This is a genomic window from Desulfofundulus thermobenzoicus, assembly GCF_009428905.1.
Lineage (GTDB): Bacteria > Bacillota > Desulfotomaculia > Desulfotomaculales > Desulfovirgulaceae > Desulfofundulus_A > Desulfofundulus_A thermobenzoicus.
The window spans coordinates 1-57540 of the sequence record NZ_WHYR01000020.1 but is presented as its reverse complement, the minus strand read 5'-3'; the positions used below and the strand labels follow the sequence as shown (position 1 = coordinate 57540).

Annotated in this window: 55 protein-coding genes, 6 tRNA genes and 1 pseudogene (1 of these 62 only partly in view); 46 read left to right on the top strand and 16 right to left on the bottom strand. The window is 55.7% G+C overall.

Going from position 1 to position 57540, the window contains the following annotated elements; translation table 11 throughout:
• On the top strand, positions 1-495 hold the 3' portion of the coding sequence (locus tag GFC01_RS08950; protein WP_152946392.1) for a hypothetical protein. Its footprint begins 237 nt before the window's first position; the window shows 495 of its 732 coding nt (coding positions 238-732); its start codon lies off the left edge, out of view; its stop codon occupies positions 493-495.
• Positions 496-769: 274 nt separating this feature from the next.
• Complete coding sequence (locus GFC01_RS08945; RefSeq protein ID WP_194174880.1) at positions 770-976, top strand: hypothetical protein; 207 nt, start codon at positions 770-772, stop codon at positions 974-976.
• Positions 977-1105: 129 nt separating this feature from the next.
• On the opposite strand, the gene GFC01_RS08940 is transcribed toward GFC01_RS08945, so the two are convergent.
• Positions 1106-1735, bottom strand: coding sequence for a Fis family transcriptional regulator (locus tag GFC01_RS08940; protein ID WP_152946387.1), 630 nt, complete (start codon positions 1733-1735; stop codon positions 1106-1108).
• 189 nt (positions 1736-1924) lie between these two features.
• Here GFC01_RS08940 and GFC01_RS08935 point away from each other — a divergent pair, with 189 nt between their 5' ends.
• From GFC01_RS08935 to GFC01_RS19990, 8 genes are all read left to right on the top strand, one after another.
• Positions 1925-2221: an HD-GYP domain-containing protein gene (locus tag GFC01_RS08935; RefSeq protein WP_152946385.1), complete on the top strand. Its 297-nt coding sequence runs from the start codon at positions 1925-1927 to the stop codon at positions 2219-2221.
• Positions 2222-2349: 128 nt separating this feature from the next.
• A complete protein-coding gene (locus GFC01_RS08930; RefSeq protein ID WP_152946383.1) occupies positions 2350-2712 on the top strand; it encodes a hypothetical protein in 363 nt (120 codons plus the stop codon).
• A gap of 466 nt (positions 2713-3178) precedes the next feature.
• On the top strand, positions 3179-3316 hold the full coding sequence (locus GFC01_RS08925) for a hypothetical protein (protein ID WP_152946380.1): 138 nt from the start codon (positions 3179-3181) through the stop codon (positions 3314-3316).
• Positions 3317-3395: 79 nt separating this feature from the next.
• Complete coding sequence (locus tag GFC01_RS08920) at positions 3396-4760, top strand: stalk domain-containing protein (protein WP_243137384.1); 1365 nt, start codon at positions 3396-3398, stop codon at positions 4758-4760.
• Positions 4761-4849: 89 nt separating this feature from the next.
• A complete protein-coding gene (locus tag GFC01_RS08915; protein ID WP_152946378.1) occupies positions 4850-5680 on the top strand; it encodes a radical SAM protein in 831 nt (276 codons plus the stop codon).
• Positions 5681-5814: 134 nt separating this feature from the next.
• Positions 5815-6099 (top strand): DUF1284 domain-containing protein, encoded by a 285-nt coding sequence (locus tag GFC01_RS08910; protein ID WP_279233456.1) that lies wholly within the window; start codon positions 5815-5817, stop codon positions 6097-6099.
• Positions 6083-6610, top strand: coding sequence for a flavodoxin family protein (locus GFC01_RS08905; protein ID WP_341473858.1), 528 nt, complete (start codon positions 6083-6085; stop codon positions 6608-6610). Before GFC01_RS08910 ends, GFC01_RS08905 begins: the two co-directional genes overlap by 17 nt.
• A 53-nt stretch (positions 6611-6663) precedes the next feature.
• On the top strand, positions 6664-6984 hold the full coding sequence (locus tag GFC01_RS19990; protein ID WP_152946375.1) for a site-specific integrase: 321 nt from the start codon (positions 6664-6666) through the stop codon (positions 6982-6984).
• Here GFC01_RS19990 and GFC01_RS08895 read toward each other — a convergent pair.
• The 4 genes from GFC01_RS08895 to GFC01_RS08880 all read right to left on the bottom strand — a co-directional run bounded on the left by GFC01_RS08895 (position 6948) and on the right by GFC01_RS08880 (position 10183).
• Positions 6948-7023, bottom strand: a tRNA-Ala gene (locus GFC01_RS08895). The genes GFC01_RS19990 and GFC01_RS08895 overlap by 37 nt on opposite strands.
• 292 nt (positions 7024-7315) lie before the next feature.
• Positions 7316-7555, bottom strand: a complete 240-nt coding sequence (locus GFC01_RS08890; protein WP_341473857.1) for a hypothetical protein — start codon at positions 7553-7555, stop codon at positions 7316-7318.
• A gap of 158 nt (positions 7556-7713) precedes the next feature.
• Positions 7714-8445 carry a hypothetical protein gene (locus GFC01_RS08885; protein WP_152946373.1) on the bottom strand — a complete coding sequence of 244 codons (732 nt, stop codon included), beginning with the start codon at positions 8443-8445 and terminating at the stop codon, positions 7714-7716.
• 97 nt (positions 8446-8542) lie between these two features.
• Positions 8543-10183, bottom strand: coding sequence for an ABC transporter substrate-binding protein (locus GFC01_RS08880; RefSeq protein WP_152946371.1), 1641 nt, complete (start codon positions 10181-10183; stop codon positions 8543-8545).
• Positions 10184-10323: 140 nt separating this feature from the next.
• Here GFC01_RS08880 and GFC01_RS08875 point away from each other — a divergent pair, with 140 nt between their 5' ends.
• Positions 10324-11286, top strand: a complete 963-nt coding sequence (locus GFC01_RS08875) for a TIM barrel protein (RefSeq protein ID WP_341473856.1) — start codon at positions 10324-10326, stop codon at positions 11284-11286.
• A 50-nt stretch (positions 11287-11336) separates the two neighbouring features.
• Here GFC01_RS08875 and GFC01_RS08870 read toward each other — a convergent pair whose 3' ends face one another.
• Positions 11337-11825 (bottom strand): general stress protein, encoded by a 489-nt coding sequence (locus GFC01_RS08870; protein WP_152946369.1) that lies wholly within the window; start codon positions 11823-11825, stop codon positions 11337-11339.
• Positions 11826-12194: 369 nt separating this feature from the next.
• Here GFC01_RS08870 and GFC01_RS08865 point away from each other — a divergent pair, with 369 nt between their 5' ends.
• The 6 genes and pseudogenes from GFC01_RS08865 to GFC01_RS08840 form a co-directional block, all read left to right on the top strand.
• The gene (locus tag GFC01_RS08865; RefSeq protein WP_194174879.1) at positions 12195-12749 is read left to right on the top strand and encodes an integrase core domain-containing protein; all 555 of its coding nucleotides are present in this window, start codon (positions 12195-12197) and stop codon (positions 12747-12749) included.
• Positions 12750-13631: 882 nt separating this feature from the next.
• The gene (locus GFC01_RS08860; RefSeq protein ID WP_152946366.1) at positions 13632-14432 is read left to right on the top strand and encodes a class I SAM-dependent methyltransferase; all 801 of its coding nucleotides are present in this window, start codon (positions 13632-13634) and stop codon (positions 14430-14432) included.
• A gap of 420 nt (positions 14433-14852) precedes the next feature.
• Positions 14853-15488 (top strand): alpha/beta hydrolase, encoded by a 636-nt coding sequence (locus tag GFC01_RS08855; protein WP_152946363.1) that lies wholly within the window; start codon positions 14853-14855, stop codon positions 15486-15488.
• 54 nt (positions 15489-15542) lie between these two features.
• Positions 15543-16100, top strand: a complete 558-nt coding sequence (locus GFC01_RS08850; protein WP_152946361.1) for a flavin reductase family protein — start codon at positions 15543-15545, stop codon at positions 16098-16100.
• 3 nt (positions 16101-16103) lie between these two features.
• A complete protein-coding gene (locus GFC01_RS19985; RefSeq protein ID WP_341473855.1) occupies positions 16104-16856 on the top strand; it encodes a 4Fe-4S double cluster binding domain-containing protein in 753 nt (250 codons plus the stop codon).
• Positions 16853-16963 (top strand): annotated as a pseudogene (locus GFC01_RS08840) (MBL fold metallo-hydrolase); the annotation flags it as partial. The gene GFC01_RS19985 and the pseudogene GFC01_RS08840, both read left to right, overlap by 4 nt.
• On the opposite strand, the gene GFC01_RS08835 reads toward GFC01_RS08840, so the two are convergent.
• Positions 16927-17157, bottom strand: coding sequence for a type II toxin-antitoxin system HicB family antitoxin (locus GFC01_RS08835; protein WP_152946357.1), 231 nt, complete (start codon positions 17155-17157; stop codon positions 16927-16929). The pseudogene GFC01_RS08840 and the gene GFC01_RS08835 overlap by 37 nt on opposite strands.
• Before the next feature lie 243 nt (positions 17158-17400).
• Here GFC01_RS08835 and GFC01_RS08830 point away from each other — a divergent pair, with 243 nt between their 5' ends.
• Genes GFC01_RS08830 through speB form a run of 3 tightly spaced genes read left to right on the top strand, consistent with a single transcriptional unit; the run spans position 17401 to position 19593 of the window.
• The gene (locus GFC01_RS08830; protein WP_341473854.1) at positions 17401-17859 is read left to right on the top strand and encodes a pyruvoyl-dependent arginine decarboxylase; all 459 of its coding nucleotides are present in this window, start codon (positions 17401-17403) and stop codon (positions 17857-17859) included.
• Positions 17860-17881: 22 nt separating this feature from the next.
• Entirely contained in the window at positions 17882-18721 is an 840-nt protein-coding gene (gene speE / locus GFC01_RS08825; RefSeq protein WP_152946353.1) for a polyamine aminopropyltransferase, read from the top strand.
• Between the two features lie 2 nt (positions 18722-18723).
• Positions 18724-19593, top strand: coding sequence for an agmatinase (gene speB / locus GFC01_RS08820; RefSeq protein WP_152946351.1), 870 nt, complete (start codon positions 18724-18726; stop codon positions 19591-19593).
• A 139-nt stretch (positions 19594-19732) separates the two neighbouring features.
• Here speB and GFC01_RS08815 read toward each other — a convergent pair whose 3' ends face one another.
• On the bottom strand, positions 19733-22186 hold the full coding sequence (locus GFC01_RS08815) for a Lon protease family protein (RefSeq protein ID WP_152946349.1): 2454 nt from the start codon (positions 22184-22186) through the stop codon (positions 19733-19735).
• A gap of 257 nt (positions 22187-22443) precedes the next feature.
• On the opposite strand from GFC01_RS08815, the gene GFC01_RS08810 reads away from it, so the two are divergent.
• From GFC01_RS08810 to GFC01_RS08795, 4 genes are all read left to right on the top strand, one after another.
• Positions 22444-22520 (top strand) — tRNA-Asp (locus tag GFC01_RS08810).
• A 5-nt stretch (positions 22521-22525) separates the two neighbouring features.
• A tRNA-Phe gene (locus GFC01_RS08805) sits at positions 22526-22601 on the top strand.
• A 44-nt stretch (positions 22602-22645) separates the two neighbouring features.
• Positions 22646-22720, top strand: a tRNA-Gly gene (locus GFC01_RS08800).
• An 8-nt stretch (positions 22721-22728) separates the two neighbouring features.
• A tRNA-Cys gene (locus GFC01_RS08795) sits at positions 22729-22804 on the top strand.
• Between the two features lie 78 nt (positions 22805-22882).
• On the opposite strand, the gene GFC01_RS08790 is transcribed toward GFC01_RS08795, so the two are convergent.
• Together GFC01_RS08790 and GFC01_RS08785 are read right to left on the bottom strand one after the other, a co-directional pair.
• Entirely contained in the window at positions 22883-23512 is a 630-nt protein-coding gene (locus tag GFC01_RS08790) for an EcsC family protein (RefSeq protein ID WP_152946347.1), read from the bottom strand.
• A gap of 225 nt (positions 23513-23737) precedes the next feature.
• Entirely contained in the window at positions 23738-23932 is a 195-nt protein-coding gene (locus GFC01_RS08785) for an SPW repeat domain-containing protein (protein ID WP_207707597.1), read from the bottom strand.
• A gap of 176 nt (positions 23933-24108) precedes the next feature.
• On the opposite strand from GFC01_RS08785, the gene GFC01_RS08780 reads away from it, so the two are divergent.
• Positions 24109-24876, top strand: a complete 768-nt coding sequence (locus GFC01_RS08780; protein WP_152946345.1) for a hypothetical protein — start codon at positions 24109-24111, stop codon at positions 24874-24876.
• A 221-nt stretch (positions 24877-25097) separates the two neighbouring features.
• Here GFC01_RS08780 and GFC01_RS08775 read toward each other — a convergent pair whose 3' ends face one another.
• Together GFC01_RS08775 and GFC01_RS08770 are read right to left on the bottom strand one after the other, a co-directional pair.
• The gene (locus tag GFC01_RS08775; RefSeq protein WP_152946343.1) at positions 25098-25394 is read right to left on the bottom strand and encodes a hypothetical protein; all 297 of its coding nucleotides are present in this window, start codon (positions 25392-25394) and stop codon (positions 25098-25100) included.
• 146 nt (positions 25395-25540) lie between these two features.
• Positions 25541-26386, bottom strand: a complete 846-nt coding sequence (locus GFC01_RS08770) for a zinc metalloprotease HtpX (RefSeq protein ID WP_152946342.1) — start codon at positions 26384-26386, stop codon at positions 25541-25543.
• A gap of 733 nt (positions 26387-27119) precedes the next feature.
• Between GFC01_RS08770 and GFC01_RS08765 the strand changes: the two genes are divergently transcribed.
• The 7 genes from GFC01_RS08765 to GFC01_RS08735 all read left to right on the top strand — a co-directional run bounded on the left by GFC01_RS08765 (position 27120) and on the right by GFC01_RS08735 (position 35770).
• Complete coding sequence (locus tag GFC01_RS08765; RefSeq protein ID WP_152946339.1) at positions 27120-28991, top strand: polysaccharide deacetylase family protein; 1872 nt, start codon at positions 27120-27122, stop codon at positions 28989-28991.
• Between the two features lie 65 nt (positions 28992-29056).
• Positions 29057-29145: transfer RNA gene (locus tag GFC01_RS08760), tRNA-Leu, on the top strand.
• Between the two features lie 171 nt (positions 29146-29316).
• A complete protein-coding gene (locus GFC01_RS08755) occupies positions 29317-31362 on the top strand; it encodes a thiamine pyrophosphate-dependent enzyme (RefSeq protein ID WP_152946414.1) in 2046 nt (681 codons plus the stop codon).
• Positions 31359-31949: an indolepyruvate oxidoreductase subunit beta gene (locus GFC01_RS08750; RefSeq protein WP_152946336.1), complete on the top strand. Its 591-nt coding sequence runs from the start codon at positions 31359-31361 to the stop codon at positions 31947-31949. The genes GFC01_RS08755 and GFC01_RS08750 overlap by 4 nt, the downstream gene beginning before the upstream one ends.
• 69 nt (positions 31950-32018) lie before the next feature.
• A complete protein-coding gene (locus tag GFC01_RS08745) occupies positions 32019-33233 on the top strand; it encodes a phenylacetate--CoA ligase family protein (protein ID WP_152946412.1) in 1215 nt (404 codons plus the stop codon).
• A 434-nt stretch (positions 33234-33667) separates the two neighbouring features.
• A complete protein-coding gene (locus tag GFC01_RS08740; protein ID WP_152946334.1) occupies positions 33668-34375 on the top strand; it encodes an N-acetylmuramoyl-L-alanine amidase in 708 nt (235 codons plus the stop codon).
• Between the two features lie 246 nt (positions 34376-34621).
• Positions 34622-35770, top strand: coding sequence for a trypsin-like peptidase domain-containing protein (locus tag GFC01_RS08735; RefSeq protein ID WP_341473853.1), 1149 nt, complete (start codon positions 34622-34624; stop codon positions 35768-35770).
• 168 nt (positions 35771-35938) lie between these two features.
• On the opposite strand, the gene GFC01_RS08730 is transcribed toward GFC01_RS08735, so the two are convergent.
• The 4 genes from GFC01_RS08730 to GFC01_RS18765 all read right to left on the bottom strand — a co-directional run bounded on the left by GFC01_RS08730 (position 35939) and on the right by GFC01_RS18765 (position 40484).
• On the bottom strand, positions 35939-37489 hold the full coding sequence (locus GFC01_RS08730; protein WP_152946332.1) for a class I adenylate-forming enzyme family protein: 1551 nt from the start codon (positions 37487-37489) through the stop codon (positions 35939-35941).
• Between the two features lie 88 nt (positions 37490-37577).
• Positions 37578-38912, bottom strand: a complete 1335-nt coding sequence (locus GFC01_RS08725) for a polysaccharide deacetylase family protein (protein ID WP_152946330.1) — start codon at positions 38910-38912, stop codon at positions 37578-37580.
• Between the two features lie 26 nt (positions 38913-38938).
• Positions 38939-40114 carry an MFS transporter gene (locus GFC01_RS08720; RefSeq protein ID WP_152946328.1) on the bottom strand — a complete coding sequence of 392 codons (1176 nt, stop codon included), beginning with the start codon at positions 40112-40114 and terminating at the stop codon, positions 38939-38941.
• Positions 40115-40334: 220 nt separating this feature from the next.
• On the bottom strand, positions 40335-40484 hold the full coding sequence (locus GFC01_RS18765) for a hypothetical protein (RefSeq protein WP_194174878.1): 150 nt from the start codon (positions 40482-40484) through the stop codon (positions 40335-40337).
• 175 nt (positions 40485-40659) lie between these two features.
• Between GFC01_RS18765 and GFC01_RS08715 the strand changes: the two genes are divergently transcribed.
• The 14 genes from GFC01_RS08715 to GFC01_RS08650 all read left to right on the top strand — a co-directional run.
• Entirely contained in the window at positions 40660-41883 is a 1224-nt protein-coding gene (locus GFC01_RS08715) for a D-alanyl-D-alanine carboxypeptidase family protein (RefSeq protein ID WP_152946326.1), read from the top strand.
• 244 nt (positions 41884-42127) lie between these two features.
• Positions 42128-42574, top strand: coding sequence for a Fur family transcriptional regulator (locus GFC01_RS08710; protein WP_152946324.1), 447 nt, complete (start codon positions 42128-42130; stop codon positions 42572-42574).
• A 390-nt stretch (positions 42575-42964) separates the two neighbouring features.
• Positions 42965-43444, top strand: a complete 480-nt coding sequence (locus tag GFC01_RS08705) for a DUF4912 domain-containing protein (RefSeq protein ID WP_152946322.1) — start codon at positions 42965-42967, stop codon at positions 43442-43444.
• A 75-nt stretch (positions 43445-43519) separates the two neighbouring features.
• Positions 43520-46333 (top strand): 1,4-alpha-glucan branching protein domain-containing protein, encoded by a 2814-nt coding sequence (locus tag GFC01_RS08700; RefSeq protein ID WP_152946320.1) that lies wholly within the window; start codon positions 43520-43522, stop codon positions 46331-46333.
• A gap of 84 nt (positions 46334-46417) precedes the next feature.
• Positions 46418-46642 (top strand): hypothetical protein, encoded by a 225-nt coding sequence (locus GFC01_RS08695; protein WP_152946318.1) that lies wholly within the window; start codon positions 46418-46420, stop codon positions 46640-46642.
• Positions 46643-46800: 158 nt separating this feature from the next.
• Entirely contained in the window at positions 46801-47697 is an 897-nt protein-coding gene (locus GFC01_RS08690; RefSeq protein WP_152946316.1) for a patatin-like phospholipase family protein, read from the top strand.
• Positions 47698-47959: 262 nt separating this feature from the next.
• On the top strand, positions 47960-49027 hold the full coding sequence (locus tag GFC01_RS08685; RefSeq protein ID WP_152946314.1) for a uroporphyrinogen decarboxylase/cobalamine-independent methonine synthase family protein: 1068 nt from the start codon (positions 47960-47962) through the stop codon (positions 49025-49027).
• A 119-nt stretch (positions 49028-49146) separates the two neighbouring features.
• A complete protein-coding gene (locus tag GFC01_RS08680) occupies positions 49147-49953 on the top strand; it encodes a histidinol-phosphatase HisJ family protein (RefSeq protein ID WP_341473852.1) in 807 nt (268 codons plus the stop codon).
• A gap of 339 nt (positions 49954-50292) precedes the next feature.
• Positions 50293-50730, top strand: coding sequence for a division/cell wall cluster transcriptional repressor MraZ (gene mraZ / locus GFC01_RS08675; protein ID WP_152946407.1), 438 nt, complete (start codon positions 50293-50295; stop codon positions 50728-50730).
• A gap of 331 nt (positions 50731-51061) precedes the next feature.
• Positions 51062-52042, top strand: a complete 981-nt coding sequence (gene rsmH / locus GFC01_RS08670; RefSeq protein WP_152946312.1) for a 16S rRNA (cytosine(1402)-N(4))-methyltransferase RsmH — start codon at positions 51062-51064, stop codon at positions 52040-52042.
• A gap of 3 nt (positions 52043-52045) precedes the next feature.
• Entirely contained in the window at positions 52046-52537 is a 492-nt protein-coding gene (locus GFC01_RS19360; protein ID WP_152946304.1) for a septum formation initiator family protein, read from the top strand.
• 42 nt (positions 52538-52579) lie between these two features.
• Complete coding sequence (locus tag GFC01_RS08660) at positions 52580-54760, top strand: penicillin-binding transpeptidase domain-containing protein (RefSeq protein WP_152946302.1); 2181 nt, start codon at positions 52580-52582, stop codon at positions 54758-54760.
• Positions 54761-54964: 204 nt separating this feature from the next.
• A complete protein-coding gene (locus GFC01_RS08655) occupies positions 54965-56461 on the top strand; it encodes a UDP-N-acetylmuramoyl-L-alanyl-D-glutamate--2,6-diaminopimelate ligase (protein ID WP_152946300.1) in 1497 nt (498 codons plus the stop codon).
• On the top strand, positions 56439-57540 hold a 1102-nt coding region (locus tag GFC01_RS08650), incomplete at its 3' end, for a UDP-N-acetylmuramoyl-tripeptide--D-alanyl-D-alanine ligase (protein ID WP_152946298.1). The genes GFC01_RS08655 and GFC01_RS08650, both read left to right, overlap by 23 nt.

Below are 57540 nucleotides of genomic sequence, written 5' to 3'. Positions count from 1 at the left end.
GTGGACGTGTTCGACAAATATGTGGGCGTGTACGAGTCCTTCGGCTACCCGGCGGTGAGCGACGCGAACCTGAACAACCCGTACCGGTCGCAAAACCTGCAGGATATCAAGAATTTTCTCCTCGGGTTCCAGATTCCGTATGACAGCGGCTACTACTTGATCTCCATGGACTACAACGAGAATCTGTTGAAAGATGTGCTTGTGCCGGGGACGACTTATTACACAAAGCCGATCTGGCCCCTGTCCAGCGCCATCCGGGATCGGCCGCTGGACGTGACGGTACAGGATATCCCGGGGGAACAGGTGAGGGCGTGGCAACTTCCAACAACATTTCCCAGTGTTGGCTCTGGAGAAATCGATTGCGTCAAAAACGACGGCTTCAGTTCCCCCGGCTTCATCGGCGAATCCTGCTACGTCAAAGAAATGAGTAGCGGCTCCACGCCCAACCTGTGGCAGAAGGCCAGGGTTTTCGTCAGTCGCCGGCAAAGCGCGTGACGTGGCAGCGAACGGAACCACTCCCTGGAACCTGCAATCTGTCATATGGTCGGTTTCTCACGATGGATACCGTTCGTCTGTGCAGCTGGTTCCATAATAAAGTTGATTTCCGGCAGAAATGCACCGCCGTATGGGGATTGGTTGGGTGATGACAAAAGGAAGGATTTATTGAATACTGGTTCGTAGTAATGCAGGGGAGGGCTTCGAACCGATGGAATCGGACGGCGCTGTTCTGCAAAAACTCGCTTCCTTGGCAATCTCCGAAAACCCTAAGATGCGCTGGCACGCGGTGCGCCACCCGGGGTGTCCGGGATACCTGGCGCTCTTTCTGGTGGACGATCCCGACCCCCAGGTGCGGCTGGGGGCGCTGTGCAGGCTGGTTCTGTGCGGGGAGTTGGACCGTAGGACGGCCGGGAGGATGGCGGGGCGGGGCGTGCAGTTCGATGCATTGCTTGGTTTGTTCGGGCCGGTAGATAGGTAGTTTTCTGCGGGCCGGGCACCTTTTTCGGGGGTGTCCTGCTTTTTATTGTTGAACGAAAACAGAGCGGCCCGCTCTTTTTCCGGAGCAGGCCGCTAAAATTCCAAGAAAGGGATGTGCCGGAATGGCGATCTACTGAGCGTTGGACGCAGGCGGGCCAAATTGCCCGAAGTCTCTGCCCTGCGGCGCGTTTTGCAGCCGCTGGATCAGCTTGTCGGCCTTGTCCTGGGTCATCTTGCCGTCCTTCACCGCCTGTTGGATAGCCTGGATTTTAGCATCAAGGAGCCTCTGGTGTAGCTGATCCATGGTAAGCCCTTTTTCCTGGGCGATATCGGAAATCTTCTTGCCCTGCTGCAGCTCGGTTTTGAGCTCGTCGGCGCTCATACCGAGAACCTGAGCCAGCACGTCTAACCGTTTACCCGCGAATTCTCCTGCTTCTTTGCCGTCTTTAGGACCGTGGAACGGTCCCATCGGGAAGAAATTGCCCTGTTCTATCCGGTCCTTGATTTTTTGCGCCTGGTCAGAAGTCATCTTCCCCTGCTGGACGGCTTCGTCAACCATCTGCAGTTCGGTTTGTTTGACGGCATCCACCAGCCTGGTTTGATCCACGCCCAGGTTGGCCGCCAATTTTTCCAGGAAGGTCTGGAAGAAGGCGGGCGGCTTGGGTTGATCCGCGGCGGTGGAAGTTTGCGCCAGGGCCGCTCCCACAAAGAGTGTCACCAGTGCCAGAGCTGCCAGGGCGATCACAATTTTCTTTTTCATTACCGAACACCTCCTGAATTGTGTCATTACGGTTGCGTTTATTCTTTACTACAGAGCACAGGTGCCTACATATCGGGCGGACACCTCCTTTCGGTCATCTCTATTTTCAAGTATAACTGCAATTTGTTGCGAATCTGTGAATAAACGGTGAAAAATTTCCAAAAAGGCTGGCAAGCGGTGAGAGTTCTTATGGTCGATCGCAAGCACTGGCCGGATGCGCCTGATTTGTTATGCCGTATTGTGCGCGAACACCACGAACGGGCCGACGGCTACGGCTACCCGAACGGGCTAAAAAAAGGGGATATACGCCCGCTGTCCCTCATCGTGGCGGCGGTGGAAGTTTATACGGCACTTTTAGAGCACCGGCCTTACCGGGACAAGAGTTTTACCCGGGCGGAGGCGTTGGTGGAATTGGAAAGGCAGGGGTTTTCGGGTGATGTGGATAATGTGCTGGCGGGATTAAGCTTGCTGCTGTGGGGAGGGTGATTAATGGATAGCTTCTTGGCGGAATTTCTGTTGCAAAGATAATAATTTACTATATAAACAATTTTTAATAAGCATAAAAACGTTATTGTATTTCATAATAATGTTAAATATAAAGGGGGGTATAATAAATGCACCATGAAACCAATCCATTCATTCAGCATGCTGCACGTCAGGGTCAATTGCTGATAAACGCTTCTAATACGGCGGCGGCTGCTTCTAACGAGCTGATTTCGGTATGTGATGAAATTATCTATAACATCAACCATGGGAACATGCAGGGCGCTCTTGCATCGGCTCAAAATGCCAGAAACATTGCCGGTCAAATTGCCAATAACACACAACATTTGAACCGGGCCATTCATGAACGCATAAGCATGGCTTCATACGTTTTAAGTAGGATGCAGCAACACATCAACGAAATAGCCGGCGCGTTACAGGGAATAAGCGGGGCGGTATCAAATCCCCACAGCCAGTATTACCAACAAATGTAGACATATTACACATAAAATGGAATTGGGCGCTAATAGACAAACCGGGCCAGGTGCCCGGATTTTTTATATTCATTTTCAAGCACATGCTGGTAACCGAATCAATCTGCAAAACATGACGTACCGGCCGCCGAGTAATCCCTTTTTTCCGGGATACCCGGCTTTTTCTTTTTATGACAAGCTACATCCAAGAAAGGTGGTTTTGCAAATGCACGCACTCATCCTTCGCCGCCCGGGTCTGCCCGGGTGGTTGTCCGAGATGTTGAAATACCAGGGTCCAAACCGCCTGGCCATCCAAATGTTGGCCTGGCACGAATCACTATATTATCACGCCATCGTGATGTTCCGTTGGTGGTGTCCTGGTTCTTTCTGGTCGCCGGTTCCGTCATTCTCTCGTTTCTGAGGGCAGGAACCTGCGCCGGAAAGTAGAAAAAATCAGGTAAATGCCTGTATTGCGGGGTATGGTAAGATGCGTAAAACAGCCTTTCTGTCGGCCTTCCTATTGGCAATTATGACCTTCGCCCTGCCCGCCCTGGCCGCGCCGGCCCACAGGGCCGTATTTGTGGTGGGGAAGCACGGCCCTGAAACGGCGGTAACAGGAAAATAACTTTTTCCATTCCAGGGCAGGAACCCGCGCCGGGAAGTAGAAAAAATCAGGAAATACCTGTGGTGCGGGGTGTTTCGGAATGCGCAAAACAACCACCCTGTTGGCCTTTCTGATGTTAATTCTGACTTTCACCTCTCCCGCTCTGGCCGCACCGGGCCACAAGGCCGTATTCGTCGTCGGACAGAAAGGATATACCGTGGACGGCCAGGCAAAACAAATGGACGCGGTACCCTTCGTTAAAGGCGGCCGCGCCTTCGTGCCGGTGAGGTATCTGGCCTGCGCCTTGGGAGTGGCGGAGAGCGACGTGGTGTGGGTTGGCGAAACAGGCACGGTCAGCCTGGAGCTGGGCGGCACGCTGGTCCAGATGAAGGTAGGAAGTAAAACCCTGTACTTGGACAGTCGGCCCGGGGAGATGGATGTAGCCCCGGTGATTAGGGAAGGCCGCACTTACCTTCCCGCCAGGTTCGTGGCCGAAGCGTTCAGTTACGAGGTGGGCTGGGACGGCGGCCGGCAGGCCGTAATGATAGGGCCGCCTGGTCAGTTGCCTGAAGCGCCGGCAACCACAAGAACAACCGGGAATAAATCCGCGTCAGAAACTGTCAACAAAAAAGATTCTTTTGTCTTCGATGTACTAGGTGATTCAAAGATATTACCAGGAAGGGAGAATTGGCGGGGCAATCGGGTATTGGCGGAAGCCGTGGAACGGATTAATCAGGACAACCCTGCCCTGGTGGTTTACCTGGGAGACGGCGTCGATCAGGGCGGGCCGGTCGAAAACCTGTTGGCATTTAGAGAATACCTTGTTAAATTGCAGTCACCATGGTATCCGGTGATCGGTAACCATGAATTGATTAGAGGGGCAGAATCCAGTGGTCGGGCGGGAAACGGGGAAGGCAACTTTCTTCAGGTCTTTGTTGACAAACTGCCGGTGCAGGGGAGAAGTTATTATTCCTTTAACTATCAAAATTCACATTTTATCGTTTTGGATACGGCGTGGCAGAATGGGGACGGGCCGAAGGAGGCTGAACTGAAACCAGGTAGCCAACAGTGGGAATGGCTTCGCCAGGACCTGGCCGATGCCTGCCTGCGAAGCCGGCACATCTTTATTTTTGGCCATAAGCCGCCGGTATCCCCTTTTCGTTCCGGAGGCCCGGATACCGTTTCCAATTTGCCTGATGGACACGGAACCAGCTGGGGAGAGCCGGGAGTTGCTGTTGAATTTATGCGAATGGTTGCTAATTATCATGTGGACGCTGTTTTCTCCGGCCACATACACATGTTCAACCGGATGGACGTACAGGGAGTACCGTACTTTATCACTGCAGGTGCCGGCGCAAATTTGTATGCTCCACCGGAATCTGGCGGCTATTATCACTACCTGCGTTGCCGCGTAAACGGGAATCAGGTGAGCTATGAAGTGGAAAAGCTGCCGGTACCGGAGTAATAAAAAGGGCGATTCGAAAAGTAAGAAAGTCGCCCGGTGAAAACAACATAAAACTTTCGGAGACTAATAAGGAACGGAGCCACGTCGAAATGTCCAAGATGTCGATAAACCCAACCTACTGCAAAACGGCCCTCAGCAGGACCGGCATTCCTGGCTACCGCTACTGCCTGAACCCTTATGTCGGTTGCTCCCACGGGTGCCGTTACTGCTATGCGGACACGGTGCTTCGTTTTTCCGGCCACTCCGGGAAATGGGGCGAATTCGTGGCCGCTAAAGTCAACTTCCCGGAGGTTTTGAGGCGAGAATTAAAGCGGAAAAGAAGCCTTTCGGGCAGGATTATCTTTGGTACCGTTACAGACGCCTACCAGCCCGCTGAGGCCGAATTCGGCCTTACCAGGAGTTCCCTGGAGATCTTTGCGGAGGAGTGGCCAAACGCGGAGATTGACCTGCTCACAAAATCCGACCTTGTGGTGCGGGACGTTGATATACTCAAGAAGCTGAAAAATTGCTCCGTTGGTTTTACGGTGACCACCTCTGATGACAAAATAGCCTCCGTGTTAGAACCCGGGGCCGCCCCGCCGTCGGCACGCCTTCGGGCCGCGCAAAGGCTCGCTGGCGAAGGTTTATACGTATGGGCCTTTATTGCGCCTGTTCTTCCGGGAGTGAGCGACGCTCCCGGGATGCTGGGAAAACTCATATCTGGCCTGAGAGGAGCCGGGGTTAAGGAAGTCTACCTTGATTCGTTGAACCCCTATCCTGCTTCCGTGTATCGTTTAAAAGTTGCTTACCAGACAATGCTTCCCTGGGCGCTGAAACACTTGGAACAATACCTTTCCGACCCCCGCGGGTACTTACGTACACTATCAGAAGAGTTGGCGACCCTTTCGCAGGAATACGGCTACGATTTAAGGGTTAATTAAAACCGTAGGTGCATAGCCCCAAAATTATAGACCAGTAAGGTGGGGCGGCTAATATGATCAGGTTGAGGGGTCACTACTTGATTTGCCTGCACTTCTACCGGGGTGAGGGATTCAGTCGGTAATTTGTCGAAAACCTGGAAAACGTAATGCGCAGGGCTACGGAGGGAGAAGAGATAGAGGTAGTTGAAGGCAATGACGACATCTGCCGGGCTAGCCCGACGCTCCAAGGAGAAAAATGCGTCGCCAAGTCTGGGATGGATGCAGAAATCAGGAGAATGGATGCGGAAACGGCCGCATACCTTGGTGACGAAGTTGGGTCGAAGGTGCTCTGGGAGGAAATAAAGGCCAAAGTGATGGAAACGCCCAAAGAGTGGCTGGCGGTTTTCTGCGAGCAAAGGCTTGGTGGAAGACTGCCGTGATCTTGACGTGAACTACTTACATCGTGAAGGACTGCTACAGCCAGGGCGGTGGGTCACTTTATCGTGGTGTCGGGAAAGGGAGCGGACGGCAAGCACAGGCATAAAAACTTATACCGGAGCGGTGGAGCACGGCCGTTGCCGGCAGGGGGACGATATGGTTCAAATTTACCGGGCCTTGCTTGAAGCCGATGGAATCGTGCTGGGCTCGCCGATCTATATGGGCTACGTCACTGCCCAGACCAAGCTGTTCATGGATCGCCTTTTCGCCTTCTTGAGGCCCGGCTTGAACAGCATATTCCCTCCGGGAAAGAAATTCGTTATGGTTTATTCCCAGGGGGGTGGGGATGACCGGGAGATGATACATGGGCTTGTTCAGCGGCTGGGAAGGATTCTCGGTATGCAAGTCAAGGGAATAGCCGGAGGTAACGGGATGAATGACCTCAACACGGTCAAAAGCAACAACGCATTGCTCGAAGAAGCCTTCCGTCTAGGCAAGGAACTGGTAGGGTAAAAACTACGGTGGGCACTGGAACGAAACGTTGTCGGTAGGGAAGATGTCCTGACTTGCGGCATACCCACACCACGTTGCTATTATCCAAAGGGGAAAATGTAAAAGTGGTTTCCGAGCGGTTGGGGCATTCCAGCGTAGCATTCACTTTAAAAACATACGCGCACGTATTGCCCGGAATGCAGGAAGGTGCATCCTGGAGGGCGGGTCAGAAACCGCGAGAACGAAATATTTCCACGAGAAGGAAATCGCTAAAAAGGCGTGAAAAAAGGCCTGTGGGCAAACGGTGGGCAAAAAGCTTTTTGACGGCCTCACCGAACCCTGCAAGCCTTGATTTTCCTGGTGGAGGCAATGGGACTCGAACCCACGACCTCTAGAGTGCGATTCTAGCGCTCTCCCAGCTGAGCTATGCCCCCACGTGCAATTTGCATTATATCACGAAAACGCTCCGGTTACAAGAGGTTAAGCCGATTGCCGTAAACCTTTTAGCGCTGCCGTTTAGATTCCGGTTTAACATAGGTATAAACGGCGTAACCGGCCAGTGAGAGCCAGGTGGCGCCCATGGTTAAACCTATAGGAACGGCCAACCAGTTTGTGGTGATTTTTCCTCTGGCGAAGAGATTTTCCATGATTAAAAAAATCATTTTTACTCTCACGGAATGGCCGGCTCAAAAAAACTGCCCTCTTAATGGGGCAGACCGTCGGTTATTATGAAACCTTTTGCATTGTCTCCTGCTTTTGCTTCCTGATATTTTGCTCTTCAGCATAATCGGTGGATATCAGGTAAAGATTCACCCAGAGTTCGTGTTCATTATTCTTGCCGTCCAGTTCCCTGGCCAGTTCTTTAAATTTCTTTTGTACGCGGTCTTTAAAAGAAGAAAATTCCACCAGCAGGTCCACCACTTCCCGGTGATTGTACGAAGCCCCATCCCGCAGCATCTTGACCACTTGATACACCCCCCTTAAAAATACCCTGGGTTAATTATAAATACCCGGGGAAATTTTGTTAAGGGGTGGATAATGTCTAATTGCACCCATTTTTGTAATAGTTTGGGGGGGCTTGCTCACCCCCCCCCGGAATGGTTCACTTTTGTTTCAGGGCAAACTTAGAAGGTGTTCGGGATCGTTCCCAGGCTATAGTTTGGCGTATATTGACCCTGGTCGGAAATGCTACCCCGGAATCCGCCCTGGCTGAATTGCCCGCCAAATTGACCGGGCGAAAGGGCCATTTGACTGCCCCATTGTCCGCTTTGTCCGCTCAACTGACCGCCCAATCCGGCCTGTCCGCTCAACTGGGTGCCCCATTGTCCCGTTTGGGTGCCGCTAAATTGACCGCCCCACTGTCCCGGCTGGTTGCCGCCGAACTGCCCGGTGTTACCCCATTGTCCGGCATAGCCCTGGATGTTGCCGGGCTGGTACTGGGCGCCAAATTGTCCGCTGGTATAACCGGCGGTGGTTCCGGATATATCGTAACGCGCTCCGCCAAATTGTTGACTGGTCTGGTACCCCGGCTGGTAAGCCTGGGCGTAGCCGGTAAAACCGGGCTGGCTTACGCCACCGCTCCAGCCCGCCTGTCCGAACTGGCCGCCGAACTGGGTTTGTCCCATGGTGGTGCTTAGTTGCTGGGCCAGGCTGCTGAGCTGATTGATCTCCTGGTTCAAACGACCGGCCATAAATGAGATGCGCTGCAATTGCTGGGAGGCGTTGATCTCCCTCTGCTGCAATTGCTGCAGCTGGGCGGAGTTGCTCTGTTCCGACTGCTGGAGCTGGCTGGCCATTTGCATAATACCGTTCACTTCGTCCCGCAACCGCTGGATTTGTTGATGGATCTGGTGCATGAAATGACCTCCTTAAAACTATAGTCTTCTTCCATGCCATAGTATGGTACCCCGTTGAAAAGTTTATAACTGGAATATATAGGAATTGCCATTCAGATTATTCATTTTTAATTATTTGAATACGGCCCAGGTAGGGTGCCCTCTGGGGTCCCTGCAGGCCGGTTCCCTGGATGTTGCCCGCTGTTACCAGTGTTTTTACACTATGGTGCAGGAATACCATGGGTACGTCCTGATGCACTTGCAGAAGCACGTCCCTGTAAATCCGGGAGCGCAGGTTATCGTCGGCGGTACGCCGGGCGGTCTGCAGCAATGTATCCACCTCCTGGTTGCGATAACGGGTGGCGTTCAGGCCACTGTTTATTTGTGCCGAAGAAAAGAGGGTGTACAAAAAATTATCCGGATCGCCGTTATCACCGGTCCAACCGTAAATAAAGGCATCTCCCTCCTGGCGCAGCAATGCCTTTTTAAAATCTTCCCAGGGATAAACCTTGATGGCACATTGAAAGCCGGCTCGGTTCAATTGTTCCGCCAGAACACGGGCCAACTTTTCGCCCCCGGCCGGATTATAAGGCCGGGCATTGCTGTAGGCCAGCAGGGTAATGGGCAGGCCCTGACCGTACCCGGCAGAAATCAGATCCCGGCGGGCCTTTTCCGGGTTGGGCTGTGGTCTTTCCGGGGTCTGATCGGAGGCCAGCACCCGGGGGGGAAGGGGGCCGGCGGCCGTTATCACTTCACCTGGAAACAATTCCTCAGCCAGTGCCCGGGGATCGCATGCCTGGCAGGCTATCTCCCTTAGTGCCCGGTTGCGGAAAAGACCCTTATTGGTATAAAAACCCAGATAGCTGAGGTCCAGACCCGGGGTGCTGACAACCTGGAATCCCTTTTGTTGCAGGGAGGGTATTTCCGCAGTGCTGATCCCCTCACTGATATGGGCGGCCCCGGAAAGGAGCATACTTTTTCTGGTGGCCGCATCGGGTATGGTGCGGAATATTACTCCCGGAACGGCTGGTTTGACTCCCCAGTATTCGGCATTTGCCTGCAGGATTATCTCCTTATTTTTTTCCCATTGCTTAAAGATAAAGGGTCCGGTTCCCGCCCGGTGCTGCCAGAAATCGTCTTTATATTTGGCTACCGCTGCCGGGCTGACCATGGCTGCCACGGGCATGGCCAGATTATATAGAAAAGGGGAATAGGGATATTTTAAAGTAAAGCGTACCGTGGAGGGGTTTAACACTTCCACCCTTTGCACCATGCCAAAGACAAAGCTGGCGTAAGGTGAATTGTTTTGGCCGGACACAATCCGTTCGAAATTAAATTTCACCGCTTCAGCATTAAAGGGTGTGCCGTCTTGAAAAGTTACACCGGAGCGCAGATAAAAGGTCCATTCCAACCCGTCCCGGGACACCTCCCAGCGGGTGGCCAGACAGGGCTCCGGTTCCGGGGAACCGGCCTGCAACCGGACCAGCCCTTCATAGATGTTTACCAGAATGCGGTTTGATGCATAATCACCGGCCAGGAGCGGGTCCAGGGTATGGCCTTCGTCCGGTTGAAGATAAACGAGGAACCCTTTATTTTCTGCCCCGGTTATTCCTGCCAGCCATGATGTGGGCATTACCGGCGCAAATCCCCGGATATAAAAAAACCACAGACAGGCCGACAGGGTGAAAATAAACGCCATTCGCCTGAGCAAAGCTATCCCTCCGTTTTTCCCGGAGATGAAGAAATAGATGATGCGCAAGGTTATCCCCCGTTTGCTCCGGAAGATATATGGTTAAAATGGTTAAATGTATAATACTGCATTTACTGGAAATATCCTCTAGATAATAAACAAAAACCCTTTATCTTTTTTTGCTTCCCCGGGCAGGAAAAGGGCGGGGAATGGCGAAGCACCTGACTACCTGGATTTTTCGGGTTGCGGGGGAGGACGCGGAAAAAGTAGTGGCAGCCCGGGAAAACGCCGAAAGGAGTATATCCATGAGGGTACATTTTGGGCCGGCGGGGAATCCGCCATCCTTTCAGGCCCAGGGACATAAAAGTTCCCTGGACATGCCCGCCTGGCTGAAAGCCCAGGGGCTGGATGCCTATGAGTATCAATCTGTGCGGGGAGTGCATATAAAAGAAGATACTGCCCGCAAATTGGGGGAGTTGGCCAGGGAAAACGGCGTGGCTTTGAGTATGCACGCGCCCTATTATATTACCCTGGGGACAGCGGATGCGGGCTACCGGGAAAAAACAAGGATGCACCTGTTAAAGTCCATTGAAGCCGCCCACTGGATGGGGGCCTCTCCGGTGGTCTTTCATCCCGGCACCGGCGGTGGGGAAGACAGGGTGGCCACACTGAAAAGGGCAATGGATCTCTTGAAAGAAATTCTGGACGAGGCGGCAGAAAGGGGTTACGGGGACGTCCGGGTGGCCCCGGAGACGGCGGGCAAGCCGGCGCAACTGGGTAACCTGCCGGAAGTGCTGGACCTGTGTACCGTCAGTTCCCGGGTAGTGCCGGCGGTGGACTTCGCCCATCTGCATGCGGCCGGTGGGGGCAGCCTGACCACCGTGGAGGATTTTGCCCGCATACTGGATTTGCTGGAGAGCCGGTTGGGCCGGGCGGCGTTGGGGCACCTGCATGTCCATTTCAGTCCCATCGAGTTTACCGGCAAAGGGGAGAAAAGACACCGCACCCTGCTGGATGAAGGTTTTGGGCCCGACTTTACCCTGCTGGCCCGGTTGCTGGTGGAAAGGAATGTGGGCGCCACCATTATCTGCGAATCCTATGACCGGCAGGCTGAGGACGCCCTGGTTTACAAAACCATATATCAACAATTAAAACAACAATTTTCCCGTTAAAAAGACAGAGGGTGGCCGGTCCACCCTCCGCCTGTTTTTATGGCCAAACTTTAATGGGATTCCACATCCTGGGCACCGAATTGCCGCAACACCGTGGCGGCGTCATTGGCCTTATTGTCATCGCAGCGTACGGAAACCAGAATGTTACCCTGTTTTACCTTTTCTTCGTAATAGCGCCCCCGTTCCGCGGGAATGCCCCAGTCGATCAGGCCCCCGGCAATGCCTCCGGTGGCCGCGCCGGAGAGTAATCCGGCGATGGGTCCGGCCGCGACGATGGGCCCGATACCCGGGATGGCCAGGGCTCCGGCTCCGGCCACCAGTCCGGCCAGGCCGCCCAGTACGCCGCCGGTGGTTGTGCCGTCGCTTACCGGGTCACCGCCCATGGTGGGTGCGTTATACTGGTTGCGGCGGTCAGTCCGGACGGTATCCTCTTTGGCCACGATGGAGATGTCGCGATCAAACCCCTTGTTCCTCAACTCCGCTACCGCCCGCTCGGCGGATTCCCGTGAACTGAAAGTACCCAGTACAGTTTTGGCCATGCTGTAACCTCCTCGAAATAGTGTAGGCCTCATTCACCTTCTAGCATGTCTTTTGTTTTACTTTTCTATGCCAGGTAATTTATGGATTTAAAACCGCCGGTTTATCACATTAAATCGGATAAATCAAAGGCAAAACTAAGCCGGTGGCACGGCCACGAAAATCTGGCCGTGCCACTAATTTATTTAAGCCCGTCGGGGGGCAGGCGGTCGCCCAGTAAGCCGGTCTCACCCACATGACCGACTACGCCAAAGGCGGGCGGCTGGCCGCCGTGCAGTACGCCGGGCTGGAGGTAGAAACAGTTTGGACCAGATTGCGGGGTTGCTCATTTATGCCGCCTGGCGCCGGCGGCCGGTGTTCACCCACAGTTTTTGCCCGTCGGTCGGTTGGTGACTGCTTCTAACCAGCTATGGGAGGTGGACATTAAATACGGTTATATTGCCGGTGAAGACCGCTTTTTCTTCATAATGCCCGTCATTGACGTTTATGACCGCTGCATTGTGGACTACCATATTGGGCTGTGCTGCGAAGCTAAAGATGCCGTGGCTACCCTTAAAAGGGCACTTTTTAAACGGCAGTTGTTTACGGCGGCAGAGAAGCCTGTAATCAGGTCTGATAACGGGCCGCAGTTCATCAGCAACCTCTTTGATATAACGTGCCGGGAACTGAGCATGGAGCACGAAAGAATACCCTTTAAGACGCCTAATTTAAATGCCCATATCGAGTCCTTTCATTCGATTTTAGAGGAAGAATGCCTTTCCAGGCACGAATTTTCCAGTTACGCAGAAGCTTACGAGACAGTGACCGGTTTCATCTGGCATTATAACAACGTCCGTATTCATTCTGCTACCCACTACCTGGCACCGGCGGAATGTTATCAGCTTTTGATGAGAAATCAAAGGCACCTGAAGCCCGTAAGGCTTTAAAAAGGCATGTTCCTTGGTGAGCCCTTGAGGGTTTTCCGGGCGGCGCCGCCGGGTAGCCTTGACGGCCGGGGACCCCGCACGTGGTACAATGGATAGCCGACGGGGCTTGCCTCTGTCCATAGCATGTTCCCCGGAGCCGCCCCGTCGGTGTTTTTGATTAACCACGTGCGGGGTGGCAGTCAAGGCCGCCGCCCTGAATTGAAATTCGCCAAAATCGTGAGCGAGAAGGACTAATTGTCCAATCTTAGGGGGTCAACCCGTCTGAAGGTTTTTGCTTTGACTTTTGTTTAGAACCTGTTATGTCCTTCCTTATTTGACACATAGGATCTTTCAATAACTGTTGAACATAATTATTTAAGTGGTCATAAGATGTATTACTTCGGTTTTCAAATATAAGGTGAACTTTTCTTTTATAGTCATCTGTCAGCCAAGTTAATCTTTCAAGTAAATACCGAGTAATGTAGTTATATGAGTTAAGTTGTCAAGGGGTTGACATAACGAGAATAATTACCGCTCCCCTTATTGACATGTTCCTGGTGAGCCCTTGAGGTTAACCTTAATCAAAGTGGCGCCGCCGGGTAGCCTTGACGGCCGGGGACCCCGCACGTGGTACAATGGATAGCCGACGGGGCTTGCCTCTTGTCCATAGCATGTTCCCCGGAGCCGTCCCGTCGGTGGTTTTGATTAACCACGTGCGGGGTGGCAGTCAAGGCCGCCGCCCTGAATTGAAATTCGCCAAAATCGTGAGCGAGAAGGACTAATTGTCCAATCTTAGGGGGTCAGCCCGGGGTGAACTTGATTTGACCCCTTTGCGAAAGCCTTAATTTTTGAATTTTGCAGGTCACACTAATAGTGATAAAACTTAAGTAAGAGGTGTTTCGGTTGAGAGTAGTTCATGATAGATGTTTTATTTGTGGTGCTAAATCTGATTTTTGCTTAGAAGAAGGCATAACGTTATTTCGAGAGGCCCGATGCAATATTTGCGGTGCTTCGCTAAGGAACTCCGATACTGCGAAGGCAGTCATAGAGGTTATTTTGGGTAAGACAGCGTCTCTTTCGGAATGTGTTGGGGAATTATCGGGTATCAACATCCTTGAAGCCCAAGCAGTAGGGCCAATTTATAATCTACTGAAGAAGTTGCCTCGTTATGTTTGTTTTGAGTATTTCGATGATGTGAAGCCAGGTGAATATAAAAATGGCATACTATGTAATGATCTGGAAAATCTAACATTTGGTGATAGCAGTTTTGATCTGGTAATTACACAAGATGTGTTTGAGCATGTTGCAAACCCAGGTAAAGCTTTTTTCGAGATCTACCGTGTACTGAGAGAGGGAGGTTATCATATTTTTACAGTACCTTTACACGAAGGTAGACCAACAAAAAGCAGAAGAGGCTTGCCAGAAGTATATCATGGAGATCCGCTAAGGAAACAAGGGATATTGGTATATACAGATTGGGGAGATGATATTTGCTCTCTTGTAGACAAATACGGGTTTGAGACTCTCCGCATCGATGCTCATATTTTTTACCAGCCTCATGAAATTACTGACGTTGACCAAAGTTATTCTGAGTACTTAGTTACTCCGCCTCTGAAATACTATCGCTATAACTCTATCGTCTTTATATCACAGAAAAGAGGGAATAGAGTCAAACGGATGATTAACCTGCTTAAAGTAGAGTAGGCCCTGGCACAAACCAATTCCAAACATAAGAACAGGGTGAGGCCAGGCAGTTTCTCCCCTTATCTGTTAAACTCAACTTAGGAGCAGGAATGCTCAAGTGACCTCCTCCCCGAGAAAAACCCTGTCGATTCGTCACCGTTCGACAGGGTTTTTCCTTGACACATTTTCCTGGAAGTGGTTCAATTGAACTCAGTGCAAATTGGCGAAAGGGAGATGTTTTTATTGGATCTCGGCTCCAAAGCAGGAACCCGCTCCGGAAAGTAGAAAAAATCAGGTAAATGCCTTTGGTGCGGGGGTGTTGTAAGATGCGCAAAACAGCCGTTCTAAGAACGGTGCAGAGGGTTTCCCTTCGTTTTGATTAAGCCTCAGAAGGTCGTTTTGTTTTTTGCGGGTATTTTGCGTGTACAGGGAAGTGACCGTATGAGAAAAATACAAATTGATCTGCCCGGTTCCGGTCTGGTCCTGGAAGCTTTCCTGGACCTGCCGGCTGTTCCTGGTCCCTTTCCCGGAGTAGTGCTGTGTCACCCCCATCCCCTCTACGGTGGCAATATGAATAACAACATCATCCTCGCCGTTAGCCGGGCTTTGACCAGTAATGGAATAGCCAGCCTGCGTTTCAACTTTCGCGGTGTGGGCCGCAGCCAGGGTTGCTTTGCTAACGGAATCGGGGAACAGGAAGACGCGCAGGCGGCCCTTTTATTGCTCGTAAACCAGGAAGAAATCGACCCGTCCCGGATCGGCATCATGGGTTATTCCTTCGGGGGAATGGTGGCCCTGGCAGTTGGTAACACCAATGATGTAGTTCGGGCCATCGCGGCCGTTTCCCCGGTTATCCCTGCCAACGTGCTCAAGGAATGCACCAAACCAAAGTTGATTGTTACTGGGGCGGAAGATAATATAATTCCCCCTTCCTCGGTCTTAAAGGAAACTGCCGGTATGGCCGAACCAAAGATTGTTGAGCTGATTCCCGGGGCTGATCATTTTTGGTGGGGATATGAGGCTAAAGTTGGGGATATGGTGGCTGACTTTTTCGCCCGGGTATTAGCATTTAGATGATAAAGGGTGGTACCATTTTTTTAAAAAATAACATAAATGAGGGGGTTCTCCAGGATGAAAAAAGTTCAAAAGCCTTCCACCGCTTTATTTCCCGTACCCAGTGTATTAGTCACCACCATTTCCGAGGGACGGCCCAACATTATCACACTGGCGTGGGTGGGCACTGTTTGCTCCTCGCCACCCATGTTAAGCGTAAGTTTACGTCCGCAAACTTACTCCCACGGTATTTTAACCAAAACCAGGGAGTTTGTCCTGAACATTCCCGGAGCTGATCGGGTTAAGGAAATGGATCTGTGCGGGATGGTTTCCGGCCGGGATGAGGACAAATTCACCCTGACCGGCCTCACTCCCCGGCCGGCTACCAAAGTAGAGGCCCCTCTGATTGCCGAGTGCCCGGTTAACATCGAGTGCCGTGTAAATCAAATCATATCCCTTGGATCACACGACATGTTTATCAGCGAAGTTCTGGCCGTGCATGTGGACGAGGCTGTGCTGGACGAAAAGGGCCGCATAAACGTGCAGAAGATTGAGCCGGTGGCCTTTGTGGCCGGGCAGTACTGGGCAGTGACCAGACATCTGGCTGATATGGGTTTCGCCAGGCTTAAAAAATGAAAAATGAAAGTGCCGGTGGAGCAAAATATTATGGAATTACTGGCAAAATTAAAGGGAATAGCGCAAAATGGTGGCGCCGGTTATTTCGGGGTGGCGGATCTCGCTCCTGCAACCGGGTTCATCCGTGAGCAGGGAGGAGATATACCGGCTTCCTTTCCCGCGGCCGTATCGGTGGGTATAGCCATGCCCGTGGGTCTGGTGGAAATGTTGGCCGTGGCTGAGACTGATCCCGGCGTTCTGGTAACCTACGACCGCTACGTGTACCATGTATGCAACTTGATGCTGGATCAGCTTACTTTTAACCTGGCCCGTGAAATAGAGGGCGCAGGGTACCGCGCCATGCCGGTGGCGGCTTCTCTGCGCGTCCCCGGCAGGCATTTTGCCGGGGTATTTTCCCACAAACTGGCTGCTCACCTGTCCGGAATGGGGTGGATCGGCAAAAGCTGCCTTCTCATCACCCCCCGGGACGGCCCGCGGGTCCGCTGGGGTACCGTACTGACCGATGCTCCCCTGCCCGCGGGCAAGCCCATGGAAAAAGGTTGCCGCGGTTGCGCGAAATGCGTGGAAGCTTGCCCGGCGGGGGCAATAAAAGGGCGGGATTTTAACCCGGCCGAACCGCGCTCGGCGCGGCTAGATGTGGAAAAGTGCGAGGAGTACCGCAATTACGTGGCAGTAAACAAAGGGGTTCGCACATGCGGAAAATGCCTTGCCGTATGTCCTTACAGCAATAGAAGAACAGTTAAAGCGCCCGTGTAGACGCCGGGAACAACGACGACGGCCCGGCAGTGGTGTCTTATCTCAAGCAGCACGGGGTCAACAAGGTTGATTACCTGGTGGCAACCCACCCCCATGAAGACCATATCACGTCAACTTCGGGGCTGATGTCTTGAAACACCGCTTTCCTGCCGAATTCCTTTATCATTTCGTCTAAGGCTTCTCTTAAATTATTTAACGCTTCATCCGGGGTGTCCCCCGTGGCGGTGGCCCTTAACGGCTCGCAGCGGGCGATGTACTCCCTGTCGTACAGTTTGATTGTCACGGGCAGTTTATAAATCAACTATCTTCACCACCTGATCATTCTTGAGCTAATTATACCACAAGAAAAGGCTTTATTTGATCACGCGCATTTTTATTTATACACTTGTGTCGCCCTGACGGGCGACGCCCCGCTCGATCCACGGGACAAGCCCGTGGGTTTTCAGGGGCAGATTTCTATAAACCTATTTATTTTTTTACGTCTTTTGCTATAATATAACTTGTTGTTTTCGGGCAAATAGACTTGGAAAGGGGGGCTTATGCCGTGTTACCGACCCCGCAGAAATTTTTCCTCACCGCCGCCAGCGCCGAGGGCCACAGTCAGTTAACCGCCTTTGACAACGCCCTTCTGGCCGGACGCATCGGGAATATCAACCTCATCCGGGTGAGCAGTATCCTGCCGCCCGGCGCCCAGTATGATCCCGACCTGGTTATTCCGCCCGGTTCGCTGGTACCCACCGCCTATGGCTATGTCATTAGCGACGTGCCGGGGGAATTGATTGCGGCTGCCGTGGGTATAGGTTTTTCGGCCGAAAGCTTTGGCGTGATCATGGAGTTTGCCGGGAGATGTTCCCGGCAGGAAGCGGAAGGACGTATTGAAGCCATGCTCCGGGAGGCTTTTGATTCCCGGGGAATGAAGCTGGTGGAAGTGAAGATTGCCGGTACCGAACACCGGGTGGAAAAAATCGGTTGCGCCCTGGCCGCGGTACCCCTGTGGTATTAAAAATATCCTAGAGGTGAAAGCAATGAATTGCTGGTTTACGGAAATGCAGACGCCGGATATGGCCATCAGCTGCCGGGTCAAAAAGACGTTGCATGAGGAAAAAACACCCTTCCAGCACCTGGCCGTATATGAAACGGACCAGTTCGGCCGCATGCTGGCCCTGGATGACGTGATTCAAACCACCATCATGGATGAATTTGTTTATCACGAGATGATCACCCACGTGGGTCTGAACACCCACCCCAACCCCCGCCGGGTACTGGTCATTGGCGGCGGTGACGGCGGTTCCATCCGGGAGATTTTGAAACACCCTTCGGTGGAGCTGGCCACCCTGGTGGAAATTGATGAAAGGGTAATCGCCGCCGCCAGGGAATATTTGCCGGAAATCAGCTGCGCTCTGGGTGATCCCCGGGTGCGGGTGATTGTGGACGACGGCATCAAACACGTCAAAGAAAACCGGGACACCTACGATATGATCATCGTGGACTCCACCGATCCCGTGGGGCCGGCGGAAGGCCTGTTCGGCCGGGCCTTTTACCAGGATGTGCATGACGCCCTCACCGGGGACGGATTGTTTGTGGCCCAGACCGAATCACCTTTCTTTAATCGCGATCTGATTCCCCGGATAATCCAGAACGTGCGGAGCATCTTCCCGGTGACCCGGCTGTTTTTAGCCTGCGTGCCCACCTATCCGGGCGGCCTGTGGACCTTTACCATGGGCAGCAAAAAGTATGATCCCCTGGAAGCAAACCTGGAACAATTGCCGGATTTAAAAACCCGGTATTATACCCCTGCCGTGCACCGGGCGGCTTTTGTTCTGCCCCCCTTTGTGGAGGAACTGCTGCAGTCCGAGGAAGGGTAATCATGCAGGGGATTTGGGAGAAAAACGGGGGCTTTATGGGCGCCATTGCCGATTATCACCGGGCTTCCCTGGTTCTTTTGGGTGCGCCCATGGATCTGACCGTCAGCTTTCGTCCGGGTACCCGTTTCGGCCCGGCCCACATCCGGCAGGTCAGTGTGGGCCTGGAAGAATACAGCCCCGCACTGGAACGGGAACTATCCCAGTGTGCCTTTTATGACGCCGGTGATCTGGTGCTGCCCCCCGGCGGGGTAAAGGTCAGCTTGAGCCGCGTTGGCAGTGCGGTGGCCGGTATTGTGGACGACGGCAAGTTTCCCCTTTTGCTGGGTGGCGAACACCTGGTTACCCTGCCGGCGGTGGAGGCGGTGGCCCGGGTTCATCCGGATCTGGTGGTGGTTCAACTGGACGCCCATGCCGACCTGCGGGACGAGTACCTGGGGGAAAGGCTTTCCCACGCCACGGTGATGCGCCGGGTGGCCGGGGTGGTGGGGGAGGGCAACCTTTTCCAGTTCGGCATCCGTTCCGGCACCCGGGAAGAGTTTGCCTATGCCCGGGCCTGCACCCATCTTTTCCTGGAAGAAATTTGTGCGCCCCTGCAAAAGGTGTGGGGGCAACTGGAAGGGCGACCGGTTTACCTGACCCTGGACATAGATGTGCTGGACCCGGCCTATGCCCCCGGCACGGGTGCTCCCGAGCCGGGGGGATGCACGCCCCGGGAGGTTTTTCAGGCTTTATATCTGCTATCCCGCCTGCAGGTGGTGGGAATGGATCTGGTGGAAGTGAGTCCGGTTTACGATCCCACGGAACGCACATCCCTTCTGGCGGCCAGGATAGTGCGGGAAGCCATCCTGTGTTTTGCCAACCGGGGGCATTAACTTTTCGCGGCATCGTTATGCCGGGTATTTTTTAGCCGGCGGAAAGGCAGCAGATACGGGATGAAATTTTACCTGAAATGCCGTTGTATTTTGCCGGCAAGGCGGAGGACGCTCCCCTTTGGCTGTTTTTCCGAAATATTTATGTGCCGCAGGCGGAGCATTGCTCCCCGTCCTCTTTTTTATTCTCCTGCTGGCCGAAGCTGCTTAAACCCTCGGCGTACTGTCTCAGTTTTTTGTCCACCAGGTGAAAAACCGTGCCTTCCGGATAGTGGCCGCCGAGCTGTTTTTCTCCGGCCGGTATTCCCGTTAACAGTTCTATACCCTCTTCGATGGATTTTACGGCATAAATATGAAACAGGTTCTGCTCAACGGCCTCCACCACCTCAGGTTTGAGCATCAGGTTGTCCAGGTTCTGGGCGGGTATGATTACCCCCTGCTCGCCGGTAAGTCCCCGGGCCCGGCAAACGGCAAAAAACCCTTCTATTTTTTCATTTACTCCGCCGATAGGCTGGATTTGCCCGTGCTGGTTGACCGAACCGGTGACAGCCAGACCCTGATTAACGGGTAATTCCGCCAGGGCGGAAAGAAGGGCGTACAGTTCGGCGCTGGAAGCGCTGTCCCCATCCACCCCTTCATACAATTGTTCAAAGGTGATGCGGGCCGACAGGCGCAGGGGTTTGTCCTGGGCAAAACGGCTGCCCAAAAAACCGGCCAGGGTGAGTACCCCTTTAGTGTGCAGGCTGCCGCTCATGCGGGTTTCCCGTTCAATGTTCACCACGCCCTCCTGGCCCATAAAGGTTTTAGCGGTGATGCGGGAAGGGCGGCCAAAGGAGTAATCTCCCACGTCCAGCACGGAAAGGGCGTTTACCTGTCCCACCACTGCCCCCGCGGTATCCACCAGTATCTTGCCCTGGACCATCATTTCCTGGATTTTTTCCTCCAACCGGTTGGAGCGGTAAACCCTTTCTTCAATGGCCCGGCGCACGTGGGGGGCGGAAACGTTGGTAGATGCTTCCATATCGGCCCAGGCTGCCGCTTCATAGATAATTTCAACCACTTCGTTGAAGCGGGTGGAAAGTTTGTTCTGGTTGGCGGCCAGGCGGGAGCCGTATTCAATTAACTCCGCCAGACCGGAACGGTCAAAATGTTTTAAGTTTTCCCGCCGGCACACGGAACTGACAAAGGCGGCGTAATGCTCCAGGTTTTCCGGGGTGCGGGGCATTTCGGTGTCAAAATCCACCTTCACCTTGAAAAATTTCTGGTAATCTTCATCCAGGGCATGCAGAAGGTGATACAAATAATGGCTACCGATGAGCACCACTTTTACGTTCAACGGGATTGGCTCCGGTTTTAATGTGGCGGTGGGAATGAGACGAAAATGTTCCCCGATGTTTTCCACCACCGCCTGACTGTTTTTTAACGATTTTTTCAACTTGTCCCACACAATGGGATCGGCCAGAACATCTCGGGCCTGTAAAACCAGGTAGCCGCCGTTGGCCCGGTGGATGGCGCCGGCTTTAATCATGGTGAAGTCGGTGCTCAGACTGCCCATAAAACTGCGGTATTCTATTTTACCAAAGAGATTATAGTAATGGGGGTTGTTTTCCACCACCACCGGCATACCCCGGGTGTCCCCGTTGTTGACGAAAAGATTTACCTGGTAACGGTGAAAAATGTCCGTGGTCTCCACGGGGAAACCAAATGGTGTCTGGGCGGGCGCACTTTCCTGGGTTTTAAAATGATCCAGGTTGCGGGTAACGTCCTCGGCCACCTCTCCCAGGAAACGTACCACCCGGGGAAAGTCCCGGTATTTTTCCTGCAGCCGTTCCACCAGGGGGCCGATGGCCAGGCCGGCTATTTCCTTTTCCAGTGCCTGGATGCGTTCCCTGGCCTTTTTCTCCAGGAAACGGCCATTATTAACCATATCATCCAGTTTTTGTTGAAGCATGCGTGCCCGGTTTTCTATTTCCCGCCGTTCTTCCGGAGCCAGGGCGTCAAATTCTTCCTGGGACATACGCCGGCCATCCTTGAGGGGCGCGAAGATAAAGCCGGTGGGGCCCTGCTTCATGGCAAAACCGGATTGTAAGGCGTCCTGTCGGAGATGCTCCAGGGCTTCCTGTACCTGGGATTCCAGTTCGTGGAGTACGGCCTGCTTGTTCTGCTCATAATCGGCTCCCTCAAATACTTTGGGGATGGCCGTACGCAGGTCACCAATCAATTCTTCCATATCCCGCTTGAAAATCTGGCCCCTTCCCGGTGGCAGGGAAATGGCCAGGGGCCGGTCGGGATTGGTAAAATTATATAGAATGCACCAGTCATCCGGTGCCGTTCCCCGGGCGGCCCGGCGGGTAAGAACCTCCTGGGTGTATGTGCTTTTGCCCGTGCCCGGCGGGCCGGCCACATAGATATTGTAGCCCGGGGCATTCATGGCCAGGCCGAATTCCATGGCCCGTACGGCCCGTTCCTGTCCGATAAAGTCCTGTAACGGGGTGACCTGGGCGGTGGTTTCCCAGGGCAATTCCTCCGGGCGGCAACGACGGCGCAGCTTATCCGCCGGTATGCGTAAACGGTTTCCGGTATCTGCTGTGACCAATCTTAACCCTCCAGGTGTATTTTGCGGCTTTTTAGGCCGGCTTAAATAAAAATACTCCACCGGTGGTGAACTTTCCTGCAGCCCCGCCTGTTATTCCCCGTGATCCGGATGCAAAATAATTAAACGGTTCCATGAACCGGTAGAGCCCAAAAATTTTCTCCCGAGCGACGTAAAATTTCAATTGACAATCAGACGTATTTTTTGTATACTTAAGATTGTCAGCGATGCGGGGCGAAGCCCTGTGAGCATTGTCAAACGGAGCTGTGGTGTAGTGGTCTAACATGCCGGCCTGTCACGCCGGAGATCGCGGGTTCGACTCCCGTCAGCTCCGCCATTTGTGCCACGGTAGCTCAGTTGGTAGAGCAGCGGACTGAAAATCCGCGTGTCGCTGGTTCGATTCCGGCCCGTGGCACCATCTTGACAACCAGACAAAAATAACATATAATCTTGTGCAAACATGCGGAAGTGGCTCAGTGGTAGAGCATCGCCTTGCCAAGGCGAGGGTCGCGGGTTCGAATCCCGTCTTCCGCTCCATTTTTTCTGGCGGCATACCCAAGTGGCTAAGGGGACGGTCTGCAAAACCGTTATTCTCCGGTTCGAATCCGGATGCCGCCTCCACATGATACCAGCTGGCGATCCCTGCGGATTGCCAGTTTTTTGTTATCAGGCTTTAAGAGGGATCCCTGTTTTCCATGGTTAACCTGCTGAATGCTCAACATCCACTGTAGTCCCGGACCATTCTTCCGGTTCTCGCTCTTCGTAGTATTTTATGGCCCGGTTGCCCACGGTCAGGGCTACCCAGTAGTTCACCCCTCCGGCCAGCAACAAGCCCAGGAAGGGAATGATCCGCAGCAGGGAAGAGCGGGCAGTGGCCCGTACTCCCAGGGAAATCAGTGCCCTTTCCGCCAGGGCTGAAAAGGCTTCTTTTGACAGCTGTGCCGCCACTGTCCGGGACAGGCTGCTTCCCACGCTACCTGCTCCTGCGGCCAGTAGAAAGGCCCAGAAGGCCTCCTGGCGATAGCGGTATCCGGTGAGATCCCTCCGGTAGACGGCCGCCACCTCCAGTACCATCCGGCCCAGCAGGTAGGTCATCAGGGTTATGTCCAGGGCTACTCCTCCCAGAAGGGCCAGGACCGTACCCAACCCCGGAACTATAGCGGGCAGAGCGCTCAACAGGCCGGTCAGGGCGCATTGCCGGCTCCGCTCCTCGATTATTTTCAGGGCCAGATCCCGACGGGTAAGACTTGGATAAGCCTTTTTCAAACGGTTTATTTTTTGCTTTATTTCCCCGGCCGGGGGCGAGGTGAAGGGGTTAAAACCATGCATTTCCGCTCACCCGCTTACCTTTGGTTTTGAAAGCATATATTACGACGCATGGCTTCCAGGAACGACAGCGTTTTCTTATGGTTGATTTGTTTCTAGCGTCGTGAGGCTGCCATGTATACGTCGCTGTGTTCACCCCGAGTATACCACCGGTAACTTTGACACACAAGTATAAACCAAAAAAAGGTCCGGCCGGATAGTTTCCGGCCGGACCTTTTGGGCGGGAGGCTATTTGGTTTCCCCGCCGCCACCCACCCTGGCGCCCCGTGTCTCGGCATTGGTAAGATAGGAACCAACGGCCACAAGAATACCTAAGATGATATCATTCCACATGGCATTGACCACATGGGAATAGCCCAGGACAAAGGGGGCGATGATCAGCCAGATGCCAAAGATGATTCCCAACCAGGCGTATCTATTCACCTTGACTCACCTCCCTCGCCTTAAAGTACATGACTTATTTTAACCGTAACCGTATTTTTTAAACATAAAACCGGCCGGGCAGAAAATACGGTAATTATAACCCAGGCATGGAGGAAATAGGAAATTAAGGTAGAATAAAACTGATAATACTATTTCAACTGCGGGGTGATTTTAAGTTGTTAAAGCGTTATTGTGAACTGGTGGAAGAACTGGGGTCAATGGAGCAGGTGGCCATTGCCGATTTGTCCACCGAAGAAATTGTGCGTTATCTGGATTTGCGGCGACAACAGGAAGAGCTGGCCGGTCAGCTGTTGGATATCCTCACCGACGCATTGCTGCAGCTCCAGGATCTGGCGGACAAAATCGGTGACGAGCTAATGGTTTTACCGGAGGTAATCGAAAATGTCAGGGAAAGAAATGCCTTCAACGAATTGCCCATGGGTCAGCTGGCCTATATGATGGGAGCACTGCAGTCGGACATGGAAAGAATTCTGGCTGACTGCCGCCAGATACATTATGAATTTCTCTGGGGCGACCAGGGGGGGCAGAAATATGATCACCAGCTACCGCAGGCTGTAAAGTCGCCCGCGGATACCGGTAAGGATGGGGAGAAAACAAACGGTTCTGATGTTGAAGCCGCTCTGGCGCTGGAGGAGGTGGCTTGTGCCCGGGAAGGGGTCGTCATTGATATGGAGATGTCGGCGGGAACCCCGGAGCAAGCTGGCGGGGAGAAATACGACGGGGTGGAAAATAAAGAAGACGGGTCCGTTTTGATAAAACCGGAAACTCTGAAAAAGCTGGAGGATGCCATGCGTCCCAGGGAACTGGCGGGTGCAGTCCCGGCGATGGATGAAAAGGAAAACTCTTTCGCCGTTATAAAGGTGGCCCCGGCGGGGAAAGACAAGGCGCGCATCAAACATCATAAGGAACGCCACCGTCGTTAGATGATTAAGGTGAAAATAGGCGGACGGCCGGGGGGGTGATGGGGAAAATTGTCATGGGGTCAGACCCCATTGAGAAAATGGTGCCGTATACGGAGGCGGTCCATCGACGGGAAACAGTAACCGTCGATGGACCGCCGCAGCCGTTTTGCGGATCATATTTGGCCGGGGTTTTTCCGGGGAAATGGGATCAGGTGGCTGGCCGTTTAGGGGCCACGGGACGATTATTTATCCTTTTCCGGTGGCGGCAGCTGTTCCAGGGGTCGTAAGGGGGTCACTTTATTCCTGCGCCCGGGCCTTTTTACCGGGACTTCTTCTTCGGTAATTTCCAGATAGAAAACCTTATCCGGATAACAGAGAACGGTTACCATCCCCCGTTCCGGTTCGGTCAACCATATGCCTTTGAATTCCAGCATTTCGCCCATTAAATCCACATTAACCCGGCGGGGTCCCTCAAGCACTTCCAGTTCCCAGCCCTGAATACTGACGACAATAGTCCTCTGGGGACGGGTTGTTTCCATAATAGCCAGATAACCTCCTTTATTCCATGGGCGGTACTGCTAATCACCCCTCCATATTATCACATCCCGGTGCTCCGGCAAAAACATTCCAAAAAATTTTCCGGGCTCTGCCGGCGGGGCGGAGCCCGGAAGGCGTGAGGTTGTTCTTATTTCATTTGTTGCAGTCGCCGCACCCTTTCGGAGATGGGCGGATGGGTGCTGAAAAGACGGGCCATGGATTCCCCCGACAGGGGGTTGACAATGAAGAGATGGGAAGTGGCCGGATTTACCTGCATGGGTATGTGCTGGGAAGCCCGTTCCAGTTTCAGCAGGGCACTGGCCAGACCGTGGGGCGTGCCCGCCAGGCGGGCACCGGTGGCGTCCGCCTGAAATTCCCGGGTGCGGGAAATAGCCAGTTGAATCAGAGTGGCCGCCAGAGGGGCCATTATAATCATCAACAATGCGCCCACCAGTCCCAGGGGGCTTCCTCCTTCCTCCTCATCCCGGCCGGCACCAAAGATCAGTCCCCATTGCAGGGCGTTGGCAATCATGGTAATGGCTCCGGCCATGGCGGCGGCAATGGTGGCCACCAGGACGTCCCGGTTTTTGATGTGGGCTATTTCGTGGGCCAGCACACCCTCCACTTCGGAACGGTTGAGCATTTGCATTAGACCGTCGGTGACGGCCACAGCCGCATTGGCCGGGTTACGGCCGGTGGCAAAGGCATTGGGCTGCGGTGAAGGGGTGCGGTACACCCGGGGCATGGGAATCCCCGCCCGCTGGGCAAGGTGGCGGATAATGGCAAACAGTTCCGGTGCCTGGTGCTCCTCCAGGGGTTGGGACCCGGTCATGGCAATGGCTATCTTATCGCTGAAATAATAACCGAAAAAGTTCATGCCCAGGGCAATGATGAAGAACAGGAAGGCGCCTGATGTGCCGCCGATCCAGTCGCCAATCAATACCAGCAAAACGGTTAAAAGACCCATTAACATCCAGGCTTTAAAATTGTTCATCTGTTGGAACCTCCTTCCAAAATAGTCGTTGGCGTCGGATTGGATGAGAATTTATGCTCCGTGAGCTCCACACTTGAAGTTGGTTATGCTTTAGATTGGGGAACAATTGTCCCCATGAGCAGCTCTTTTGCATAAACACCCTGTGGACAATAAACGCATGGCGTATGGCTTGAGCCTGCGTGAGATCGGCTGTTGGGGAAAGGGCATACATAACCACCCGGCTCCCGTTGATTAACGGCGGGAAGCGCTTACAGGGGAATGATCTCTCCTTCACAAGAGTACAAACCCCCACTGTATTATTTATCCTTTTATTGCGATAAATCCCATACCCCTTCCGGGCCACCAGCGCGGCCTCATCTTTATTAACCCTTTACTACTTTCCCTTCCTGCCTTTTAATAATTATATTATAAGTAAAATATGGGGGCAAGTGGGTATTTGAAAAGACAAAGGATAAGAGTGAATATTTATTAAAACCATTTGGTCAAATAATAACACCGTGTTGTAAGCAAGCGGGTAGTACCATTTACTGACGAAAAAACAAGACAAGGTATTTTTTATGCGGCGCGGTAGAATATGCCTTTCGTTTTTCATTGACATTTCCGGACAGGGGTAGTTACAATATTCACACAGGTAAATTCTGCTTTCAATTATTTCCGGCCGGTTCCTTCCCGGCGGCACTCTTTTCCCGGTGCAACCGGTTTCACTCCACCCTGTTATTTCGGGAGGAAGAGAATGAAAAAAACGTTGCCCGTCATTTTCGGCATAATAATCCTGCTATTATTTATATACGTGAAATGGTCGGGGAGTGAACCGGCATTGACCGGTGAACAGCCGGCTTTTACGCCGCAGTTTGTTGCGCCGGCAACCAATTTTCCTTTGAACGTGGAACTGAAGGTTGCCCTGGTTGTTGGTGAAAAAGATGCGGGTGCAGTGGCCGCCTATGAACAAATCCTGGCCGAAGAGGGGTTTCCCTACGAAGTTGTGCCGGCCGACACCCTGTCCAATTTTACCCCCGGAAAACTGGCCGAACAATATGTGGCATTAATCATTCCCGAAGAAACTGGTCGTAATATAACCCCTTCCCTGGCCGCATTATGCAGTGCCTATGTGCAGCAGGCGGGGGGAAAGATATTCCTGGGTACCGATACTGGAACCGTTGACCAGAGGGGGATGGCACGGGAGCGGGGTTTGCTCTCGAACCTGGCCGGCCTGCAATATCATATACCCGGGCCGGAAGAAAAAATGCGCAAAGGCAATATATTCGTTCCCGGCAATTCCCCGCTACGCAAGTATTTTGATCCCGGTCTTTTTGAACGGGATATGCTCAAAATTTTCGATTATCCCGCCGTAAAAACCCCTTTTCTGCCCATTTCCGGCGTAACGGCCGATATACTGGCCTATACCGGTCCCCAGTTTGTTCCCGAAAACGGTTTTGTCATGCAAAAAAAATATCCGGGAGGCGGTGTTGTACTATATGTCAACGGTGCGCCCGGATTGTTGAAAATACGGGAAAACGTGGATTTTGTTTTGCGCGGGCTGCTCAAATATTTTCTTTTGGACCTGGTGGGTTTGCCCCGTCTGGTGGCTTCCCCGGGAGGCACTGCCGGACTGGTATTGTCTATGCACGTATGTTCGGGAGCCTATTTCCGCGATCTGGATCGCATTTTGGCTCTGAAGCTTCTGGCCGGGGAAATACCCTTTTCCATTTTTGTGACCGCCGGCCCGGATAATGACCGGCCCGGGGATAAAAGAGGGGTCGATGTGTTAAACGCCAGGAAAGGGCGCCCTTATATAGAGGCTCTCGGCCAGTACGGCAACATTGGCGCCCACGGCGGATGGATACATAACTACTGGGCCTATCACTTCGGGGAGCTGAGCGACCAGCAAAAGGAGGATTTTATTAACCTGAATTACCAGGCGCTGGAGAAGGTAACCGGTGAGCGGGTATCTGTCTATGCCGCTCCCGGGGGAGCGCATGATCCCGTGGTAAATGATTTTCTGGCTGCCCTGGGAACAAAGGCGGCCGCCATTCCGCTGGCCTTTAATTCCCCACCCACCCATGCCTGGTTTAACGGCCGCCCCGAGAAAAGATTCTGGCTCTTCGGTTATACCGGCCTGACTTACGGCACCGCCTTTGAGAACATGCTGGCCGGAGGAAAGAAACCGGCTGAAATTGAGCAGGATATGGTTCAATTGATTGATTCCATGATTCCCAGGCGGGAAATTCGCCAGATTTATTTCCACCCGGTTTCCATTGCCAGGCACCCCGGCATGTGGCGAAATATCCAGGGCCATGTGCTAAAACATGTGGGAGAGGGAAATCTGACTGTACGCACAATGAATGATTTTACCGATTTCCTGAACAGGCATGAAAGGGTACATTTTTCCGTGCGTGAGACCGGTAAGGGTTATTTCATTTCAGCCTGGTCTCCGGTTTCTTTAAAAGAAATGACCTTTGCCCTGCCCCTGGGGAAAAGCAACCGGGTCAGGGTGCCGGCCGGCACCAGGATAAAGGAGATGAACGGCTGGGCTTACGTAACCATTAATAAAGACGCCAACCGGATGGCCTTTCTGGTGCCGGTGGTGAAAAAAAAGGTTGATTGAAATGGGCTTGGGGGCATCGTTGACAGGTGTGCCGTTTCTGTGGTAAGATAACCATGCTGGTATGTGCCGGAGTGGCGGAACAGGCAGACGCACGGGACTTAAAATCCCGGGGGCAGCAATGCCCGTACCGGTTCAAGTCCGGTCTCCGGCACCAGCAGCTTTTTGTCAAAAATTAACCGGTCAGCCGGTTATTTATCTGTAAACGAGGTTGAGCTGAGCAGGCCTTTAGCCGAGGTGAGGGGAGCCCGGGGGGTTTTTTTTGAACGGTCATCACCAGGCCATTGACCTGGTGATTTTTATTGGTTCAGGCAAAGGGGAAGCAGGTATGGGGAAAAAATTGCTCATGGGCAACGAAGCCATTGGCTGGGGGGCGGTGGAGGCCGGTGTACGGGTGGTCACCGGCTATCCGGGCACCCCTTCCTCGGAGGTACTGGCCACGGTGGCTCAACTGGCCGGCCGCAGTGGAATTTATGTGGAATGGTCGGTGAACGAGAAGGTGGCTTTGGAGGTGGCGGCGGGGGCCTCTTACGCCGGCGCCCGGGCAATGGTGACCATGAAACAGGTGGGGCTGAACGTGGCGGCCGATCCCCTGATGACCCTGGCCTATATCGGCGTCAGGGGAGGGCTGGTGCTGGTGGTGGCCGACGATCCCGGTCCCCACAGTTCCCAGAATGAGCAGGATACCCGCAAATTCGCCGCCATGGCCGGGGTGCCGGTTTTGGACCCCGCCACCCCCCGGGAAGCCCGGGAAATGGTGCCGGAGGCCTTTCGCCTTTCCGAGGAGCTGCAGCTGCCGGTCATTTTACGGCCCACCACCCGGGTATGCCACGTGTGTCAGGACGTGGAAGTAAACGAGGATATACTTCCCTCCCATAACCGGTTTTATTTTGAAAAGGGCCCGGGCTGGGTGATTTTTCCCAGTCTGGCCGCCAAAAGGCATGTGTGGATTAACGGGCAGCAGGAGAAAGCCCGTCGGTTGCTGGCCCGGTTGCCATTTAACCGGCTATATGATTCCCTTTCCGGCAGAGCAATGGTTCCGGGGTTTCTGGACGGGCCGGCGGTAAAAGGTAATCTATCCGCATTTGTTCACCGGGGATCTGATCCGGAAAAAGGTACCCGGCCCTTTGCCCCCGGACAGCCTGCCGCGGCCATTATCGCCTGCGGGGTGAGTTTTAATTATATAAACGAAGCGCTGGAACTTATGGGTTTGGATCTGCCGGTGTTGAAAATAGGCACCCCCTATCCCTTACCCGGGGAGCCGGTGTTATCCCTTTTACGGCGGGCTGATCGCGTTCTGGTGGTGGAGGAACAGGAGCCGGTGGTGGAGGAACAGGTAATGCTGCTGGCCTTCAAGCACCGCCTGCCGGTGGGGATCAGCGGCAAGCACGACGGACTGGTGCCCCGGGAAGGGGAGTTCAACGTGGACCGGGTGCGGGCATCACTGAAGGCTTTTCTTCAGGAAGCGGGGAAGAGGCAGGCCCTTTCCGCTGTCATGCCGGCGCAGGCTGCTGCTGCACTGGATGTGGCGACTTTTCCAGACGCCGCCGGTACAGTTTCACCCGGCGATGCAAAAGTAGCCGGATCTGTGGAAACAGGATCCGGGGAGCCGGCAGGGGCGCCTCCCCAACTGCCCCTGCGCCCGCCGGTGCTCTGCGCCGGATGCCCCCACCGGGCTGCTTTTTATGCCGTCAAGCAGGCGGCCGCCGGCACCGATGCGGTATTCACCGGTGACATCGGCTGTTACACCCTGGGGAACGCCCCGCCGCTGCATATGGTGGACACCTGCCTTTGCATGGGGGCCAGTGTAAATATTGCCGCCGGCCTCTCCCGGGTGGAGCCGGAACGGCCCCATATAGCCTTCCTGGGCGATTCCACCTTCTTTCACAGCGGTATATCCGGGTTAATTAATGCCGTTTATAATAAAGCCCGGATGGTGCTGGTGGTGCTGGATAACCGCACCACCGCCATGACCGGGCACCAGCCCCATCCCGGTCTGGGGCGCACCGCCCTGGGGGCGCAGGGGGAACCCCTGGATATTGCCGCCCTGGCCGGAGCCTGCGGGGTGGATCTGGTGCGGGTGGTGGATCCCTATGCCCTGGATCAGGCGGAGCAGGCGGTCCGGGAGGCCCTGGCCCATTCCGGTCCGGCGGTGGTGGTGATGCGCCGGGAATGCGTTTCCCTGGTCAAAAGGCGGCGCGCCGCCCGGGTAAATACAGATAAATGCCTTGATTGCGGCCAGTGTATTGCCGAGATTGGCTGCCCGGCCATTTTCCCGGGTGCGGAAAGTCCGCACATTACCGGTCAGTGCAACGGCTGCGGTTTATGCGCCCGGATATGTCCGGCGGAGGCCATAGAGGTGGTGGATTTATGAACTGCGACATTGTCATTACCGGTGTGGGTGGACAGGGAAATGTGCTGGCTTCCCGTTTGCTTGCCCGGGCGGCCATGGAGGCCGGTCTGGCGGTTTTCACTTCCGAAATGATCGGCATGGCCCAGCGGGAAGGGGTGGTCATGAGCCAGGTGCGCATGGGACGGCAGCCCGCCGGTCCCTTGATTCCCGACGGTTCGGCCGATGTGCTGCTGGGTTTTGAGCCTTCCGAGGCGGCCCGGGCCCTCTGCAAATTAAAGCCCGGGGGCGTGGTGATCACCAGTTCCGCCCCCGTGGTGCCGGTTACAGCCGCCCTGGGGCTCTGCCGGTATGATGCCGGGGCTGTGCTGGCCTACCTGCGCTCTGCGGTTCCCTCCCTTTATGCCTTTGATGCCCCGGCCCTGGCCCAAAGGGCGGGAAATGCCAAAACTTTGAATACGGTCATGCTTGGGGCGCTGGCATCTTTAAAGCTATTGCCCTTTTCCGGAGAACATTTGCTGAGAGTACTCCTGGATTCATTGCCGGAATCTTTGCGGGAAACCAACCGCCGTGCCTTCAGGCTGGGTTACGAAATTTTGGGGGTGAATTAAGTGTCTTTACCCGCACCGCTGTTTGAGGAATCATTTGACTTTGAGCGCCTGTTCAAGCAGCAGGAAATCATGCTCCGGGACCTGGTCCGGCGTATTTACCGCAATTCCCCCTTTTACCGGCAAAAGCTGGATGAGGCCAACATCAGGCCGGAGGATATCCAAACCCTGGCCGATCTGGAGTATGTACCCTTTACCACCAAGGAGGAACTGCGCACCGCCTACCCCCTGGGGCTCATGGCCGTTCCCGAGGAAGAAGTGGTGCGCATCCACTCCTCTTCCGGCACCACCGGCAAGCCCATCATTGTGCCCTATACCCGTAATGACGTGGCCGTTTGGGCGGAAATGATGCACCGCTGCCTGGCCATGGTGGGCGTCACCCCCCGGGACCGGGTGCAGGTGACACCGGGCTACGGCCTGTGGACGGCCGGCATCGGTTTTCAGGCCGGGGTGGAGCGATTGGGGGCCATGGCCATACCCACCGGCCCGGGCAATACGGAAAAACAGCTGGAAATGATGCTGGATTTACATACCACCGTACTCATTGGCACTTCTTCCTACGGCCTGTTGCTGGCCGAGGAAATTGAACGCCGCCAGTTGCAATCCCGCGTCAGCCTGCGCCTGGGTATCTTCGGTTCCGAGCGCTGGGGGGATAAAATGCGCCGGCGCATAGAAGAAAGCCTGGGCATAGATTCCTTTGATATTTACGGTTTAACGGAAATTTACGGTCCGGGCATTGCCATTGACTGTCCCATGCACCAGGGACTGCACTTCTGGAGCGATCACCTGCTTTTTGAAGTGATTGATCCCCAGACGGGCCGGCAGTTGCCCGTGGGAGAGGAAGGGGAACTGGTAATTACCACCCTGACCAAGGAAGGGATGCCCCTTTTGCGCTACCGTACCCGGGACATCAGCCGGATTCTGCCCCGGGCCTGTGCCTGCGGGTCGAACTACCCCATGATTGAACGGGTTCTGGGGCGGACCGATGACCGCATCAAGGTAAAGGGAGTGAATATTTATCCCGGGCAAATTGATGACGTGCTCAAAAGTCTTCCCGGGGCGGGCAGCGAATATCAAATAATTCTTACCCGGGAAGGGGCGCGGGATCATATGCTGGTGAAGGTGGAGGCCCTGCCCGGCTGGGACCCCGGGGAAGTGGCCACGGACTGCCGGCGTACCATCAAGAGCCGCATTGGTGTTTCCTGCGATGTGGAAGCCCTGCCCCAGGGTTCCCTGCCCCGCAGTGAAAAGAAGAGCCGGCGGGTTTTCGACTACCGGGAGGTATAAACGGCATAAAAACACGCCGGTCGCATCAGGATGGGCTTCTGGCCATCCTTGCATCGGGAGATATAAACAGCAAAAAGCAGTAATCCATGGCCATCCACTTAAGGACCTGAACCGGTTCCCTTTTCTCCCTGCCGCGATGGGCGAAGGGAGCGGAACAAAGCTGTGCATTGAGCGGGTTGGGTTGCCCTTTTATTCAACCTGTGGCCGTTTAAACCGGCGCCCCGAATTTGGGGAGCCGTTTTTTATAAATCGATTTCCAATATTTATAAACGCCTTGACCGGGATTTAAAAAAACTGTATAATCTCTGACAAGAGAACATTTGTTTGGTAAGGGGAAAGTATCCTCCGGTTTTAGCGGTGCATAAACTAAACTGAAGACGACCGGCAACCATTTTCAAGGAGGTGAGGCCGGTTCCAGGGGGGGCCGGCGGACCATGCGCATAATTCTGGATCCGGGTCACGGCGGGCAGGATTCCGGAGCGGTGGGGAACGGTTTGCGGGAAAAGGATTTGGTGCTGGCCCTGGCTAAAGAGGTAATATCCCTGCTGGGGGATTATCAGGTGGAAGTAATATCCACCAGAGAAGGGGATGTGGCTGTTTCCCTGGCTGCCCGGGCCAAACTGGCCAACGATCTCCAGGCGGACTTTTTTTGCTCCCTCCATGTTAACGCCGGCGGGGGCAGCGGCTTTGAAAGTTATATCCACCCGGAGGCAACTCCGGAAACCCGGTCACTGGCCGGTGCGCTGCACGCCCGGGTAGCCGATTTTTACATTCAGAAGGGGTTTCCCGACCGGGGGCTGAAAAGGGCCAATTTCCTGGTTTTGCGGGAGACCGCCATGCCGGCGGTGCTTCTGGAAAACCTGTTTATCGATAACCCCCGGGATGCTGCCTGTCTGGCCGACGCAACCTTTTTACGTGAACTGGCCGGGGTCATTGTTTCCGGTCTGGTGCAGACCCTGGGCTTAAAGAAAAACACCGGTTGGGACCCGGCCGGAGAAATTGCCCGCCTGCGGGAGCGGGGGTTGATTGTTGATGAACACGCCCCCGACGCCTTTGTCACCTGGGGTGAGTTTGCGGCAGTGATGAACAGGTTGCTGGACCGGTGGGAACAAAATAATCAGAAGGCCGGTGATAAAGGTTAGGTGGGGGTGCAGGGGGCTGAGGGAAGGGGCTACGGCCGGGCTACCGGTCGTGTTTTTTGTGTGAGCGAAAGCCTGATGCCGGAAAGGACTGGCCTCTGCTGCCCGGCGAAAAAAAGAAAGGAAAAACGGGGATAAATGCTTAGATAAGTTAAGTAATTGTCCTTGGCAGCCCTTATAGCTTTTGCTATGATCATTCAAGGTGTTCCGACAAAAAAGAGATTGAGGAAGGAAAGGAGCTGAGCACGGGTGCATAAATGGAAACGAACGTTGCTCTTTGTGGCCCTGGCTGCCTTTGTCGCCGGGGTGATGTTTGCCGGCGGTTGTCTTCTGGTTAACGACTTCTCCGGACAAAAGGGCCAGGTGCCCGGATCCCAGGTGGCCGCGGCCATGCCCGGGGTGGGTCCCGGCACGGTGGCCGATATTGTGGACAAAGCCGGCCCGGCGGTGGTAAAAATCGATACTTACACCGTCAGCCAGGGCCGGCGGGTGGACCCCTTCTTTGACGACCCCTTTTTCCGGCAGTTTTTTGGCAGCCCCTTTGGTTTTCAAACCCAGCCCCGGGAAGAACACGGTCTGGGATCGGGGTTTATCATTTCCCAGGACGGGTATATCCTGACCAACGATCATGTGGTTGACGGGGCACAGAGGGTTACCGTCACCATTCAAGGGTTTGACAAACCTTTGCCGGCCAGGGTTATCGGCGCCGATTACGACCTGGACCTGGCGGTGGTGAAGGTGGATGCTGGAAAACCCCTGTCCACCCTGCAAATGGGCGACTCCGACAAGGTTCGGGTGGGGGAGTGGGTGATCGCCATTGGTAACCCCTTCGGTCTGGATCATACCGTTACCGTGGGAGTAATCAGCGCCAAGGGCCGCCCGGTGCAGGTGGAGAACCGCCGCTACAAAAATTTGTTGCAAACGGACGCTTCCATTAACCCGGGTAACAGTGGCGGACCGTTGTTGAACCTCAATGGTGAAGTGGTGGGTATCAACACTGCAGTGGCCCAGGCCCAGGGCATTGGTTTCGCCATTCCCACCAGTACGGTCAAGGAAGTTTTGGACCAGCTCATGAATGAAAAACAGAACCAGCGTCCCTGGTTGGGAGTGCAGATGCAGCCCGTAACCGAGGAAATTGCCGCTTATCTGGGTCTGCCCGAAGCCTCCGGTGCACTGGTGGCCGGGGTGATTCCCGGCAGCCCGGCCGCCAACGCCGGTTTGGCCCAGGGGGATGTTATCCTGCAGGTGAACGGGCAGAAAGTTAACAATCCCGATGAACTGGCCAAGCTGATTCAGGAAAGTAAAGTGGGCCAGCGGATGGTCTTGCAGATTTTTCGCAAGGGCAATATCCGCCAGGTGCCCATGACCCTGGCGGAAAAGCCGCCCCAGTTGCGATGATGGTAACGCCCCGGTAAAACCCCGGCAGAAAGGTGATGGGATAGTGCCAGGTCATGCCTTATTGGTAGCGCTGCCAGTCCGGTAGCATTGCCTGCCCTGGGGCTGTCAGGCCGTGGCTGTGTGAATTTGGGTGGACAACCTGAAGCAAAAAGAAATACCCCTTCCGTTTCAAGAAGGGGTATTGTTATTATAGAGTTGATCGATTATACGCTTTAATTCCCTTTTAAGCAATTTGCCCGACGTGGTTTTGGGCAGGTCGTCCACAAACTGGATCCGCCGCGGAACTTTATAAGGAGCCAGCCGGCCGGCGCAAAATTCCTTTAAAGATTCCGCGTCCACCTCTGCATTTTCCCGGAGCATGACAAAGGCCATAACCTCTTCACCCATAACCGGATCGGGCACGCCCACCACCGCCACGTCAAACACGTGGGGGTGTAGATAAAGGACATCCTCCACCTCCCGGGGATCTATATTTACTCCGCCCCGGATAATTACATTCTTCTTCCGGTCCACAATGAAAACATATCCATCTCCGTCCATATATGCCAGGTCTCCGGTATGCAACCAGCCGTTACGCATTACCCACCGGGTTTCCTCCTCCTGATTGAAATAGCCCTTCATCACATTGGGGCCCCGGACAATTATTTCCCCCACCTGTCCCGCGGGCACCGGTTCATCCTCGTAATCCACAATTTGCACTTCAACCCCGGGGAAGGCCGGCCCTACAGAACCCGGTTTTTTCGGCCCGTCCACGGGATTGCTGCAGACCACCGGAGATGTTTCGGTCAGGCCATAGCCCTCAGTAATGGTTAAGCCAAATTTTTCTGAAAAAGCGTAAAACAATTGTGGGCTGAGGTGGGAGCCCCCGGCATAGGCCAGTCGCCAGGAATCAAGGTTGTAGCGGTGGGCCTCCGGATAGTTCACCAGCAGGCTGTACATGGTGGGGGTGCCAAAAAAGTAGGTAATACGCTCCTTCTCCATAGTTTCCAGCACTGCCCGGGGGCCCGGCCAGCGCTCCAGAATAACCACCGTCGCCCCGGCAGCCAGGGATGCGTGCAGCAGGCAGGTTTGGGCGCCCGAATGATAGGCCGGCGCCACCAGGAGGGACCGGTCCTCCGGCGTTAGATGGCAAAAGCGGGCGAAGGTTGTGGCATTGCTGTACAGGTTGTGGTTGGTTAACATTACCCCCTTTGGTTTGCCGGTATTGCCCGGGGTGTATAATATTTCCACCACCGTATCCCGTTTTTCCTCCGCCGGGAAGGGAGGCGGAGCGGGTGACGACCCGGCCAGTATTTGCTCGAAAGAATAATCGGCCGCCGGGTTAATTTCCTGCCCGGTGACCACAATTCCCCGGGGTATGGAAACCTCTCCGGCCAGTTCCCGGTACAGGGAAAGATTTTGCGCATTGCAAATGATTAATTCCGGGGTGGCGTCCCTGGCAATCACAGCTGCTTCATAAATGGTGTAAAAGGGATCAACGGGTACCACCACCCCCCTGATGGCCATGATGGCGTAAAAAGAAATGACGAATTCGGGGCAGTTTTCCAGGGCCACCAGTACCCGGTGGCCGGATTCCAAACCCAGCTTTTTCAACCCGTTTGCCAGCCGGTTTACCTGATCGTTCAACCGGGCGTAGGAGACACGCTGGCTGCCGTGGACCAGGGCTTCACCACCGGGGAAGAGCCGGCCTGTTTCCGCTAGCTTTTCGGCCAGATTCATCGCCATTACCTCCTGTAAAAAAACATTCTTCTTCGGCCGGCAAAATCCTGCCGCCGGGTTTCCCTTTCTTCCACCGGTTGCTAAACTTTCAGGCACTTTCTTCTTTGTTGGGGTAGTGGCCGGTTTTCACCCCCTGCTTTTCCGCCGGCAGGTAGCGGCGCAGCAGCTCTTCCCGGCCCATGATCACCAGCTTGGGGGAAAGTTTTTCCCGGTGTCCCGCCAGTCGTTTTTTCCCTTCGGGGTGATAAAGGGACAGCAACCAGCTTTGATACCAGGCGGCCAGACGTTTGATGGTCCCGGGCGGGTCAAAGATGGAAAAACCCAGGCGTTTTACCCCCGCGTGAAGCATGGTTAAACCCACCACTGCCCGGATGTTTTTTAAACGGGGGGAATTGTTTATCCACTGGGCCAGGGCCGGCAGGGAACGCCTCAGTTCCTTTATGGTCAGCAGGGCGATGCGTTCCGGGTCCTTTCCCCGGCCGGTGATCTCTTTAAGCACTTCGTTGTTCAAATGCAGCTCTCCGATGGGATCCCGGGGGCGCAGCACGGTGCCGTCGTCCAGCACCAGCGGTTTTCCGTGGTAACGACGTTTGGCCAGGCGAAAGAGGGTGGGGCGCCCGTTCATGGGGATGTCCGCTACCCTGAGTAGACGTACAATCAGCAAATCAATTTTTTGCCAGAAACGTTTTAACCAGTTAGGGCGGGGCTTTCCCGGCCTGGCTTCCAGTTCGGCCAGGGGGGTGATGGTCAACCCCCTTTGGGGCAGTTCCTTTAGAATCAAAGGAAGGGCCTGAAGCATTTTTTCCGGGGAGCCCGGTGCCGCTCCCGGTGTGTCATCGCTATCATGAAAAACCAGGATGGCCCCGTCCCGCACCCGCGACAGTACCTGCCGGGTAATGGATGCGGGGGTGGCCCGCCGGCCCCAATCCCAGCTCATAAACGACCACAGCACCAGCTTCTGGCCGTTCAGGGAACTGTGGAACAGGGAGAAGAGGTTGAACAATCCCCAGGGTGGACGGTAAAGCCGGGGCGGCTGGCCGGTTATTTCACTGATCACCCGGTTGGCTTCCCTGATCTCCCGGGCTGCCGCCCGGGGTCCCAAAAACCAGGGGAACTGGTGCCGGTAGCCGTGGCTGGCCACTTCATGGCCTTCGGCAATCATTCTGGCCAGCAGTTCCGGATGGGCCCGGGCCTTTTCCCCCAGCACAAAAAAGCAGGCCTGTACATTAAACTCTTTTAAAATATCCAGCACCCGCGGTGTATAAACCGGATGCGGTCCGTCATCAAAGGTGACGGCCACCTTTCCCCCTCCCCTGGTTCCCTGCCAGATTACTCCCAGATGACACAGGCGGGCCAGGGCGGTGGGCAGCAAGGCGTAAATACCCAGCAGGAAAGTGAGCAGCTTGAACATGGATTCGGTCATGGGGATCCTTCTCTCTGCCGGTATTGTTATTTTACGAAGAATTTTTCCAGCGGGTAAAAGGTATAAAAAACCGCTACCGAAAGCAAGACCACCGTGGCCAGGACCAGGGGGGCGGTAATGCCTCCGGCCCGGGCCACCAGGCTGCCCAGGGCAGGGCCCAGGGCAGCCCCGAAACCTTCCACTGTGGCAAAGACGCCCCACCCCGTGGCCTGGCGTTCGGGGGGGATGATGCGGGCCAGTAAAGTGTTCCAGGCCGGCAGGACTGCGGCGTAAGAAAGCCCCAGGAGTACGGCCAGGGGAAAGGCGGCTGCCGGACCGTGACTGGTACTGAACAGGGCCAGGGATAGGGCGGATAGGCCGAATCCCAGGGCCAGGGGTGTCTTTAAGGGCATACGTCCCACCAGCATACCCATGGGAATCAGGGAAAGAACCGCGGCCCCACCCCCTGAGAGCAGTAAAAATCCGTACTGGTTATGGGTTAAACCCAGCTGGTTCTGGGCGAACAGCGGCAGTATGGGTAACAACAAACCGGCCGCCAGGGTTTGTAAAAACATGCCCGGGAGCAGGATCCGGGTCACCGCCGGATTGATGGTTAACCGGCGCAGGGCAAAAAGGAAGCCCTGGTCGTTCAGCGGCTTACGCCTTCTTTCCGCACCCGGAATTAACCAGGCGAGGCCCAGAGAGATAAGCCAGAGGGAGATAATCACCGTGAAGGCCAGCTCATAACCCCACTGGAGCAGAAAATTGATGGTCACCAATCCGGCACCGCCGCCGGCCAGCCAGGCAGCAAAAACCATGCCGATACGTTGGGAGCGGGTGGGTAAATCCACCGGGGCCACTTCGCTCATCACTCCCAGCCAGATGGGGGAGACACCCAGACCGAACAATGCCGAAAAGACGATGAGCACCAGGGGTTGTGGCCACCATTTCATAACCAGCAGGGAGAACAGGCAGGTGAACAATCCCGCCCGCAATACTCTCCATCCCAGGCGGTCGAATTGCCAGCCGGCGGCCGTTTTGGAGACAGTTTCCATAAAATAATGGACCGAGGTGGCAAAGCCGGCCACGGTAAGGGAGAGACCCAGTGATTTTACCGCATAAAGGGTTAAAAAGGAAAGGTAAAAGGCTCCTCTCACAAATTCCGTGATAAAAAGAATGGTTAGCAAAGCCCAGTTATATATGGAAATTCTATCTAACAGCAATGACCATTTTGTCCCCCTGATGTCGCATTTAGATCATTATACCCCAACAGGACCATATTTGGGAAGTTTATGACGGCCGGTGTTTTATTTTTCAAGGGGGAATTTTTAAGGGAAAAACCGGGCGAGAATCACCCACCCGGTTCGCAGGGTTTGCCGGGTTACTTTTGGCAGGAGCGCCGAACAGCCCCCGAAGCCTTTCGGTGCACAAGGATCTGAGGATCTAAGGTTTCCGGGTTACCGCCAGCAGGTAAATTTCCTGGCCCTGGCTGCCGGCATTTAACTTTTTCTCCGCTTCCTGAAGCTGGCTGATCTGGGGATCGGTGAGCCGGGCCACAGCCATCCCTTTGGTATTGATTTCCACTTGCCGCATACCCCCTTCCATGCAATTTGTATTAGTTTGTCCGGCGAAAAAAAACTTACTTTATTTTTTTCTGTTGAAAATTCCGGAATGTTTCAATATAATGTTCATGTTATTGATTTTTTACCGCCAACCCGGTGGACCCGGCGGGTTGGTCCCATATCGCACGCCAGCATGGAGGTAGGACATGCACCGCCTTTGGACGAGCCTTCTGGTTTTCCTTTTTATACTTTCTTCCTTTGCCGGGGCGGCCCGGGCCGCATCCCCTCCCCAAACGACGGGTGAAGCTGTGCTGCTTATGGATTTACGCAACGGCCAGGTGCTCTACGAAAAGGAGGGACACCGGCCCATGTATCCGGCCAGCACCACCAAAATGCTCACGGCCATCATAGCCCTGGAAAAAAGCCGTCTGGACGAAATGGTCACCGTTCCCAGGGAAGCCACCCTGGTCGATGGTTCCGCCATCGGTTTGCAGGAAGGCGAAAAACTGACCATGGAAGATCTCCTTTACGCCTTGTTGCTGCCCTCGGCCAATGACGCGGCTGTAACCATTGCCTGCCATATTGCCGGCTCCGTACCTGCCTTTGCTGATTTAATGAATGAAAAGGCGCGGGAGATCGGGGCCAGGGAAAGTCATTTTGTCAATTCCAGCGGTTTGCATGACCCCCAGCATTATGTTACGGCTTACGACCTGGCGTTGATTGCCCGTTACGCCATGAACAATCCCACTTTCCGGACCATTGTCTCCACCTCCATGCGGGAGATAAAACGCCCCCTGGCGGACCGGAGCAAGGGCGTTCCCCAGGAACACCTCTGGAACATTAACCGCCTGCTCCACCGCTATGAGGGGGTCACCGGTGTCAAAACCGGTTATACCTCCGAGGCCGGCTCCTGCCTGGTGGGGTCAGCGGCGCGGAACGGACGGGAATTGCTGGCTGTAGTGTTACACAGCCAGGGAATGGCGGTTTACAATGACGCGGCCGCCCTTCTGGATTATGGATTTTCCGGGTTTAAGCCGGTTCAACTGGTCAGGGGCGGGCAGCCGGTTTCCTCTTTTACCGTAAAGTACGGTGCCACTACGGTGCAGGCTCTGGCGGGCGGCGATTTTTATCTTGATTTTCCCGTGGGTGAGCAGCCGTCCATACAGCAGAAGGCGGTTCCCCGGACGGATTTGCAAGCGCCCCTTTCCGCCGGGCAAAAGGTGGGGGAGTTGCTCTTTGTTGATTCCCGGGACAGGGAACTGGGAAAGGTGGACCTGGTGGCCGCCGGTCCGGTGGGGGTCAAACTGACCCATCGCTGGACGTTCCGGTTTGGGGTGGCGATGCTTTTCCTGCTGGCCTTTGGCCTGATCAGGGTTGCGGCTCGCCGGCGGCGCTGGCGGCGGGTAAGGGTGCCCAGATATTTACGTTGAAAAAAAGCCGAAGGTAAGGTCCCCGGGGCACCCGGTACCGGATAAGGGTACCGGGCTATTTGCACCGGTAAAGAAATTATGTTCGATAGCGCGTTATTCGGGGATACCGGTAGGGATGTCCTGACATTTTCGTTAAGAAAACCGCTTGCCGCCAGCGGTTTCTTATTTTTCTGAAGGTAAATCATTGACATTTTTCGTTATGTTCAATATACTAACACAAAGGGTCCATGGCGGGGTGGTCGGAATGAACAAGGTGATTTACGATGTGGAACAAAAGCTGCGAGCCGGGGAATATAAGCTCACACCGCGCCGGGAACACATTTTGCGCGTGATCCTGGAAAACAGGGAGAAGCACCTGAGTGCCGAGGAGATTTATAACCTGGTCAAGCAAAGGGCGCCCGATGTGGGGCTGGCCACCGTTTACCGTACCCTGGAGCTGTTTCTGGATTTCGATATCATCCATAGCATTGACTTTGGCGACGGGCGCAAGCGTTATGAGTTTGGTTCGGAAAAGGGTGCGGGCCATCACCACCACCACCTGATTTGCGCCCGTTGCGGCAAAATCATAGAAGTGAACGAGGACCTTCTGGAGGAACTGGAGTCCCGGGTTACCCGCATCTATGATTTTACCATTACCGATCACGAACTGAAATTTTTCGGTTATTGCCGGGATTGCCGGAACAAAAGTTAACGATTTCCATTGCCCGGCCTTTTTATTATTTTTACTTGTGAATAATGTCACATTTTGGGGAAAAAAGTGTGTAAAGATTATGTTAATTTTAGTTTGTCATGGTTGCCATGCCATTGCCTGGAGGAGTAATATATAGTTTAAGAGCGCATAAAATTATAGGGTCGAGTAGCTGGTGTGTAGGGGTAAAAAACGGGAAGGGGGGATGGCTTGTCGAAAAGAAGCGATAATTGTTATAACTAGTAATAAGTGTCGATCAATTTGTGAATATGATAACATAAATGGCCGTTCCAGCCCAATTGGAATGACCTGATTGATAAAGGAGTTGTCCATGGGAACATTAGTTCCCTCCATAAAGCATGAAAATCTATTTTCGAGGGAGAGACTATTTTGATGAGTAACGTAACCCCGGGGATGGAACTGCCCCTGAACTACCATCAAAACAGGCTGGTTCTCATGGTGCAGGAGCCGACGGTGCTGTTTGCCTACTGGGAATTATCACCGGGGCAATGGCAGGCCCTGGGCGGGCAGCATGAGCTCTGCCTGCGGGTATATGAAGTGGAGGGGAACGGCGTCTTTCCCGCCGCACCCTGGCGGGAGGTATCCTTACCCCCTTTCACCAATAACTGGTATTTTCAACAGGTAATACCCGACCGCGCTTATGTGTCCGAACTGGGATGCTATGGCCCCGACGGTCAGTTTTATCCCCTGCTTCGCTCCAACAGGGTCAGCACCCCGCGGGTCAGGCCCGGGGCCGGCTCATGGGAGGTGACCGTGCAGGCTCTGCCACAGGCCGGGCCTCCACCGGTTCCCGCCATGGGTGCGGACGACAGGGGTAAGACATACAGTTCCCTTGACCTGTATCTTAAATAACTGGCCAACCATTGATCAAGAACTTTTTACCTGGGGTCAGACCCCTTTTGAAGATAACGGAAGGGATTGTGAGTTATGGCGCTGGGTTATCTGGCTCTGGTTTTACATGCGCACTTGCCCTTTGTCCGTCACCCGGAGGAACCGGAGTACCTGGAGGAACGCTGGTTTTTCGAGGCTCTCACCGAATGTTACCTTCCCCTGATCCAGGTGATGGAAGCACTGGTTCAGGACGGCATATCTTTTCAAATTACCATTTCCCTCTCGCCACCCCTTTTGTCCATGCTGGCCGATCCCCTTCTCCAGGCGCGGTATTTAAGGCACCTGGACGGGCTTATCGAGCTGGGCGAAAAGGAATGCCGGCGGACGGCCGGGGATACGGACCTGCATCCCCTGGCTCTGATGTACCTGGGACGATTGCAGCAGGCGCGGCGGGTTTTCGCCGAAAAATACCACTGCAACCTGATCCCGGCTTTCCGGGCGCTGCAGGCCCTGGACCGGGTGGAGTTAATCACCACCTGTGCCACCCACGGTTATTTGCCCCTGATGCTTACCCGGGAGTCCCGGAGAGCACAGGTGGGCGTGGCAGTGGATCTTTTCACCCGGTACTTTGGTTTACCGCCGACCGGTTTCTGGTTGCCCGAATGCGGTTACACGGCCGGGGTGGAGGATCTTCTCAAGGAATTCGGCGTGCGCTATTTCTTCCTGGATACCCATGGACTGCTCCACGCCGATCCGGCCCCCCGCTACGGTGTTTTCGCACCGGTGGGCTGTGCCAACGGCGTGGCCGTTTTCGGCCGGGATCCGGAGAGCTCCCGGCAGGTGTGGGACCGGTTGACCGGTTACCCCGGCGATTATTATTACCGGGAATTTTACCGGGATATCGGTTATGACCTGGATCTGGATTATCTGGCTCCCTATCTGCCCGGGGGGAACATCCGGGTGGATACGGGCTTTAAGTATTACCGCATTACGGGCCCCGGCGCCCATAAAGAGCCTTACCGGCCCGAGGTGTCCCGGGAACGGGCTGCCGCCCACGCGGCGGACTTCATGTTCAACCGGCAGCAGCAGGTGCTTTACCACGGCCGGCAGATGGACCGCCCGCCCCTGGTGGTGGCCCCCTATGATGCGGAGCTGTTCGGTCACTGGTGGTACGAAGGGCCCCAATGGATTGACTTTTTATGCCGGAAAATATGTTGCGATCAGGATACCATTCAAATGATCACCCCCGGAAAATATCTTTCCCTGTACCCCGATCTGCAGGCGGTGGACCTGCCCATGAGCAGCTGGGGGGAGGGGGGGTATAACCTGGTCTGGCTTAATGCGCAAAATGACTGGATTTACCCTCACCTGCACCGGGCTGAGACTGTAATGTCCGAACTGGCCGATTTGCATCCCGCGGCCGGCGGCCTGCAGCAACGGGCCTTAAGGCAGGCGGCCAGGGAATTGCTCCTGGCCCAGAGCAGTGACTGGGCCTTTATCATCAAGGCGCAAACGGCGGTGACCTATGCCGAAAAACGAATTAAAGACCATGTCGGCCGTTTCAACCTGCTGGTGGAACAGCTGGAGAGGAACTCCATAGACGAGCCCCTGCTTCGGGAGATGGAGAGAAGGGATAATATTTTCCCCGATCTGGACTACCGTATTTACAGCCACCACCGTTTTCAGAAAGGGAACTGTGCCGCGCAGGAACGCAGGACGAAGGTCATGATGCTGTCCTGGGAATACCCGCCGGTTACGGTGGGGGGACTTTCCCGCCATGTTTGTGATCTTTCCCGGGCACTGGTCGCCCTGGGCAACGAGGTGCACGTAATCAGTTGCCCGGCGGAGGGGGAGGAGTCCTATGTCCTGTCCCATGGCGTTCACGTCCACCGTCTCCGGCCGGAGCAGTTGACCGCCCGGGATTTCCTCACCTGGGTAAGGCAATTGAACAGGGGCATGGAAGAACTGGCCCACCGGGTGATCGCCGCCATGGGGCGGCCCGATCTGGTTCACGCCCATGACTGGATGGTGGGCACGGCCGGGGAGCGCCTGCGGGAGCAGTACGGGTTACCCCTGGTGGTTACCATTCACGCCACGGAACACGGCCGGAACCGGGGGATTTATACGGATTTACAGCGTCATATCCATCTGATGGAAACCCGTTTGACCAGGGAAGCGGATGTGGTCATCTGTTGCAGCAACTATATGGCTGAAGAAGTGACCCGGCTATTCGGTCTGAACGGGGATAAGGTGAAAATAATAGCCAACGGGGTGGACCCGGCCAACCTGACCACCGGAAGGGATACGGAAGCCGGTTGTGAAAATTTATATGGCCGGGAGCCCAATATTGTCTTCCTGGGCCGGCTGGTACCCGAAAAGGGGGTGCAGGTGCTCCTGGAGGCCATGCCCACCGTCCTGGGAGAAGTAAAGGACGCCCGGTTGCTGGTGGCCGGGCGGGGCCCCTATGAAGAATATTTGAAAAGCCGGGCAGCCGAGCTGGAGATCTCTTCCTCCGTGGAATTTGTGGGCTTTGTGGACGATGTGGGGCGCAACCGCCTTTTGGAAAAGGCCCGGGTGGCGGTATTTCCCAGTCTTTACGAGCCCTTCGGCATTGTGGCTCTGGAAGCCATGGCCGCCCGGGTACCGGTGGTGGTGGCCGACACCGGCGGGCTGCAGGAGATAGTGGAACACGGGGTGGACGGTTATAAGGTTCCGCCGGGCCGGGCGGATATGCTGGCCCATTATATCATCCAGTTGCTCCGGTATCCCGATCTGGCTGCCGAGATGTGCCGGCAGGCCTGGCGGAAGGTATTAACCCTCTATGATTGGAAATATATAGCGGCCGAAACCCGGGAGGTGTATTGCCAGGCCGTGGAAAGGGTCTTTGCCGCCCGGGCGGGCGTGGTATAGCTATAATCCGGTGTTCCCTGCCGGCACCATTTTGCGGTTCAACTAATATTATGATGGCAAAAAGACAGGGGGGTGCCCGGTAAGGTGAATCTGGAAAAACTTAATCTGGATAAGCTGCTGAATCTGGACAGATTAAATCCGGACAAATTGGACCTGGGGAAATTAAACCTGGAAAAGTTTAAGCTAAGGGAACTGCTGCATTTGATATCGCCCGGTATAAGCTGGTCCAATCCCTGGGTGATTGCCGGTGTAGCGGTTCTGGTGGTGGTTGTGGTTGTCGCGCTGGTATTGATCTTCCTGCTGATCTAGGTTAAAAGAACCGGTTCTGGTATAAAGAACCGGTTCTTTCACGGAAAAAGGGGACAGGCTACTTTAAATATGAGATGTGGGAAGTGGGGGTGTCACCCTCCGCCCCTTTCCGCCATACCATAAAACCAGAATGAAAGACCCGTGGGGAGGGTTTGGCCATGGGGAGCGGGGTCAGGCTGGGCCTGGCTTTGGGTGGCGGTTTCCTGCGGGGTGTGGCCCATATCGGTGTTTTGAAGGTGCTGGCGGCCGAGGGTATCCAGCCCCAGATGGTGGCCGGCACCAGTGCGGGCAGCATTGTGGCCGCCCTTTATTGCGGTGGCTGGGGCATCCGGGAGATGGAGCAACTGGCCCTGTCCTTGAGGCCCCATGATATTTACGATTTCGGCCCCATGTTTTTCAACCTGGGAGCCATGGCCGTAAAGGTGCTGGCCGATGCCTTCCATCTGCCCTTTCCCTTTCCTTCACCCCTGGGACTGATGTCCGGCTACAAGCTGGAAAGCTGGATTTCCCGCCTGCTGGGGCGTAAAACCTTCCGCCAGCTGGCCCGGCAGCTGGCCATTACGGCGGTGGATATCCACAGGGGACACCGGATTGTCTTTGTCAGCGAGGTTGTACAGCATCGTCCGCCGTCCGGGGACATCTATTTCATTGCCGGATTGCCCGTGGCCCCGGCGGTGCGGGCCAGCTGTGCCGTGCCCGGCCTGTTCGAGCCCAGGTATATCGGCGGGCGTCTGCTGGTAGACGGGGGTTTAAGGGAAAACGTGCCCGTGGAAGTGCTGCACCTGCTGGGGGCCGATGTGGTGGTGGCGGTGGATCTGGGGTATGAAGGGGAAGAGTATAAACCGGTGGAAAACATGGTGCAGCTGCTTTCCCAGTCCCTGGATATAATCAGTACCGAGGTAACCCGGCTGAAGCTGGCCGAATATGCCCATGTGGTCATCCGCCCGGTGTTAACCGGTGTCACCCCCTGGGACTTTTCCCGGGTCGCCTATTGCATCACCCGGGGCGAGGAGGCCGCCCGCCAGGCCCTGCCCGAAATTAAGCGGCTGTTGTAAAAAATAGTTTTCCCCTTTACCCCCCGGCCCGGGCCAGGCGACAGGTGACATACTGGTACAGGCCGCACCGTGGCTGATCAGCGGCATCTGGCGCTGATCAGAACTGGCATACCTGGATTTGTGCCATTCACCCGGCATGGCCGGGCCTCTTTCCCTCTTTCAGATAATTCCCCCATTTCTTTTATGTTTGGAAGTATTTACGCCGGTTATATTCCGGGTTATAATGTTTATGTTTGTGGTCATGTTTTCGGGAGGGATGTTTATGACCTTTTTCCCCGGGGGGCTGGCCACGGGTATCGGCAGTCTGCCCTATACCGATCCGGGACAGGCCCTGCCCCTGATTTTAGAGAACATGCCCGGCATACCCCACTGGCCCCAGCTTCCCCGCCGGGGCGGTGCCGAGGGGTTTGTCTTTCAGTTCCTGCAGCCGCTGATCAGGGCCGGTTTGCTGGTGGTGAAGGAGGGCCGGGCGGTTTTTGACGACCGGGATCCGCAATGGCCCGGGGGTTTGACCAGGTTCTACAGTGATTACCTGGCCGTGGAAGAGGGGGATGCCGCAGCGCTGCAGTCCTTCGCCCTGCCCCGGGAGGCGGCTGCCGGCTTTTATGCTTTCATGGAAGCAATGGGCCGGGATTTAGGCCGGGCCAGGTATGTGAAAGGACATCTGGCCGGCCCGCTGACGGTGGCCTTTCAGTTGAAAAACAGGCAGGGACGCATAGCCTACTACGAGGAGCAACTGCGGGATCTGGTGGTGAAAACCCTGGCCGCCCACGCCGCCTGGCAGGCCCGTACCCTGGGAGATCTGGGGCGACCGGCCATCATCTTTGTGGATGAACCGGCGGTGAGTGTTTACGGCCAGTCCACATATATTACCGTGACCCGGGAGATGATCAAAGAGGACCTGGAAACCATCTTCCAGTTCATCCACCGGGAGGGCGCACTGGCCGGGGTGCATTCCTGCGACGCCATCGACTGGTCCATTCTTTGTGAAACCTCCCTGGACATCATCAATCTGGATGCTTATAATTTTGGTTCTTCCCTGTGGATCTATTCCCGGGAGTTAAGGGTCTTTTTGGAGCGGGGGGGCGTGATTGCCTGGGGTATGGTGCCCACCTCTGAAAAGGCCTTTGCGGAAAATGAAGATACCCTCCTGGCCCGCTGGCGGGAACTGCTGGCCGGGCTGGTGGACCGGGGCGTTCCGGAGGATCTGCTATACCGCCAGTGCCTGCTTACCCCGGCCTGCGGCACCGGATTGCTGGAACCGGCACTGGCGGAGCACATCTACCGCCTGACCCGGCGAATGTCGGAAAGGGTGCAGGGGCTGGGTTAAATCTTCCTCCGTGCGCCCTGGACCGGCAAAAGGGTCAGACCCCTTTGGGGGTGACCCTTTTGTCATAAATAAAGAAACCGATACATCAACGACTATTTTGAGGGAGAGGACTGTTCAAGGTGTTGCCCGATCTGCATATCCACACCGCCCGGTGTGGTCACGCCCACGGTGAGATGGCCGCCTATGTAGAAGCCGCTCGCCGGCGGGGGGTGACGCACCTGGGCTTTGCGGACCATATCCCCATGTACTGGCTGCCCTCCTCCCGCCGGGATCCGGAACTGGCCATGGGCGAAGATGATCTACCCGTTTATGTGGAAAATGTGCTGGCGTTGCGGCGGGAAAATCCGGACCTGACCATTTTCCTGGGTATAGAGGCCGATTATATACCCGGCTACGAGGACCGGTTAAGAGCCATCCTGGCGGACTACCCCTTTGATTATGTGTTGGGCTCCGTCCATTACCTGGACGGGTGGGGTTTTGACCACCCGGATCAGGTGGAGGAATACGCCCGCCGGGATATTGACGAAATCTACCGTCAGTATTTCCTGGCCATGCAGGAGGCGGCCCGGTCGGGCCTTTTCGACGTTATGGCCCACCCGGATTTGATTAAAAAATTCGGCTACCGCCCCCGGATGGAACTGGAAGACCTTTATGATCAAACGGCCAGGGTGCTGGCCGGGGCCGGCGTCTGCGTGGAGGTGAATACCGCCGGCCTGCGGAAGCCGGCGCAGGAAATCTATCCGGCCCTGGAGTTTTTGAAGCACTGTTATCACTACGGCGTGCCGGCCACCCCGGGGTCCGATGCCCACCACCCGGATCATGTGGCCTTTGGCTGGGCCGAGGCAAAAAAATGGCTGGCGGCGGCCGGTTACCGGCAGGTGGCCCTGTTTGCCAAAAGAAGCCGGCAGTTTGTTCCTATTAAATAACTTGCCCCGGCCAGTCTATGGGGGTGTTTTTTCCCCGCCGGCTTGCTAATCCTGAAAGGGTTTATTATGCCGGGGATTTTTCCGGCAGTTTAAGCCAGGTACCGAACGAATGGCAAAGCGTGTTGGAGAAGGAGGCCGGGTATACAATCCCTGCGTCACGGAGCAGCCAGCACCGATATTTAGAGCGCAGATTTAAGTGCAAATTGACCAGCCAGATGCTGGCTATTTTTTTTGTTTTTTTCCGTGGGGGCAGCAGGAGATTATCCTTCTCCGGCGAATATAAAGTGGTGTAAAGTGGAGGAAAGTGGTGGCATCGGGGAAGGCGGTGGGTTGACCGTCATGTTCATGGGTGAGTACCAGCATACCATCGATGCCAAGGGTCGATTGATCATACCAGCCCGCTTCCGCGAAGGCCTGGGTGAAAAATTTATCTTAACCAAGGGTCTGGACGGGTGCCTGTTCGCTTATCCCCCTCAGGAGTGGGCGGCACTGGAGAAAAAAATGCGTTCCCTGCCCTTTACCAAAGCTGATGCCCGGGCCTTTGTGCGTTTTTTCTTTGCCGGCGCCTGCGAATGCGAAGTGGATAAACAGGGTAGAATACTTATTCCAGGCAACCTGCGGGAGTACGCCGGTCTGGAAAAGGATGTGGTGGTCATTGGCGTATCTTCCCGGGTGGAAATCTGGTCCGCCGGGCGCTGGCAGTCATACAACAACCAGGCGGCAGCATCAGTGGAAGAAGTGGCCGAAAAGATCGTGGATTTTGATCCGGGCATTTAAGCGAAAAGCGCCAGGGGGCGGGGAACGACCCGCCCCCTGTGGACCAGGGGCGAACCAGCAACCGCTGGCAAAACCAGCGGGGGGTATTTTCCCGTTCAACTCATTTTTATATCAACGTGTACTCCTCTCACAAAAGGTTTGGCCCCCGGGGAAAAGTGGCTGGCTGCCGGATGCGGGTGGGAATTTTCTTTTTAAGTTCCCAACCGGGCCTGTTTAATCGATTTCTTTCCCCCTGGTGGGAGGGGCCCTTAACGGTGCGCCTGTCTTACGAAGCGACAGGGGAGTTGCATACACCGGGTGGCTATTTGTGGCAGGGTGGAGGTCAGGGTTAATGAATCCGGAGGAAGTCTCCTATGCGCACAGGCCGGTGCTGCTGGAGGAAGTGCTCGCCAGCCTTAACCCGAAAAGGGGCGGCGTCTATGTGGACTGCACCGTGGGGGGCGGCGGGCACAGCCTGGAAATCCTGCGGCGCAGTTCTCCCGATGGCCGCCTGGTGGGGCTGGATCAGGATCCCCGTGCCCTGGAAGCGGCTGCCCGCCGGCTGGCCCCTTTTGCCCACCGGGTGACGCTGGTGCGGGAAAATTTCGTTCGCCTTTCCCATGTTCTGGAGGATCTGGGCATTGCCGCTGTGGACGGCGTGCTTTTTGATCTGGGGGTCAGTTCCCCCCAGCTGGACCGGCCGGAGCGGGGGTTCAGCTATTTTGCCGACGGCCCTCTGGACATGCGCATGGATCCGGCGGGGCCGGTAACAGCACGGGATCTGGTAAACAATCTTTCCAAAGATGAACTGGCCGGCATCATCGCCCACTTTGGCGAAGAACGCTGGGCCGGCCGCATTGCTTCTTTTATCGTAAAAGCCAGGGAGAAGGAACCCATTGAGACCACATCCCGGCTGGTGGAGATCATCAAGGCGGCTATTCCGGCCCGCAGCCGGCGTACCGGTCCACATCCGGCCCGGCGCACCTTCCAGGCCCTGCGCATGGCGGTGAACCGGGAGCTGGAGGTCCTGCCCGCGGCCTTAGAGAAGGCGGTGGAACTGCTCCGGCCCGGCGGCCGTTTATGCGTCATTACTTTTCACTCGCTGGAGGACCGCCTGGTGAAAAAACTGTTCCGCGGGCTGGCCAATCCCTGTAGCTGCCCGCCGGATTTTCCCCGGTGTGTATGCGGCCGCCGGCCCCTGGTAAGGGATGTTGCTCCCGGAGGAATTGAACCCTCCGCGCAGGAAGTAAATGACAATCCCCGCTCCCGGAGCGCCCGGCTGCGGGTGGTGGAAAAACTGGGACCTGTTCTAAATGGTACGGGGGGTGAATAAGCTGTGATTGTAGCCAGGGAAAAACCCCAATACCAGAACCCACCCAGACAAACCGTAAGCCGTGTGCGGCGGCGCCCTTTGCCGGGGACGCTGAGCAGAAGCAGTCGCGTGGCCCTGACCGCTTCCATTGTTCTCCTTTTCGGTCTGGGGATCATGATTTTACTGTTTTATGTCCAGATGCTGGCCACCGGCTTTCAAATTGTCCGGATGCAGAAACAGGTGGCCGAGCTGGAAGTGGAGTCCCGGGGGCTTGCCGAGGAAGTGTCCAGGCTTTCATCCCTGGAGCGGGTGGAAGCCGTAGCCACTACCCGGCTGAATATGGTGAAACCCGACGACCGGCAGGTGGTGCTGGTGCGGGCGGAAACCGTTCCCGGCAGTGAGGCGCCGGCTCCGCAGGCCCCAACGGCCGAACATCCCGCTCCGGTGGAACGCCACTGGATGCTGCAGGCTCTGGTGGACCTGGTCAATCACCGGGGTCAGAGCCACCACGGTTAAGGGGGTTTGTCGTGCGGGTGGGTGCAGTGGGAGGAGGAGCCCATGCGCACCACCAACATCCTCATCCGCCGCCGGCTGACCATTCTTTTTTTTCTGGCCGCCCTGTCCCTGCTGGTTCTGACGGTACGGCTGGCTTGGATTCAGTTTGCCCGGGCGGACCGGCTGCAGAACAGGGCCATGGAGTTGCGTATGCGTGACATTCCGGTGGAGGCCAGGCGGGGAAATATCTACGACCGCAACGGCAAAGAGCTGGTGACCAGCATCAGCGCCGAATCCCTTTATGCCATTCCCTATCTGGTGAAAAATCCCCGGCAGGCGGCCGAACAGCTGGCCCCTCTTCTGGACATGAATGTGGATCGCCTCGAACAAATTCTCACCCGTAAATCCTGTTATGAATGGATTGCCCGCAAACTGGATCCGGCCAGGGTGGAGAAGATCAAGAAACTCCAGCTGCCGGGCATTTCTTTTGTGGAAGAAAGCGTCAGGCACTATATATTTCCGTCCCTGGCCCCCCACGTCCTGGGCTTTACCGGCGTGGATAACCAGGGACTTACAGGTATTGAAAAAACCTTCGACCGGGAGTTGCAGGGAACCCCCGGGCGGATTGTCATTGAGCAGGATGCCAGCGGCCGGGAGGTGCCCGGGGCGCTGCACAGGTATATCGCCCCCAAACCGGGAAACAGCCTGGTGCTGACCCTGGATGAAACCATCCAGCAATTTGTGGAACGGGAACTGGACCGGGTGGTGGCCAAATACCAGCCTAAACTGGCGGTCATCATCGTCATGGATCCCCGCTCGGGAGAGATCCTGGCCATGGGCAACCGCCCCGGTTTCAATTCCACCGATTGGATGACCGCCCCCCGGCAGGTGTGGGACCGCAATCCGGCCATCTGGTACAACTACGAGCCCGGTTCCACATTCAAAATCATCACCACCGCCGCGGCCATCAGCGAAGGGGCGGTAAAACCGGAGGATCAGTTTTTCGATCCCGGGTATATAAAGGTGGCCGACCGCTATATCCGCTGCTGGGCCGACGGGGGACACGGCAGCCAGACCTTTGAGCAGGTGGTGATGAATTCCTGCAACCCCGGTTTTGTGGATGTGGGCCTGCGCCTGGGCAAGGAAAGGTTTTATAAATACGTGCGCTCCTTTGGTTTCGGTGAACCCACGGGTATTGACCTGCCGGGCGAGGCCTCGGGCATTATGATCGGCGAGAAGAAGGCCACCAATTTGAACCTGGCCACCATGGCCATCGGCCAGTCCATTGCCGTTACGCCCATCCAGCTGATCACGGCGGCCTGTGCGGTGGCCAACGGCGGCACCTTCATGCGCCCCCGTCTGGTGAAGGAAATACGCGACCCATCGGGCCGGGTGGTAAAGAAATTCGATCCCGAACCGGTGCGGCAGGTGCTATCTCCGGATAAGGCCCGGCAGGTGGCCGGTCTGTTGCAGGCCGTGGTAATGAAGGGTACCGGTCGAAACGCCTTTATCGACGGCTACCGGGTGGCCGGTAAAACCGGTACGGCCCAGGTGGTGGGGGAGGGGGGCGGTTATGTGAGCGGGCGGTATGTGGCCTCCTTTGTGGGTTTTGCCCCGGCCGACAATCCCCGGGTGGCCGCCCTGGTAATGGTGGCCGAACCCCGGGGAGGGGTTTATTACGGCAGCCAGGTGGCGGCCCCGGTTTTCCGGGAAGTGGTGGGCGACACCCTGCACTACCTGCAGGTTCCCGAGACACCCGGTCTCGAAAAACCGAAGGATCCCTTCGTATACTATGATCAGCCCCGGGAAAAGGTCCGGGTGCCCGCGGTGGTCAACTTCCCGCTGGATAAAGCCCAGCAAATCCTCCGGGAGGCGGGATTGTCTTTTGTGGTGCTGGGGGAAGGTGCAGTGGTGCAGGGGCAGACCCCCGTGGCCGGGGTGGATATTTTAAGCGGCTCCACCGTAGTGCTGGATACCCGCCCACCGGAAGGGAGGGGGCGGGAGGATATGGTGACGGTGCCCGACCTGACCGGTTTAACCATACCCGAGGCAGCCGCCTTGCTGGGTGATATGGATCTGGGGCTGGATGCCGTAGGGGTTGGCCAGGCCGCATCCCAGCAGCCCGGTCCGGGACAGCGGGTTCCCCGGGGAACGGTGGTCCGGGTGGAGTTCAAACCGGCGGCGGACGCCGGCACCACCACCATTACCGGCAGACCCCCGGAAGGGTTTGTGGAGAGACCGTAACCAGGGGCTGTTATACCGTTTGATAAGTATGTAAATGGTAATAATACCATAACGAGGATGACTGCTGGCAAAATTTGCAACCTTATTGCAATGATCCGGTCGGGGTGGTAGTATAACCTGGGAATAAACATAAAATTATACGATTGCAACGTATTCTGACTTCCGACCTCCGACGACCGACATCCGAAACGAGGGGGATTTCACTTGCTGTTCAGTGAGCTGATCAAAGGGCAGGCCCACCTGGCCACCGGAGGAAACCTGAATATACCGGTGAAGGGCATCGCCTACGATTCGCGACGGGTGGAACCGGGGTTTGTCTTTGTAGCCGTACCGGGTTTTAAAACCGACGGGCACCTTTTTGTGGAGCAGGCCCTGGCCCGGGGGGCGGTGGCGGTGGTCATCCAGAAGGACATGGTTCTGCCGGAGGGCCTGGCCTTTATGCGGGTGACCGACAGCCGCCTGGCTTTAGCCCTGCTGTCCGCCCGTTTTTACGGGGAGCCCTCCCGAAAATTGCAGCTCATGGGCGTTACCGGCACCAATGGCAAAACCACCACCACCCACCTGCTGGCGGCCATTTACCGGGCCGCCGGGGAAAAGACCGGTCTTATCGGCACCATTGCCAGCTGGATTGGCGGGCGGAGGCTGCCCGTGGAACACACCACCCCCGAATCCCTGGATCTGCAGCAGTTGCTGGCCCGCATGGTGGCGGAAGGGGTGGGGGTGGCGGCCATGGAGGTCAGTTCCCACGCCCTGGCCTTAAAACGGGTGGCCGGCTGCCGGTTTACCGCCGGGGTGTTCACCAACATTACCCGGGATCACCTGGATTTTCACCGGGATATGGATGATTACCTGCGGGCCAAGGCCCTGCTATTCCAGGGCCTGGAAGAAGGGGCCGTAGCCGTGATTAACGGGGACGATCCCCGGTCCGGGCAGGTCATGGCTGTTACCCGGGTGCCCTGTTATACATACGGTCTGGGAGAAGGGGTGCAGGTCAGAGCCCGGGAAATCAACGTAACTTCCCGGGGGGTGTCCTTTGCTCTGAACGGCCCCTGGGGAGAAGCCCGGGTAAATCTGAAACTAACCGGTTATTTCAATGTCTACAACTCCCTGGCCGCCCTGACCACGGCGGCCGCCCGGGGGGTTCCCCTGTCCCTGGCGGTACAGGCGCTGGAGACGGTGACCGGTGTGCCGGGGCGTTGTGAACTGGTGGACCGGGGGCAGGACTTCACCGTGGTGGTGGATTATGCCCATACCCCCGACGGCCTGGACAACATACTGAAAACGGCCCGCCAGTTTACCGCCGGCCGCCTGATTACCGTTTTCGGCTGCGGCGGCGACCGGGACCGGACCAAGCGGCCGTTGATGGGGGAAATTGCGGCCCGGTTGAGCGATCTGGCCGTGGTAACCTCCGACAACCCCCGCACGGAGGATCCTTTAAGGATCATTGCCGATGTGGAAGAAGGGGTGCGCCGGGTGCGCGCCGACTATGTGGTGATTCCCGACCGGAGGGAGGCCATTCGCCGTGCCGTGGCCGGGGCCGCAGCCGGGGATACGGTGGTCATTGCCGGCAAGGGGCATGAGGATTACCAGATTATCGGAACCGCCAGATATCCCTTTGACGACCGGAAGGAAGCGGCCCGGGCCATTGAAGAAGTTTTGAGCCGAAGGAAGGTTCACCATGAAAAACATGACCGTGGCTGAAATAGCCGGCATACTCAAGGGCCGGCTCTGCCAGGGCGACCCGGAAGTCCGGGTGGGGGCCGTATCCATTGATAGCCGGCGCCTGGTTTCCGGGCAGCTTTTCTTTGCCCTGCGGGGGGAGAGGCATGACGGCCATGATTTTATACCGGCGGCGGTGGCCGCCGGGGCGGGCGGGGTGGTGGTGGACCGGCTGGTGACGGGAATAGACCCGGCCATACCGGTGATCCAGGTGGCCAACACCCTGGTGGCCCTGCAGGAACTGGCCCGGTACAACCGCCGGGCTCACCGGGTGCCGGTGATTGGGGTGACCGGTAGCTCCGGAAAGACCAGCACCAAGGACCTGGTGGCCGCCGCCCTTTCCAGCCGCATGCAGGTGCTGAAGACCACGGGCAACCAGAACAATGAAATCGGGTTGCCCCTCACCCTCCTGGAAATGGATGACGGGCACCAGGCCGCGGTGGTGGAAATGGCCATGCGCGGTCCGGGGGAGATCGCCTTCCTGTGTGACCTGGCCCGGCCCACGGCGGGGATAATTACCAACATCGGCGTGGCGCACGTGGAACGCCTGGGTTCGGTGGAGTCGATCGCCCGGGCCAAGGGCGAGCTTTTGGAAGCCATACCCCCGGAGGGATTTGCCCTGCTGCACCGGGAAAGCCCCTTTATGGAGCGGGAGGCGGCCCGCTGCCGGGGGCGGGTTTATTTCTTCGGCTTTGATGAGCGGGCCCATGTTCGGGCGCTGGACATCCACCCCGGGGGATGGGGGAACCGCTTTAAGGTACGGCTGCCCGACGGCAGCGAAGGGGAGATTTACCTGCCCCTGCCCGGAAGACATAATGTGCTCAATGCCCTGGCGGCGGTGGGGGTGGCCTGGGCGCTGGGGGTATCCCCGGAGGATGCGGCCCGGGGGCTGGCCGCTGCTTCTTTAAGCCCCATGAGGCTGGAAAGGGTTGAAAAGGATGGCATAACCATTATCAACGACGCCTATAACGCCAACCCCGCCTCCACCGGCGCCGCTCTCCAGGTCCTGGCCGAAATGGGCGCCAGGCGGCGCATTGCCGTTCTGGGGGATATGCTGGAAC

What these genes read in the sequence shown, in the direction of transcription:
- GFC01_RS08945 (WP_194174880.1), top strand. Translation starts at nt 770, where the DNA reads ATGCGCTGGCACGCGGTGCGCCACCCGGGGTGTCCGGGATACCTGGCG.
- GFC01_RS08940 (WP_152946387.1), bottom strand. Translation starts at nt 1,735, where the DNA reads ATGAAAAAGAAAATTGTGATCGCCCTGGCAGCTCTGGCACTGGTGACA.
- GFC01_RS08935 (WP_152946385.1), top strand. Translation starts at nt 1,925, where the DNA reads ATGGTCGATCGCAAGCACTGGCCGGATGCGCCTGATTTGTTATGCCGT.
- GFC01_RS08930 (WP_152946383.1), top strand. Translation starts at nt 2,350, where the DNA reads ATGCACCATGAAACCAATCCATTCATTCAGCATGCTGCACGTCAGGGT.
- GFC01_RS08925 (WP_152946380.1), top strand. Translation starts at nt 3,179, where the DNA reads ATGCGTAAAACAGCCTTTCTGTCGGCCTTCCTATTGGCAATTATGACC.
- GFC01_RS08920 (WP_243137384.1), top strand. Translation starts at nt 3,396, where the DNA reads ATGCGCAAAACAACCACCCTGTTGGCCTTTCTGATGTTAATTCTGACT.
- GFC01_RS08915 (WP_152946378.1), top strand. Translation starts at nt 4,850, where the DNA reads ATGTCCAAGATGTCGATAAACCCAACCTACTGCAAAACGGCCCTCAGC.
- GFC01_RS08885 (WP_152946373.1), bottom strand. Translation starts at nt 8,445, where the DNA reads ATGCACCAGATCCATCAACAAATCCAGCGGTTGCGGGACGAAGTGAAC.
- GFC01_RS08875 (WP_341473856.1), top strand. Translation starts at nt 10,324, where the DNA reads ATGGCGAAGCACCTGACTACCTGGATTTTTCGGGTTGCGGGGGAGGAC.
- GFC01_RS08870 (WP_152946369.1), bottom strand. Translation starts at nt 11,825, where the DNA reads ATGGCCAAAACTGTACTGGGTACTTTCAGTTCACGGGAATCCGCCGAG.
- GFC01_RS08855 (WP_152946363.1), top strand. Translation starts at nt 14,853, where the DNA reads ATGAGAAAAATACAAATTGATCTGCCCGGTTCCGGTCTGGTCCTGGAA.
- GFC01_RS08850 (WP_152946361.1), top strand. Translation starts at nt 15,543, where the DNA reads ATGAAAAAAGTTCAAAAGCCTTCCACCGCTTTATTTCCCGTACCCAGT.
- GFC01_RS19985 (WP_341473855.1), top strand. Translation starts at nt 16,104, where the DNA reads ATGAAAGTGCCGGTGGAGCAAAATATTATGGAATTACTGGCAAAATTA.
- speE (WP_152946353.1), top strand. Translation starts at nt 17,882, where the DNA reads ATGAATTGCTGGTTTACGGAAATGCAGACGCCGGATATGGCCATCAGC.
- speB (WP_152946351.1), top strand. Translation starts at nt 18,724, where the DNA reads ATGCAGGGGATTTGGGAGAAAAACGGGGGCTTTATGGGCGCCATTGCC.
- GFC01_RS08790 (WP_152946347.1), bottom strand. Translation starts at nt 23,512, where the DNA reads ATGCATGGTTTTAACCCCTTCACCTCGCCCCCGGCCGGGGAAATAAAG.
- GFC01_RS08775 (WP_152946343.1), bottom strand. Translation starts at nt 25,394, where the DNA reads ATGGAAACAACCCGTCCCCAGAGGACTATTGTCGTCAGTATTCAGGGC.
- GFC01_RS08770 (WP_152946342.1), bottom strand. Translation starts at nt 26,386, where the DNA reads ATGAACAATTTTAAAGCCTGGATGTTAATGGGTCTTTTAACCGTTTTG.
- GFC01_RS08765 (WP_152946339.1), top strand. Translation starts at nt 27,120, where the DNA reads ATGAAAAAAACGTTGCCCGTCATTTTCGGCATAATAATCCTGCTATTA.
- GFC01_RS08755 (WP_152946414.1), top strand. Translation starts at nt 29,317, where the DNA reads ATGGGGAAAAAATTGCTCATGGGCAACGAAGCCATTGGCTGGGGGGCG.
- GFC01_RS08750 (WP_152946336.1), top strand. Translation starts at nt 31,359, where the DNA reads ATGAACTGCGACATTGTCATTACCGGTGTGGGTGGACAGGGAAATGTG.
- GFC01_RS08745 (WP_152946412.1), top strand. Translation starts at nt 32,019, where the DNA reads ATGCTCCGGGACCTGGTCCGGCGTATTTACCGCAATTCCCCCTTTTAC.
- GFC01_RS08740 (WP_152946334.1), top strand. Translation starts at nt 33,668, where the DNA reads ATGCGCATAATTCTGGATCCGGGTCACGGCGGGCAGGATTCCGGAGCG.
- GFC01_RS08730 (WP_152946332.1), bottom strand. Translation starts at nt 37,489, where the DNA reads ATGAATCTGGCCGAAAAGCTAGCGGAAACAGGCCGGCTCTTCCCCGGT.
- GFC01_RS08725 (WP_152946330.1), bottom strand. Translation starts at nt 38,912, where the DNA reads ATGACCGAATCCATGTTCAAGCTGCTCACTTTCCTGCTGGGTATTTAC.
- GFC01_RS18765 (WP_194174878.1), bottom strand. Translation starts at nt 40,484, where the DNA reads ATGCGGCAAGTGGAAATCAATACCAAAGGGATGGCTGTGGCCCGGCTC.
- GFC01_RS08715 (WP_152946326.1), top strand. Translation starts at nt 40,660, where the DNA reads ATGCACCGCCTTTGGACGAGCCTTCTGGTTTTCCTTTTTATACTTTCT.
- GFC01_RS08710 (WP_152946324.1), top strand. Translation starts at nt 42,128, where the DNA reads ATGAACAAGGTGATTTACGATGTGGAACAAAAGCTGCGAGCCGGGGAA.
- GFC01_RS08705 (WP_152946322.1), top strand. Translation starts at nt 42,965, where the DNA reads ATGAGTAACGTAACCCCGGGGATGGAACTGCCCCTGAACTACCATCAA.
- GFC01_RS08700 (WP_152946320.1), top strand. Translation starts at nt 43,520, where the DNA reads ATGGCGCTGGGTTATCTGGCTCTGGTTTTACATGCGCACTTGCCCTTT.
- GFC01_RS08690 (WP_152946316.1), top strand. Translation starts at nt 46,801, where the DNA reads ATGGGGAGCGGGGTCAGGCTGGGCCTGGCTTTGGGTGGCGGTTTCCTG.
- GFC01_RS08685 (WP_152946314.1), top strand. Translation starts at nt 47,960, where the DNA reads ATGACCTTTTTCCCCGGGGGGCTGGCCACGGGTATCGGCAGTCTGCCC.
- mraZ (WP_152946407.1), top strand. Translation starts at nt 50,293, where the DNA reads ATGTTCATGGGTGAGTACCAGCATACCATCGATGCCAAGGGTCGATTG.
- rsmH (WP_152946312.1), top strand. Translation starts at nt 51,062, where the DNA reads ATGAATCCGGAGGAAGTCTCCTATGCGCACAGGCCGGTGCTGCTGGAG.
- GFC01_RS08660 (WP_152946302.1), top strand. Translation starts at nt 52,580, where the DNA reads ATGCGCACCACCAACATCCTCATCCGCCGCCGGCTGACCATTCTTTTT.